At 58.6% G+C, this 57671-nt stretch carries 51 protein-coding genes (2 of these 51 cut by a window edge); 26 read left to right on the forward strand and 25 right to left on the reverse strand.

The genetic code is table 11. The annotated features are described in order from the left end of the window. From IPM39_03150 to IPM39_03245, 20 genes are all read right to left on the reverse strand, one after another. Positions 1-1180, reverse strand: the 5' portion of a protein-coding gene (locus IPM39_03150) for a DUF190 domain-containing protein (GenBank protein MBK8985068.1). The gene continues 110 nt to the left of window position 1, outside the view; 1180 of the gene's 1290 nt are visible here — the first part of the coding sequence; the start codon lies at positions 1178-1180; the stop codon falls past the left edge of the window. Between the two features lie 4 nt (positions 1181-1184). Then, positions 1185-1571 carry a fluoride efflux transporter CrcB gene (crcB, locus tag IPM39_03155; protein ID MBK8985069.1) on the reverse strand — a complete coding sequence of 129 codons (387 nt, stop codon included), beginning with the start codon at positions 1569-1571 and terminating at the stop codon, positions 1185-1187. Beyond that, a complete protein-coding gene (locus IPM39_03160; protein MBK8985070.1) occupies positions 1568-3103 on the reverse strand; it encodes a DNA mismatch repair protein MutS in 1536 nt (511 codons plus the stop codon). Before IPM39_03160 ends, crcB begins: the two co-directional genes overlap by 4 nt. After that, entirely contained in the window at positions 3100-4635 is a 1536-nt protein-coding gene (locus IPM39_03165) for a DNA mismatch repair protein MutS (GenBank protein ID MBK8985071.1), read from the reverse strand. The genes IPM39_03160 and IPM39_03165 overlap by 4 nt, the downstream gene beginning before the upstream one ends. Next, positions 4632-5033 (reverse strand): MFS transporter, encoded by a 402-nt coding sequence (locus IPM39_03170; protein ID MBK8985072.1) that lies wholly within the window; start codon positions 5031-5033, stop codon positions 4632-4634. The genes IPM39_03165 and IPM39_03170 overlap by 4 nt, the downstream gene beginning before the upstream one ends. Positions 5034-5145: 112 nt before the next feature. Next, on the reverse strand, positions 5146-5331 hold the full coding sequence (locus IPM39_03175; protein ID MBK8985073.1) for a hypothetical protein: 186 nt from the start codon (positions 5329-5331) through the stop codon (positions 5146-5148). Then, positions 5282-6415: a dynamin family protein gene (locus tag IPM39_03180; protein MBK8985074.1), complete on the reverse strand. Its 1134-nt coding sequence runs from the start codon at positions 6413-6415 to the stop codon at positions 5282-5284. The genes IPM39_03175 and IPM39_03180 overlap by 50 nt, the downstream gene beginning before the upstream one ends. A 103-nt stretch (positions 6416-6518) precedes the next feature. Continuing rightward, positions 6519-7211 (reverse strand): hypothetical protein, encoded by a 693-nt coding sequence (locus tag IPM39_03185; GenBank protein MBK8985075.1) that lies wholly within the window; start codon positions 7209-7211, stop codon positions 6519-6521. After that, positions 7208-7693, reverse strand: coding sequence for a hypothetical protein (locus IPM39_03190; GenBank protein ID MBK8985076.1), 486 nt, complete (start codon positions 7691-7693; stop codon positions 7208-7210). The genes IPM39_03185 and IPM39_03190 overlap by 4 nt, the downstream gene beginning before the upstream one ends. After that, on the reverse strand, positions 7690-8637 hold the full coding sequence (locus IPM39_03195) for a hypothetical protein (GenBank protein ID MBK8985077.1): 948 nt from the start codon (positions 8635-8637) through the stop codon (positions 7690-7692). Before IPM39_03195 ends, IPM39_03190 begins: the two co-directional genes overlap by 4 nt. Before the next feature lie 258 nt (positions 8638-8895). Continuing rightward, positions 8896-10263 carry an ATP-binding cassette domain-containing protein gene (locus IPM39_03200; protein MBK8985078.1) on the reverse strand — a complete coding sequence of 456 codons (1368 nt, stop codon included), beginning with the start codon at positions 10261-10263 and terminating at the stop codon, positions 8896-8898. Between the two features lie 38 nt (positions 10264-10301). Further along, positions 10302-11384 (reverse strand): iron ABC transporter permease, encoded by a 1083-nt coding sequence (locus IPM39_03205; GenBank protein ID MBK8985079.1) that lies wholly within the window; start codon positions 11382-11384, stop codon positions 10302-10304. After that, positions 11332-12696 carry an ABC transporter substrate-binding protein gene (locus tag IPM39_03210; GenBank protein ID MBK8985080.1) on the reverse strand — a complete coding sequence of 455 codons (1365 nt, stop codon included), beginning with the start codon at positions 12694-12696 and terminating at the stop codon, positions 11332-11334. The genes IPM39_03205 and IPM39_03210 overlap by 53 nt, the downstream gene beginning before the upstream one ends. 57 nt (positions 12697-12753) lie before the next feature. Further along, positions 12754-13287, reverse strand: coding sequence for a PadR family transcriptional regulator (locus IPM39_03215; GenBank protein ID MBK8985081.1), 534 nt, complete (start codon positions 13285-13287; stop codon positions 12754-12756). 140 nt (positions 13288-13427) lie between these two features. Next, a complete protein-coding gene (locus tag IPM39_03220; protein MBK8985082.1) occupies positions 13428-14462 on the reverse strand; it encodes a GNAT family N-acetyltransferase in 1035 nt (344 codons plus the stop codon). Between the two features lie 15 nt (positions 14463-14477). After that, positions 14478-15083, reverse strand: a complete 606-nt coding sequence (locus IPM39_03225) for an HAD family phosphatase (GenBank protein ID MBK8985083.1) — start codon at positions 15081-15083, stop codon at positions 14478-14480. Between the two features lie 564 nt (positions 15084-15647). Further along, a complete protein-coding gene (locus IPM39_03230) occupies positions 15648-18389 on the reverse strand; it encodes a pyridoxal-phosphate dependent enzyme (protein MBK8985084.1) in 2742 nt (913 codons plus the stop codon). 186 nt (positions 18390-18575) lie between these two features. Then, on the reverse strand, positions 18576-19415 hold the full coding sequence (locus IPM39_03235) for a GNAT family N-acetyltransferase (protein MBK8985085.1): 840 nt from the start codon (positions 19413-19415) through the stop codon (positions 18576-18578). A 101-nt stretch (positions 19416-19516) separates the two neighbouring features. After that, complete coding sequence (locus IPM39_03240) at positions 19517-19885, reverse strand: response regulator (GenBank protein MBK8985086.1); 369 nt, start codon at positions 19883-19885, stop codon at positions 19517-19519. A gap of 37 nt (positions 19886-19922) precedes the next feature. Beyond that, complete coding sequence (locus tag IPM39_03245; GenBank protein ID MBK8985087.1) at positions 19923-20177, reverse strand: Trm112 family protein; 255 nt, start codon at positions 20175-20177, stop codon at positions 19923-19925. Positions 20178-20435: 258 nt separating this feature from the next. On the opposite strand from IPM39_03245, the gene IPM39_03250 reads away from it, so the two are divergent. Continuing rightward, positions 20436-22043: a peptide chain release factor 3 gene (locus tag IPM39_03250; GenBank protein MBK8985088.1), complete on the forward strand. Its 1608-nt coding sequence runs from the start codon at positions 20436-20438 to the stop codon at positions 22041-22043. 23 nt (positions 22044-22066) lie between these two features. Here the strand turns inward: IPM39_03250 and IPM39_03255 are convergent, their stop codons facing one another. Next, positions 22067-22486 carry a redoxin domain-containing protein gene (locus tag IPM39_03255; GenBank protein MBK8985089.1) on the reverse strand — a complete coding sequence of 140 codons (420 nt, stop codon included), beginning with the start codon at positions 22484-22486 and terminating at the stop codon, positions 22067-22069. A 538-nt stretch (positions 22487-23024) separates the two neighbouring features. On the opposite strand from IPM39_03255, the gene mraZ reads away from it, so the two are divergent. The 18 genes from mraZ to IPM39_03345 all read left to right on the forward strand — a co-directional run bounded on the left by mraZ (position 23025) and on the right by IPM39_03345 (position 43729). Further along, a complete protein-coding gene (gene mraZ / locus IPM39_03260; protein ID MBK8985090.1) occupies positions 23025-23450 on the forward strand; it encodes a division/cell wall cluster transcriptional repressor MraZ in 426 nt (141 codons plus the stop codon). A gap of 41 nt (positions 23451-23491) precedes the next feature. After that, positions 23492-24412 (forward strand): 16S rRNA (cytosine(1402)-N(4))-methyltransferase RsmH, encoded by a 921-nt coding sequence (gene rsmH / locus IPM39_03265; protein ID MBK8985091.1) that lies wholly within the window; start codon positions 23492-23494, stop codon positions 24410-24412. A gap of 11 nt (positions 24413-24423) precedes the next feature. Then, positions 24424-24897, forward strand: a complete 474-nt coding sequence (locus IPM39_03270; GenBank protein ID MBK8985092.1) for a hypothetical protein — start codon at positions 24424-24426, stop codon at positions 24895-24897. Further along, positions 24890-26584, forward strand: coding sequence for a penicillin-binding protein 2 (locus tag IPM39_03275; GenBank protein MBK8985093.1), 1695 nt, complete (start codon positions 24890-24892; stop codon positions 26582-26584). The genes IPM39_03270 and IPM39_03275 overlap by 8 nt, the downstream gene beginning before the upstream one ends. Positions 26585-26649: 65 nt before the next feature. After that, entirely contained in the window at positions 26650-28059 is a 1410-nt protein-coding gene (locus tag IPM39_03280; GenBank protein MBK8985094.1) for a UDP-N-acetylmuramoyl-tripeptide--D-alanyl-D-alanine ligase, read from the forward strand. Continuing rightward, the gene (locus IPM39_03285; protein ID MBK8985095.1) at positions 28059-29051 is read left to right on the forward strand and encodes a phospho-N-acetylmuramoyl-pentapeptide-transferase; all 993 of its coding nucleotides are present in this window, start codon (positions 28059-28061) and stop codon (positions 29049-29051) included. Before IPM39_03280 ends, IPM39_03285 begins: the two co-directional genes overlap by 1 nt. Then, on the forward strand, positions 29051-30400 hold the full coding sequence (murD, locus tag IPM39_03290; protein ID MBK8985096.1) for a UDP-N-acetylmuramoyl-L-alanine--D-glutamate ligase: 1350 nt from the start codon (positions 29051-29053) through the stop codon (positions 30398-30400). The genes IPM39_03285 and murD overlap by 1 nt, the downstream gene beginning before the upstream one ends. A gap of 78 nt (positions 30401-30478) precedes the next feature. After that, a complete protein-coding gene (locus IPM39_03295) occupies positions 30479-31639 on the forward strand; it encodes a cell division protein FtsW (protein MBK8985097.1) in 1161 nt (386 codons plus the stop codon). A gap of 38 nt (positions 31640-31677) precedes the next feature. Beyond that, the gene (locus IPM39_03300) at positions 31678-32805 is read left to right on the forward strand and encodes a UDP-N-acetylglucosamine--N-acetylmuramyl-(pentapeptide) pyrophosphoryl-undecaprenol N-acetylglucosamine transferase (GenBank protein MBK8985098.1); all 1128 of its coding nucleotides are present in this window, start codon (positions 31678-31680) and stop codon (positions 32803-32805) included. Further along, positions 32802-33374, forward strand: a complete 573-nt coding sequence (locus IPM39_03305) for a CvpA family protein (protein MBK8985099.1) — start codon at positions 32802-32804, stop codon at positions 33372-33374. Before IPM39_03300 ends, IPM39_03305 begins: the two co-directional genes overlap by 4 nt. A gap of 1 nt (position 33375) precedes the next feature. After that, positions 33376-34794, forward strand: a complete 1419-nt coding sequence (locus IPM39_03310; GenBank protein ID MBK8985100.1) for a UDP-N-acetylmuramate--L-alanine ligase — start codon at positions 33376-33378, stop codon at positions 34792-34794. 84 nt (positions 34795-34878) lie between these two features. After that, entirely contained in the window at positions 34879-35838 is a 960-nt protein-coding gene (murB, locus tag IPM39_03315; GenBank protein ID MBK8985101.1) for a UDP-N-acetylmuramate dehydrogenase, read from the forward strand. A 90-nt stretch (positions 35839-35928) separates the two neighbouring features. Further along, positions 35929-37071, forward strand: a complete 1143-nt coding sequence (locus IPM39_03320) for a D-alanine--D-alanine ligase (protein MBK8985102.1) — start codon at positions 35929-35931, stop codon at positions 37069-37071. A 49-nt stretch (positions 37072-37120) separates the two neighbouring features. Beyond that, complete coding sequence (locus tag IPM39_03325; GenBank protein MBK8985103.1) at positions 37121-38092, forward strand: FtsQ-type POTRA domain-containing protein; 972 nt, start codon at positions 37121-37123, stop codon at positions 38090-38092. A gap of 19 nt (positions 38093-38111) precedes the next feature. Further along, positions 38112-39326 carry a cell division protein FtsA gene (gene ftsA / locus IPM39_03330; GenBank protein ID MBK8985104.1) on the forward strand — a complete coding sequence of 405 codons (1215 nt, stop codon included), beginning with the start codon at positions 38112-38114 and terminating at the stop codon, positions 39324-39326. Positions 39327-39432: 106 nt separating this feature from the next. Then, complete coding sequence (ftsZ, locus tag IPM39_03335) at positions 39433-40563, forward strand: cell division protein FtsZ (protein MBK8985105.1); 1131 nt, start codon at positions 39433-39435, stop codon at positions 40561-40563. A gap of 281 nt (positions 40564-40844) precedes the next feature. Continuing rightward, a complete protein-coding gene (gene nrdR, locus IPM39_03340) occupies positions 40845-41297 on the forward strand; it encodes a transcriptional repressor NrdR (GenBank protein ID MBK8985106.1) in 453 nt (150 codons plus the stop codon). 92 nt (positions 41298-41389) lie between these two features. After that, positions 41390-43729, forward strand: a complete 2340-nt coding sequence (locus IPM39_03345; GenBank protein MBK8985107.1) for a recombinase — start codon at positions 41390-41392, stop codon at positions 43727-43729. Positions 43730-44548: 819 nt separating this feature from the next. Here the strand turns inward: IPM39_03345 and IPM39_03350 are convergent. The 4 genes from IPM39_03350 to IPM39_03365 form a co-directional block, all read right to left on the reverse strand. Continuing rightward, on the reverse strand, positions 44549-47911 hold the full coding sequence (locus IPM39_03350; GenBank protein MBK8985108.1) for a lamin tail domain-containing protein: 3363 nt from the start codon (positions 47909-47911) through the stop codon (positions 44549-44551). A gap of 616 nt (positions 47912-48527) precedes the next feature. Further along, positions 48528-49589 (reverse strand): hypothetical protein, encoded by a 1062-nt coding sequence (locus IPM39_03355; protein MBK8985109.1) that lies wholly within the window; start codon positions 49587-49589, stop codon positions 48528-48530. 28 nt (positions 49590-49617) lie between these two features. Further along, positions 49618-50355 carry a tRNA (guanosine(37)-N1)-methyltransferase TrmD gene (gene trmD, locus IPM39_03360; protein ID MBK8985110.1) on the reverse strand — a complete coding sequence of 246 codons (738 nt, stop codon included), beginning with the start codon at positions 50353-50355 and terminating at the stop codon, positions 49618-49620. A 53-nt stretch (positions 50356-50408) separates the two neighbouring features. After that, on the reverse strand, positions 50409-52049 hold the full coding sequence (locus tag IPM39_03365) for a L,D-transpeptidase family protein (protein ID MBK8985111.1): 1641 nt from the start codon (positions 52047-52049) through the stop codon (positions 50409-50411). Between the two features lie 239 nt (positions 52050-52288). Here IPM39_03365 and IPM39_03370 point away from each other — a divergent pair, with 239 nt between their 5' ends. The 7 genes from IPM39_03370 to IPM39_03400 form a co-directional block, all read left to right on the forward strand. Continuing rightward, on the forward strand, positions 52289-52870 hold the full coding sequence (locus IPM39_03370) for an NAD(P)-dependent oxidoreductase (protein MBK8985112.1): 582 nt from the start codon (positions 52289-52291) through the stop codon (positions 52868-52870). Next, positions 52846-53130 (forward strand): sugar nucleotide-binding protein, encoded by a 285-nt coding sequence (locus tag IPM39_03375; protein MBK8985113.1) that lies wholly within the window; start codon positions 52846-52848, stop codon positions 53128-53130. Before IPM39_03370 ends, IPM39_03375 begins: the two co-directional genes overlap by 25 nt. A 121-nt stretch (positions 53131-53251) precedes the next feature. Further along, a complete protein-coding gene (locus IPM39_03380) occupies positions 53252-54229 on the forward strand; it encodes a glycosyltransferase family 2 protein (GenBank protein MBK8985114.1) in 978 nt (325 codons plus the stop codon). A 142-nt stretch (positions 54230-54371) separates the two neighbouring features. Then, positions 54372-55151 (forward strand): glycosyltransferase family 2 protein, encoded by a 780-nt coding sequence (locus IPM39_03385; protein MBK8985115.1) that lies wholly within the window; start codon positions 54372-54374, stop codon positions 55149-55151. Then, complete coding sequence (locus IPM39_03390; GenBank protein ID MBK8985116.1) at positions 55148-55867, forward strand: ribonuclease HII; 720 nt, start codon at positions 55148-55150, stop codon at positions 55865-55867. Before IPM39_03385 ends, IPM39_03390 begins: the two co-directional genes overlap by 4 nt. A 77-nt stretch (positions 55868-55944) precedes the next feature. Beyond that, entirely contained in the window at positions 55945-56511 is a 567-nt protein-coding gene (locus IPM39_03395) for a MarR family transcriptional regulator (protein MBK8985117.1), read from the forward strand. Positions 56512-56535: 24 nt separating this feature from the next. Next, positions 56536-57671, forward strand: the 5' portion of a protein-coding gene (locus IPM39_03400; GenBank protein MBK8985118.1) for an ABC transporter ATP-binding protein. Its footprint extends 763 nt past the window's final position; 1136 of the gene's 1899 nt are visible here — the first part of the coding sequence; its start codon is at positions 56536-56538; its stop codon lies beyond the right edge, outside the window.

The following is a 57671-nucleotide window of genomic DNA, read 5'->3' on the forward strand; positions in this document are numbered from 1 at the left end:
GGCTCAGCGCCTCGTTCGGCGTCGCTTCAATGGAAATGGTGATCACCGGGGCAGTCATCAGGTCAACGGCCGTTTCCGCAGCCGCCAACAAAGGCAGCGGTTCATCGGTCGGCTGGCCGCCAACCAGGCGGCGCAGGCGAGCCAGCAAGCTGGGGTTGGCCGCCTGCCGGCTGCGGCGCAGCAGATCCCCATCGCTGATAATCCCAACCACCTGCTGGCTGGCGTCTACCACCACCGCCCGGCGGCGGCGGTCGTGTTCCAACGCCTGCAAGACTTCTTCCAGGGTGGCCTGCGGCGAGACGGTCGGCACGTCGCGGTACATCATCTCGCCGATAGTCGCGCCAACAGGCGACGACTCCATGTGTGTCTCAACGGCCGGTTGGTGGTATTCCAGCGTGCGCAAAATGTCTACCCGGCTGATCCAGCCGACCAGACGGCCGCTGCCAGGACGCCCCCCATCCACCACCGGCAGCCGTTTCAAGTTATGGGCCGTCATTTGCTCCACGGCCTGGCGCAGCGGGGCTGTAGACGAGATTGTAATCACCGGGCTGGTCATCAGGTCAATGGCCGTGCCCCCCTGCGCCCGTAAGTCCGCCAACTGCCGCTGCCAGTCGGCGGGCGGCAGTTCGGCCTGCAAATCTAAGCGCATACTCAGGCCGGCCCGGCGCAGCAGGTCGCCGTCGGTGATGATACCCTGGAGACGGCCGTTGCCATCCACCACCGGCAAACTGCGATACCCTTTTTGCAGCAGCAGCGTCACCACTTCGGCCACCGGCGTATCCGGGCCGACCAAAATCACTTCTGTGCGCATCACGTCACGCACCGGTTGGGCCAATGGGTCTGGGCGGCGGCCAGGTGCATATTGCAGCACGTCCACTTCTTCCACCGTGATCAGGCCATCATCCACCATTTGGCGCACCTGGGGCAGCAGCCGCTCCACCGTCTCCGGCTGGTCTATCCACTCCAGGCGCATGGGCAAATCGGCCGAAAGGTCCAGAATGGTGGCGGTGTGGATGCGGCTGTGCACGCCAAACCCGGCCAACCCACGCACGGCCGTTGCCCCGGCGGCCCCTTCCTTCTTCAGGAATTGCAGCAGCGCCATGTACAACGGCTTACCCTGATACCGATCACTTTCACCAATATAAATGATAACCCGCAGCGCCTTACCTTGTAACTGCATCCTTTTATCCTCCGCCCGACAGCCAACGGGCCAGCGTCACCCCCAGGGCGACAGCCACCAAACCCACCAGATTGTTCGCCGCGACATTCAACAAGCTGCGCCAAAAACCAGCCTCGCGCCACAGGGTCAGGCTCTCCACCGCATAAGAAGAAAATGTGGTGAACGAACCCAAAAAGCCCACTGCCAGCAGCAGCCGCGCCTCTGGCGACAGTTGCAGCCGCCCTGTGCCCAGCGTCAACAAAAAGCCCAGCACAAAGCTGCCGCTGATGTTCACAATCAACGTGCCATAGGGAAAATCTGCCCCCAGCCGGTTCCCGGCCCACAGACCTATTAGATAGCGGGCATTCGCGCCAAACGCCGCACCCAGAGCGATGAATAAAAATCGGTTCATGTTTCACGCAGATTGGACAAGTTTGCGAGAGATGCCTGGTCTTTACCAAAGATATTGTTGTACAAATCTATGCCAAAACTCGTCTGCAAAGGCGACCCCCTGGTGACTTTGAAGGTGCGTTCGCCGTCCTCTTGCCTTTCCGCCCGCAAGAAAAAAGCATTGGCCATGCCGCGCCGGTAAAAGCCGTGCGCCAGTTCGTAGAGATGGGTCACAAAGAAAATTTTGATTCGTTTTTCCAACAAGGCGCTGATGATTTGCCGGCCGATTTCCGAGCCTTCCCGTTCATTTGTTGCGGCGAAAGACTCATTGAACAACAACATCGAATGGGGCGTGATGGCGTCTACAATGAGACTCATCCGGCTGAGTTCTTCATCCAGCTTACCGCTGGTCATGGAGGCGTCTTCTTCCCGCTTGAAGTGGGTGAAGATTGCCTCGCAGACATTGGCGCGGAAAGAGTCTGCCGGGACGAACAGACCGCACTGCATCATCAACTGCGCCAGACCAATACTACGCAAAAAGGTAGATTTACCACCCTGGTTGGCGCCGGTGATCATCACCAGATCTTTGCCGTCGGCGGCGCCATCGTTGCCAATGATGTTTTGCTTCAGGGTCAGGGCCAGACAAAGGTCATACAAGCCGCCGTAGGTATGCCGCCGTTCGGTGCTGTCCACCGGTACAGGAAAGGCAGTCGGCGCGCCCATCTGCTTAAGCTGGTCGGCCAGATTCAAACAGCCCACGTAAAACGCCAGTTCAGCCCGCAGCATTTTGAAAAAGCTGTCTATATGGTCGGAAGATTGCGCCAGGGCGTTGGCGACCAGGTTGATACCCCGGTTTTTCAGGTCGGCCACGGCGCGGGCGCCATGGTCGTCGCGGGGGTGGAGGCGAAAGCTGTAAACCGGCGCTTTGGGGGAGAACACACGCTCCAGCCAGTTTTGGTCGTTGTCGTTGGGTTGGCGCAGCACGTAATCCGTTCCTTCATTCCCCCTGCCCACGGTGGCGCTGAGCAGCACGCCATCGCGGAATTTTAACGCTTTCAGATGGTCTTGCACCAGGGAAAAATAGTCATCGTTTAATTCTGTCTGAATCATGGCAAAAAATCGCGCAAAGCCTTCGGATTGGAATTGTCCGGCGTGTGTATTGGCGATCTGCTTGAGTTTTTTCAGCAGCTCCATAAACATTTGCACCATTTCCACTGCACTGTTGAGGATGCCGCTGGGGTAGCTGGTGTAAATGCCCATCCAACCGCGCCGTTTGTTGAGGATGGCTTCGATGGGAATTTGGTAGATGGCGCGGACCACGGCCGTATTGTTCAAACAGTCTTGCAAGATGCTTTGGCGGTAGCGAATCACGTCCACATCCCGTGTGCTGGCTAAAACAGCCTTTTTCGACACTTCAAAAATATAGTCGTCGTCTTGGGCCATCGCCTGAAAAAGAGTGTTTAGCTCCAGGTCCTGAATGAGCGGTTGGTGGTGAGGGAGCAACGGCCGTTGCCAATCAAAATCCTGCTCCGGAAACATCAGAAAAGCTTTCACGCGGGAATACGCTCCATAATACTTGCATACGTCAGGCCATGTTTCTCAGCAATAGACATGGCATAAGCCAGCCCATCGGCCGACCGCCGCAAAATTTTGTAGGTGCGCTCGGCCGGATTGTCTGGCGCCACCGTACTGACCATGCTCACCGTTTTCTCACCGGCGGTCGCCAACTCGTCAATAAACGTCACCCACACACACAATAAATCCAACTGCATGATCCTCTCTTCGATTTGTTGGCTGAGAAAAAGCGCGTCTTGCAGCGTGGTAGAGGCAAAAATTTCATTCATGATCAGGATGCTGTGCGGCGTTGCCTGCTTTAAAATGGCGTCAATGCGCACCAGATCATCCTGCAATTTGCCGCGCAGATTGCTCATGTTCTCTTCCCGTTCAAAATGGGTGAAAATCCGGTCGCACAGATAAAGCTGCGCCTGACGACCAGGAACCGGGCAGCCCAGGCTGGCCAGGTAATGAAGCTGGCCGAAAGTGCGGGCGAAGGTTGTTTTGCCGCCCTGGTTCGGGCCAGAAACGATCAGAATACGCTCTCCGTCTTTGAGGTAAAAGTCATTCACCACCACCGGCGCATCTTCATGGACGCGCTTTGCCGCCAGGGCCAGATCAAACCCAGCGTAATCGTACACCTCTTTACGCTGCCAGGAAATCTGCGGGTAACAAAAAGAGAGTCCGGCGCGTTGGATGTCGGCGATAAAGCTCAGGTAAGCGATGTAAAACTGAACTTCCCGGTCAAATGTACGAATAGTTTCATCGAGAAAATGGGTATGCCGGCCGCAAAACTGGGAAAGATGGTCGAAAGCTTCCGGGTGCAATTTGGCAACCAAATCCAATATCTTCGCTTCGACGTGGTTCATGCCGGAGGCAATGGTCAGCTTGGACCGGTAATCTTTTACCGCGCCCTGTTTGAACTTGGCGAACGTCGCCTCAACTTCGACGCTGTAATCACTTTCCCCTTCATAATGGCAGACTTTGACGACGCTGTCATGGATAATGATGCCGTAGGTGATGGCCGCCAGTTCGGCGCGAACCTGCCGCGCTTCGGCCAGCAGCAGCGTAAATTCCGCCGAAGCGGCGTAGGCGGTCATATAGTCACGAAAAGCCAACAAGCCAGGTGACCGCAGCGAGGCAGCGCCCAGATCAATCGCCAGTTGGGTTACGGCGGCGCCGTAAGTTAGCACCGCCTCCAAAAACCAACCTTCTCTGTGTCGCTGGTAATAGAGCTTAGCCAACATTCCCAGATAGCGCCGTATCAGACTCATCTGGTCGGCAAAGGTGTTGATGTCGGCCATGAGCGTCTCATCCGCCAAATCCTGGGCAATTTCCTGACGGTAAAGGATGGCGTCAACGGCCGTTAACGGCGCATAAAAGAGGGGCGTCAGTTCATATTCCTGCTTACCGGCCGTCACCGCCGCAACAATCTGATCCAGATTCAAGTCGGTAAAAAAGTCCGGCGCTTCAGAACTTTCGCCGGTTGGCCGATCTTCTGGTCTGGCAAACAGAATACTGTAAAACGTCATATGCTTTCTTGCTTGGTCAGACGGTACAACACCGGCACGGCCGCCAGTTGGCTGAGGACCGAAAAAGCAATGAGAGCGGGCAGGGAAATGTCGTACAACACCCCCATCAGCGCGCTGCCGGCAAACCAGGCCAGCCCATAACCGGTATTAAACACCCCATAGGCCGAGCCGCGCCTGTCGGGGGAAACCATGCCGGCCACAGCGGCGCGCATCACCGATTCCTGCGCCCCCATGCTGACGCCCCACACAACCATGCCCGCCAGCGCCGCCCACAGGCTGGTGGTAAACACCAATGGCGCAAAAAAAGCAGACAAGAACGCGACGCCTATTAAAACCGACAACCCATGCCGGTCATACAGACGGCCGAATATGAGCGCTGCCAGGGCGTCCACACCCATCGCCACCGCGTAAAAAATCGGTATCCAATGGGTGGGTACAGTCCCTGTTTGCCCAAAATTGAATCTTGGTATTCATTGACAAAACTCCTTGTAGTTGTAGAAATAAAAACGGTCACAAATCTGACAACGCTTCGGTCAGAGCGTGAACCGCAGCCATCAACGTGTCTAAATCGGCCAGAGCGTCGGCGCTGGTGGCGGCATGTTGGGCGCGTTGGGTGACGGCCGTTTCCAACACCAGCGCCGTCGCTTCAATCGTCTCTTGCCAGCGGGTATCCAGATGCGCCTGATACTGACGCATCACCTGCCCAGTGTTTTGCACCACTGCCCAACGTAGATGCTCCGTGTTGCGTAAAGCCAACTGAGCGCCGAGCGGCTGCAAGCGATTGAGAAGACGAGGTATCCTTTTGGCGGGCGGCTACCAGGGTTTCCTGGAAGGCGTCGCGCTTTTGTTGTAGTTCGTCCAGGGGCATAGTCAGCGCCCGGCGTTCCGTTTGCAGCAGCTGCTGCGCTTCGTGCAGCGCGTCTACTGCTTTAGCGGCAATGGCTTGCGCCAACGCTGCCTGTTTTTCCTGATTTAGAAAATAAAATAACCGCGCTTCGACGGCCGCCAGCCCGCTGGCCTGCCAGCCGTCGGCATCATCCTGCTGCCGGGCCGCCAAAGCCAGACGCGCCGAGATGGGAAACAACATCAGGTCGCCGTTTAGCTGCGCCTGTTGGCGCAGGGTGTCGGCCAAAAAGCCCAGCGCCTGGGCCTGCTCGACCGGTGTCAGGTAATCCACTTTATTGAGCAAAAAGAAGAGCTGGCTCACGTGCTGCTGCACCGCTTTGAGGAACTCTACTTCAACGGCCGTTATTGGCGGGTCGGCCGAGAGCAAAAACAAGGCGGCGTCTACTTCGGCCAGAAAATCCAGGGTCGTTTCCGTGTTGTGGCCCAGGGTAGAGCCAATGCCCGGTGTGTCTATCAGCACCACGCCTTGCGCCAACAGCCGCGCCGGATGGCGCACGTCCACGCGGGCCACGCCCAGCACGTTGCCGGGGTTGCCCGTTTCTGTAACGTATTGCTCCAGGGCCGATGGCGGCACGGCCGTTACCCGGCCATCATGAAACACCACCTCCACGATGCGCTCCGGCCCATGCGTGATAAGCGTGGGAATGGCGGTCAGGGGCACAACGGCCGTTGGCAGAAATGGCTCGCCCAACAAGGCATTCAGCAGGCTGCTTTTGCCTCGTTTGAATTGGCCCAACACGGCCAGGTGGAAGCGCCCGGCGGTGAGACGGCTTTGCAATTCTTGCAGGCGGGCCGCCAGTAGCGCGGTGGGCGGATGCTGGGTCAGGTGGGTAACGGCTGTTTGCAGTAATTCCCGAAGTGCGGCCGTCGTCATAAGGTCCTCTCGGCGCGCGTTTTTACATCCCGCCGCAGCCGATACTGCGGACAGACTTCTTCTTCGGGGGTGGCGTGGAGGTGATTTTCAGACATGGTTCTATTTAAAAAACATCCAGCGCACCGCTGGTGAATTCCACGGCGCGCCGCCAGGCGTCACTTTCTTCGCTAAATCCTTCGTGCTGAAAACGATGATCGTTTTTGCGGATGAATTCGGACAACTGGACGCGCAAGGTTTGCCATATCTGGCGTTGGTGCGACAGCAGCATAGCATACGCCGGCCCGTCAAGGGTGTCTAATGCCTGCCGTAGGTGTGGCAGGCATAAGCCATCACTGGTTTGCCAGGCGGCTGCCAGGTCGGCGTCCTGCTGATGGGCATGCAGCACATTCAGGGCGCGTTCGGCCGTCTCGTCGCGTATCTGACAGGCGGGGCAAGGAGCGTGGGCGGCCAGGTGTTTGGGGCTGCTGTCGTGCCCCATTTGCCCCGCCAGCCGGTCGAACCAGCTGGCGCTTTCTTCCTGCCCTTGTGGCAGTTCCGTTTCCAGTTGACGGAAAATAGCATTGTAGAGAATGGTGATGCCCAGAGCATTATGATAGGTTAACAAGAGTCGGCTGTGGGTGGCACAAAAGCCGTGCGCCTCAGTCAATCTTTGCTGCATCTCGGTGTCGTTGACGTATTCATAGAGCATACTGTCCATAAAATTGGCAACGGCCGTTCGCCCCAATGTACACAGGGCGCAGCCGGGTGTTTTCAGGGCATCCAGCAGGTTAAAGTAGGGCGTGTGGCGGGCGGTCATCTGTTTTCTGCAGCCTCCTGTGTTGTGTGAATCACGCGGCGCAGTAAGTGCGGCAACTGGGCTAAAGCGGCAGCGTCTGCCAATGCCTGCTGCGCGGCTGGGCCGCCAATAGCGGCCAATGCTTCGGCGGCGGCTAAACGGGCGGGTAACGGCCGTGTACCATCCAACAATACCACTGCCAATCCGGGCACGGCCGGCAGCGCGCCAAGGAGACCCAGGGTGTGGGCAACGGCCGTTGTCACGTCCATGCTGTCGGGTTGGCGGGCCAGACGGACCAGCAGCGGTGGCACGGCGCGTTCTGCCCCCAGGCGACCCAAAATCTCAGCTGCAATGACGGCGCGGGTTGGTTCAGGGTGGCCGATGGCGTCCATAAGCCGGTCGGTGAAATCTTTGCCCGTTTCCGCCAGCGACGCGCCGCAGGCGGTGCAGGTTTGGGCTTCATAGGCGTTTTCCACCCAGCAATGCGGACAGTAGCGAATCATAGCGCGCCTATCATCCGCTCTAGCTGTTCCTGGAATTGGGTTAAGGCGAATTGATTAACGGCCGTGAACAGCTTATCCAACTGCCGACCGCCGGGCGAAAGACGGAGCGTTAAGGTGAACAAGCCATCAGCCTGCTCCGTTACGGCAGCCGACATGATGTGACGCAGCCGAATATACTGCCAAACGCCGCCATAGTGTCCACTCCTGGCCTCCGCAAAACGGTTATCATCACCAATAAAAATGACCTCTTTGTCCGTCAGAATGGCGAGGTGCGCCAGAGATACTGTGCGATTGAACGACCGGCCAAACAATGTCAGAATCGGCCGGCTCATTTTGGGCTGCCAAATGGTATGAATCACCTGTTCACCGCGCACCAGACTTTCGCGGGCATAATTCATAAATTTGTAGTTGACCGTATCCAAATAATTAAATCTGGCCCGCTGCGCCTTCCATTGCTCCTCAGAGGTATCTTGAGCCTCCGGTCGAATTTTGTGTATAAACGGTTCATAAACCGGCCGCGATACGGTGTTAAATTCGATGATAACCGATGTTGGCTGCCCGGCATCGGTCAGGCCGCTGATAGTCAACCATGAATACAGCAGAATTTGGCCGATTTCCAGGTCGCTGACATGGGCTAACGGGTAACTGGCGGCGACAATTTGGCTGCCCACGCGCTCCCACACATAAAGCGTATCATCCAGCTCGCAGAGCAGTCTTTCGGTTGTTTTGCGCCGCATGCTGTTGATCACTGGCGCAAAAACGACGTGGGGGAAGGGTTGGATGGTGGCTAACGGCCGTTCACACGCGCTCTGAAAAGCCTGGGGCACAGCTTCATACGATTCAATCACCTGCGACCAGGTAGCCATGGACCGATGGGTTCTGACAAAGCTGGGAGATGGGCTGTTTAATGGGCTGTTTAATGGGCTGTTTGATTCTGTTACCATCTGTTTGCCTGTCCTCATCGCGGTGGGCCAAACAACAAAAAAACCTCTACCCACGAATAACTCCGTTGGTAGAGGCTATCAGCCGGTAGACCTGGCAATTGACTCACGAACGTGAGATGGCGAGCCTCATCGCCTGTTGATTTGTCTCTGCATTTTAGCAGATGGAACCGCTTTATAGCAAATCGTGTTGGCCCAGAACCGCAGGCGTTCAGATTGGACAAATCTCAGAAGATTTGTCCAATCTTCCGTATGCTATTCCTAAACCAGGTTCGGCGATGGCTCGTGGGAGGCGGGCGGTGGTGGGTTAATGATCTGGGCGTGCGGCCAACGCGCCTGGGCTTCTGGCAGCAGCGACGGCCGTATTACCACACAAGCCACCCGGTAACGGCCGTCGTCAATCACCTGCAAACCGGCCATCAACCCCTCACCTCGCCCAAATTCCAGCGGACCTAACTCGTCCAGAATCAGCAGGTCATGGTCTGGCGCATCAGCCATCACCCTGTTGCCCCAGGCCAGGGCCTCCGGGTCAAAGGCCCACTGCGTCGTAGACACGGCCGCGGCTGCCGAACCACGCAGGTTTGCCAACCGCCGCCGTTCCTCGGTGTGCAAATTCACCAGGTCAATGCCCAGTTTACGGCCGTGCGCAAACACCCCTGGCGACCACAATCCGGCCACCCGCAGACCCCGCGCCCGCGCCCGCTGCGCCAGGTCGCCGCACCAGGTTGTCTTGCCCACGCCGCTCAGCCCGGTAACAATGAACAACTGCGGCGCATTGCGCCCATTTTGAAAGGCTTGCGCCAGCGGCGAATCCGGCCAATCCAGGGCAGCGGCGGGCAGGGTCAGCGGCCGCTGCGCCAGAACTGCACGCGGCACATCCTGCCCATTCCTGTGGTCGTACAACATCTCCATACGCAGTCCATAGGCGGTCGAAAGCAGCGGCTCGGTCAACGTCTCTGTCGGTCGGCCATAGGCCATCACCCGCCCCCGGTACAGCAGCAGCACCCGGCCGGCGTACTCCAAAGCGTTGTTCGGCGCGTGCGATGAGATGATAAAAGACAATCCCTGCCGCGCCAATTGGTCTACCATTTCTAATACGCGATGCTGATTGCTCATATCCAGGTGGGCCGATGGTTCGTCCATCAGCAGCACGTCGCACTGCTGCGCCAGCCCCCGGGCGATGAGGGTAAGCTGCCGCTCGCCGCCGCTAATTTCGGTATACGGCCGTTCCCGCAGCGCTTGCAGCCCCACATTCTCCAACGCCTCATCAGCAATAGCCCGGTCAGCCGCCGATGGCGAACCAAACAGCCGCAAATGGGGCGCGCGCCCCATCAACACCATCTCGCGCACGCTGTAGGCAAAGGCCGGCATGTGTAACTGCGGAATAAGCCCCACACGCCGCGCCCGTTCACCGGCGTTGTATTCATGCAGCGGCCGGCCATCCAACAACACCCGCCCCTGCGTCGGCTTCTGTACGCCGCCCAGACAGGAAAGCAGCGTGGTTTTGCCGCTGCCATTGCGCCCCAGCAGGAACAGAATTTCCCCGGCAGCCAATGCCAACGACACATCATGCAGCACGGCCGTCCCCGGCGTATAGGCAAATCCGACATCTTGCGCTTCTAATTTCATACTACCCACTGCCTACTGAACACTGAACACTACCCACCTCACCACCCCGTGCGGTTGCGTCGCAGCAGGACAATGAGGATAGGCACGCCGATCAGCCCGGTGAGGACGCCAAGCGGCACTTCGCCGGGCAGCAGAGTACGGGCGATGAGGTCAATCAGCAGCAGGAAACTGGCCCCTAGACTGAGGGTCGCCGGAATCAGCCGTTTGTGGTCTGGCCCCACCAGAATGCGCCCGGCGTGGGGGATAACCAACCCCACCCAACCAATGACGCCGCTGATGGAGACGGCTACGGCCGTCATCAACGTCGCCGTCACAATAATCGCCAACTTCAACCGGGTGGGGTTCATGCCCAGAGTCGCCGCTTCGGCCTCACCCAGCGACAATACATTCAGCCGCCAGCGCACCAGCCAGAGAAAGAGCGCGCCAACGGCCGTGATCAGCAGCAGCGCCGGAATGCTGCGCCAGGTAACACTGGCCAGGCTGCCCAACAGCCAAAAAGTAATCGCCGGCAGCGCGTCCAGCGGATCGGCGACATACTTTAGCAGCGAGGTCAGCGAGCCAAAGAGCGAACCGACCAAAATACCCATCAGCGTCAACACCAAAATAGGCGCGCTGTGATACAAACGGCTGCCAAAAAAAGCCAGCGACACGGCCAATAAGCCAAAAAAGAAAGCCGAGGTCTGCACCAGCCAGGCTGGCGCCAGCAGCAGCAAAGCCAACGCCGCGCCAAAACCCGCGCCAGAGGTCACGCCCAGGATATTAGAATCAACCAGGGGATTTTTGAAGATGCCCTGAAAGGCAGCGCCCGTGCTGGCCAGGCTGGCCCCAATCAGCAGCGCCGCCAGCGCCCGTGGCAGCCGGATGCGCAGCACCAGCAGCGCCGCCGTCTGGTCCACATGGTCGGCCACGCCGGGGAACAGGGGCGAAAGCAAAACACGCCCCACGTCGGCAATCGTTATGGGGTAGCGCCCCAGGCCAAGCGCCAACAAGAACAAGAAAACTGGCAGGAACAGCAGCAGCGCGGGCAAACCATAGCGCCGTATAGAAGCCCGCGCTGCAGTGAGATGTTTATTCACTGCCGCATAAGGCGGCGATTTCTTCAGCGGTGATGTCGTAGCCATAGAAGATATTGTAGAAGATTCTTGTTTCAGCGGCACACGACAGGCTCACAACGCCGGGGTGCAGCCTTTCGGCCAGCCAGACAATGCCCAACACTGAATCGGGCGCGGGCGTGTCCCAGGGGGCGACTAATTTGGGCATTTGGTAGACACGGCCGTTCTGCACCGCGTCTAATACCTGCCATTCCGGGCTGTCGGTAATGGCTGCAATGGTTGCGCCACCATAGGGAGGAATGACGATAACATCCGGGTTCCAGACAGCGATTTGCTCCAGATTGACATCGTTCCAGTAGCCGGGCAGGTCAACGCTGACAGATTCGCCCCCGGCCGCCTCAATGAGGCTGGTCTGGTACATCTCGCCGCTGGCTGCTTGCAGTGGATCAGAGCCGGTGAAGAGGACGCGCACGCGCTGGTCGGCGGGAACAGCGGCTGTTTCTTCCCGAACAGTATTCAGGATGGCCTCGTAATAGGCGATCCACGCCTCAGCCTGGGCGGCGGCATGGGGGCCAAACAGTTGGCCGCTGAGGCGGATAGCTTCTTGCAAACGTTCCGGGGTCTCAGCTTCAAAAAGGATGGTGGGCACACCCAACTCGGCCGTTGTGCCCAACCATTCGGAACGAGCCGCGCCCAAAATCAGGTCAGGGGCAAGTGTGGCGGCCGTTTCCACGTTAAAACTGCGCTGAGCAAAGGCGTCGTCCCCTTTAATTTCTTCAAAACGGGGGTCCATGCGAGCCATTGCTGCCGCCCCGGCGGGGTCGCGCGCGCCCAGGTAACTGGCGGCCACCAACCGGTCGCCCGCGCCGACGCCGTAAACCAGAAAAGTGGTCGGCCCGTGGGCGCTGATCACCCGGCGCACCGGCTGCGGCACTGCCACCGTATTGCCCGCCTGGTCGGTGACGGTGACGCTGGCGGGCAGCGCGCCGATGTCAATAAGCGCCTGCTGTCCGTCTGGGGAGATGGCAAAGGTGATAAAATCGGCCGCGTCGGCGCTTGCAGTTTGGGCGACCAGGGCGACGCCGGGCAGGAAATAAGCGGCATTTTCGGCGGCGCCAGCTGTAACCAGCAGATCGGCGGCGGCAGCGACGAAGTCGGGTTGTTCGTCAGGGAAAAGGGTGGTGTAAACGGCCATTACCGCCCCGCGCACTGCCTCGTCTGCCTGAATGGTAAAGCGAGATGTTGGGTCGGGGGCGATTGTTGGATCGGGAACGGCCGTTGGCGCAGTTTCCGCAGCGGGGGCGGGCTGCTCTGCTGCCGATGGGCGGCACGCCGCCAGCGCCAACAATAAAATGAACAGGAATGTTGGTTTGATTTTCATAAGATTGCTCCGTGAAAAAGAGTTTAACACAAAGAGTAGGGGGTATGGCCATACCCCCTACTCCTGAAAACTGTTGAGCCAGTCCAGCATGGCTTGAATCTGGCCCAAACGAAATTGATGGACAAGACGGCCGTACTCCCCTGCGTTTTGCGCCTCACCCGCAGCCCGCGACTCCTGCGCCGCCAACCATTCCTGGCAGCGCACCCGCTGCGCCGCCAACAGGCGGGACTCTACATCCGTCCCTTCCCGCCGGGCAAAGTACAGCTTCACCAGGAACTCCAGACGCAGGGAACGGCCGTGCGCCACCGGACTCTCCACCCAGGCCAGAAAGGCGGCCTCGCCGACGGCCGTCAGGTGAAACAGCTTGCGCGGTGGCTTGTTCTCCTGTGGCTCGGTGACGGTGAAGACATACGCGGCGCTTTCCAGCTTGTCCAGCAGGGCGTACAACTGGCTCAACTTAATCTGCCACACCGGCCCTAATCCGGCCGAGTCGGTTAGCTCCTGGTGGATAGCGTAACCGTGTTTGGGCTGGCCGCGCAAAAAACCCAACAAAGCATGTTCGATGGTCAAGGAAGAGGTTTTCAGCGTCATAATCAAAAATCAACTACTCATTTTATGAATAAACAAGACGGATTATAACCTTTGCTCTTTTCCAGGCAACAATGAAAGGTCCCCGGCGCTTTGCCAACGCCGGGGACTTGATTGTCGTTACGCAACTCCTGAATACAAACCTATTCGTGCAAAGTCTGCGTGCGCAGGTCTATGCCGGGGCGCAGTTCCTTTTCGTAATTGATGAACTGGCGGGCGATGAACATGCCCGCTTTTTCATACAGCCGGGTGGCCCCAGTCAGGCTGCTGGCGTCTACGCCCAGCCCTACCGAGCGCCGCCCACGCCGGTACAATTCGGCAAAGGAGTGTTGCAGCAGCGCCAGGGCCAGCCCATTGCGCCGCCACGGCCGTCGCACGCCCAATGTATTCACCCAACCCATCGCCGGGTCCTCGTAGGAGTTGATGCGGCACAGCGAGACTCCGGCCACTTCGTCGCCAGCCATCGCCAGAAACCACAAGGACGGGTCAAAGAGATGGTCGCGGCCGATCCACTGCTGCCAATGGCGCAGTTCTTCTTCTTCCGGGGAAGAGACGAAACCCCAATGGTCGCGGAAGGCGTCGGTGGTGGCATTCATAACGGCGCGCAGGTCGTCCCGGTTGGGCAGGGTGATGATGTGGATGTTGGCCGGGATTACGGCCGTTGCCGGTTCCGTCGGCAGCTCAATCTTCATGGTATAGAATGAGCGCGTTGGGACCATGCCATAGCCAGCCAACAGCGCTTGGGATGGCTCATGGGTGCTGATGGCCCCGGCGCGCATCGTCACCAGGGCTTCGGCAGGCACGCGGGGAAAAACTTCGCGGCAGCGCACCTCCGCCCATTCCAGCAGGAACGTGCCGATACCCAGCCCTTCAAACTGCGGATGGACGCGGCCCCACACCCAGGGGGAAACGGGCAGCGAGTGTGTGTCCCACACTTCCACATAGCCCGCCAATTCACCCAGCGGCGAAACAACGACGCGGGTGGCCGTGTCCAGGTGGAAATCTTCAGTTTCCCACTCGCCGCGAATATCTTCGATGGTGAACTCGGCGCGGCCGGATTGGGCAATGGAGGCGGCGTTGAACAGGGCAACGGCCGTCTCAATATCGTTCATTTGCGCTGGCCGTACAATAAATCCGGCCGGTAATGTTGTTGTACTTGCTTGTTCGGTAATCATCATGCTCTCCTGATTTTTTTAGGGCGTTACGCCGAGCTGCGCCAGTTCCGCCGGGATGTCTGTGCCGGGCTGGAAATGAATGGTGTGCAGGCCCAGATCGCGCGCCGCTTTGATGTTGTGGGCAAAATCGTCTACAAAAACAGCTTCGGCCGGCGCGCGGCCCAGGCGCGCCAGGGTGCGGGTAAAAATTTCCGGGTCTGGTTTCATCACCCGTTCAACCGCCGAGCCGACGATGAGGTCGAAGGCGTCGGCGATGTGGAATTTGTCGGCCAGGGCGGCGTGTAGGCCATCGGTGGCGTTGCTGATAACGGCCGTCTGGTAACGCGGCCTCAGCTTGCGAATGAAGGCCACCAGGTCTGTATCCAGCACATCTCCGGCCCAAAAGCTGCGCCGAAACGCCGCCAGATCGCTCTGGCTCAGGTTAAGCCGCTGACCAACCCAGACCCACAACGCCTCGTCGCTAATGTCGCCGCGCTGCGCCTTTGTGCCCATTTCGCCGCCAAAGACAATCTCTTCCGATTCACGCTCGGCCAGACCCAGGCGCGCTTCCCATTCCCGACGGTGGCGGTGGTCGCCGGTGCGGACCAACACCCCGCCAATGTCAAAGATTATTGCTTGAATCATCTGTTACTCCTTTTGCGTCATGGGTTCAGGTGTTATTTTTACGCCTCACACCTGACGCTTGACGTTTGCCAATAAAAAAGGGCGCTGCGGATAACTCCTGCGCCCTTTTCGGCCGGGCGTTGTGGTGACAACGCGCCGGAAAATAAAAAGGCCGCAGGCATTGGTGCGCTGCGGCCTCGACTATATCAATCTTATGTCAAGTTATCGGCGTGCAGACGCAATGCGACAAGGAGATGGACCGTCGCCAGACTTTGTTGAACACATTCCCTTTAACATCATGCTGCTCACCGTAAACTTACTCGATTTATGGCTTATTGTGACCACGCGCATACTGTAACATACGGCCGTTCCCCGCGTCAAGGGTAAACAATCATGGGAATTGATAAGAATTTAAAAAGAGGGAACTCAATAGAGGCAGTTAGCTAACTGAGAGTATCAACCCTCTGAAGAATGGCAACCACAGCTGGGAATAATAAACAGGGTTTTCCAGAGGTGCGCCAAATCTGTTCTTTACTCAGATCTGTTTTTGTCGTCCCGAAAATGAAATTTGGCAGCCAATCAGCCCTATTCATCCAATAAAATCACCGGTTCTTCGTAGTAGCGCAGGCGGCTGTGGGCCAGTTTTTCTTCCAGGAATTGGTTGAACCAGGCGCGTTTGGCCGGCAGGGGCTCGTCTTGCTTCAGGCGGGACAGGTCGGCGTTCAGGCGCAGGACGCGGCCAGGTATGACAAAGCGGGTTAACCCGGCGGGGACCAGTTCGCCACGGCTGGCGACCTCGAAGACCATCTCCGGCTGGAATTGGGGGAAAATGGCAACGGCCGTCATCTGTGGAAACTGTACCCGCAAGCGCGGCAAGTCGGTCAGCAGGGTGCGCTCCACGTTGCCCCAGCGGGTGTAGCTGGCGACCAATTCATTCATCACTGTCAGGCGGTCAGAACCAGGCGCGGCCTGAGCAACGGCCGTTTCCCCATCCCTATCCAGGAAATAACAAAGCGTGGTCGGGTCGTCGAAGATGTGGCCGATTTCGGGGGCGGCGATGGGGTGCAGGCGCAAGCCAGGGATGGCCGCCAGATGTTCTTGCAGTTCAGTAAACGGCCGTTTTGCCACTTTTTGGCCGCTGGAGATAACGTGATACCAGGTATGCAGCTCAAAGCGGTTATCGTCGGGCGGCACAACCTGGACGATGAGGTACGGATAGCCTAACCATTTAAAGGCGGTAGAGCGCGTGGCCCCATCTAAAACAATGTAACGGCCGTTCCAGAACGTCGTCACCGGCGGATTCACCAGCAGGCCATCGGCCTCCAGGCGGCCCATCAGCCGCGCCACCCGTTTTTCATCCACCTGCTCGTGGGGGATGACCAGTTCGGTGGGGACCAGTTCCAGGGAAAGCGTCTCGCCGGGCTGTTTTTTCTCCAGCACGGCCGTAATTTGTCGGGCCACCGTCAGCGCGACGTCGCGCTGACGATTGCCGATGATGGTGCTGACATGGGGCACGACCATGGCGCGTGGCTGGGCGCGCAGCAGCCGGGCAGTCTCGGTCGCTTCGCCCACTTCGACTGGCAGTTCGGGCACGGCGGCGTCGGAGAGACGGCCGTTTGCCAATGCCTCTAGCAGCGCCGCCTCGTCCACCAAATCGGTATGGCCGGGATTGATGACGCTGGCCGACGGCTTCATCAGCGCCAATTCCTCGGCGCCGATGATGGTCTCGGTTTCCGCTTTAAAGGGCACGTGCAGGCTCACAAAATCCGATTCTTGCAGCAGGGCTACCAGGTCGGTGGCCTCCACGCCGGCGGAGAGGGCCAGTTCGGGCGTCAGGCGCGGCTGGTTGACCAGGACGCGCATGTCGAAGGCGCGGGCGCGGCGGGCCACTTCGCTGCCCACCTGCCCAAAACCAATCAGACCCAGGGTTTTACCGGCCAAACGGCCGTCGGCAAAGCGATAAGCCAGGGTCAACATCCACGACAATACATTTTCGGCGATGGCTACGGAACTGCTGCTGGGCACGTTGACCACCTGAATGCCCATGCTGCGCGCCGTACTCACGTCTATGTTGTCCAGCCGCGCCCCAGAGCAGCCGATGACGCGCAAATTGTAGCCCTGCTCAATGACGTGTTCTGTCAGCCGCGTCTCCTGCCCGACGACAATAGCCTGGTAGCCGCCGATGATCGGCAGCAGGTCTTCATCGCTGAGGCCGGGTTTCACATCTACAACGGCCGTTTTTGCCAGCAGTTCCATGCCGGCGGCGTCCAATGGATCGCACACCAGCACACGCGGCCGTTTTTGCGCCTTTTCCACCGGCCGCCGGAAGGCGGCGTTGTGCACGGCGGCCAGGGCCGGCCGGGGCGTTGGTTCGCCCCACAGCCGGGCGGCGACGGCGGGGATGTCGGCGTTGCCGCCGCTGAGAATGACGCCGACGCGCTGGCCGGGCAGCGGATATTGCCCGGTGAACAGCGGGGCCAGGGCAACGGCCGAACTGGGTTCCACCAGCAGTTTGAGGCGCGTCCAAAGAAATTCGAGGGTCGTCAGGATGTCGTCTTCAGATACGGCCGTCATATCGGCCACGCAGCGGCGCATGATGGGCAGATTGCGCTGGCCAATGAAGCGGGTGCGTAAGCCGTCGGCGATGGTGTCCGGGGCGTCGTCCAGGGTGACGATGCGGTTTTCGCGCCAGGAGCGATTGGCGTCCGCGCCGGCTTGCGGCTCCACACCCACCACGCGGCAGCCTGGCGCTAACGCCGCCGCCGCCAACGCCGAGCCGCTGATCAGCCCGCCGCCACCAACAGGCGCAAACAGGGCGTCCAGCGGCCCTATTTCCTGGAACAATTCCCAGGCGGCCGTGCCCTGCCCGGCGATGATCTCGTCGTTGTCGTAGGGATGGATGAGGGTGTAGCCATGTTGGGCGATGAGGTTGGCGGTGACGGTTTCGCGGGTAACGGCCGTGCAGGTCACAATTTCTGCGCCATAAGCGGCCGTTGCTGCCTTTTTAATTGCCGGGGCATTGTCCGGCATGACGATGACCGCTTTGACGCCCAACAATTTGGCTGCCAGAGCCAGCCCTTGCGCGTGGTTGCCGCTGGAATGGGTGATGACGCCGGCCGCTTTTTCCGCGTCGCTAAGCTGGCTGACGGCGTTATACGCGCCGCGGAACTTAAACGCGCCGACACGCTGGAAATTTTCGCACTTTAAATAAATCTCGCAGCCGGTCCGCTCGTTGAGCGTGCGCGAAGTCATAACGGGGGTCTGTTTGACAATGCCGGCCAATCGGGCGGCGGCGGCGCTTACGTCTGGGGTCTGGGTCATGGTCATGGGGGATACCGTTTTCCGTGTGCGGTGTTCAGTGTTCAGTGTTCAGTGTTCGGTGTTCAGGTATGGAATACCGCTTACAGCGAATAGCCATAGATATTAAGAAAAAGATTTGGGATTTTCTCATAGCTTGTCAGGGGGCAAGCCAATCGTAAATCGCCAATCGTAAATCGTAAATCCTACAACAGCTTAAACCAAAGGTTTTTTCATTTCGATGCGGCGGAAGGCTTCAAAATACCCGGCAGCTTTATAGCCTTGCCAGGTGTCATCGTCGAGGATGTTTTCGGTGATGGTGTCTTGCCGTTTGTGGCGTTGGTGCAGAATATGCAGAATGGCGGCGGCAACCTCGACCGGGTCGCCGGCCGTTACTTCGACATTGATGCGTGTCAACTGCAACAGCCCGGCGTGGTAGGTTACCCAGCCGCGGCCACCATCCAACAATTCCACCACCAGCGCCGATAAATTCTTGACGTGGTGAAGGGATTCTATCTCGTTGAGCCAGTTGGGGACCTGACGGCGATGGGAGAGCAGCATAATGGCGTCGTCGTGGCCGAGGGGGATGACATTCCTCACGCGGATGTCTTCGGGTAGTTCGGCGTGCAAGTTGGGGGCGCGGCGGGCAACGATGAGTTCGCGGGTTTCGCTGAAGCCGCATTTGCAAAAAAGGGTATGGGCCGGGGTGTTGCCTTTGATCACTTCCAGCCAGATCGTTGCCACGTGCAGATCGTGCGAATGCTGCATCAGTTGGTCCATAAGCGCCTGGCCGGTTCCCTGGCGACGGCCGTCTGGCAAAACCCCCAGGCGCGAAATCCAGGTACGGCCGTCTCGCACTCCCAACATACCCAAACCCAACATCACATCCCCTTTTACGGCCACCGCGGATCGTTCCAACTGCACGTCATAGACACGAGCATATTCCTGCAAACGGGCCGCATTCATGGGCATGGGCACCAGGTAATCCACTCGCGTCTGGTTGTAAGCGGCGACCAGTTCATCGTAGGAGAATTGACTGGCGGGGACAAGGTTCATACACGCCTCAGTGGGGCTGAGCACAGTTTGGGCAACAATGCAGCAGGGTGGTTAGAGGGGAAAATGCCGGCTGACACCCTATGCTAACGCAAACCCACGCATCAATCATTTTGCAGAAATGCCGCAATTTGCGCAGGGAATTGTTTCACGTCAATGGGTTTGGTAATACAGCCATCACAGCCGTAACGCCGGGCCATGCGCTCGGCCGTTTCGACCGGCCAGGCCGTGACGGCCACAATAGGCACGTGTTCCAGATCTGGGATCTGTTTTAACAGGGTGACGACCGTCTGACCATCCAGATCGGGCAAGCCCATATCAATGAGGATGAGGTCGGGCTTCTCATCTATCGCCAGGGAAACCCCCGTTTCGCCATCGGGTGCGTGCAGCAGGCGATAGGGATGGGGCTCCAAAACACGCTCAATCAGCAGCTTGTTGGCGAGATTGTCTTCGATTTGTAGAATCGTTTTCATCCCTTTATACCTCTGTGTTCCGTGTTCCGATTACGGATTACGCCGCCGGGGGTGGCACGGGCAGGTCGGCTACGGCCGTATCCTTCCACTTTTCGCCTTCTTCAATCAACATCACTGGAATGCCATCACGAATGGGGTACTTCAGGCCAGAATCGGCCGAGACCAGCCAGCAGCCATGCACCAGTTCCAGCCGGCCAGGATCGCTGCCGTATTCCTTCGACTGCACCGCTTTGGGGCAGCGCAAAATTTCTAAAAGCTCTGGGCTAATGGGGAGTGAATCGTTGCTCATCATGTTCTCCTCTAAATATGAAACTCACTGTGGTTACAGGGCGATCATACGCAACTTAAAGATAAGTGGCAAATGGAAAACGGCCGTAAGCAAAAGGTCAGCTGGCCGGTTGGTTGGTTCTCTTTGCCGCCAACCAACCAACCGGCCTCCCAACCTTTCCCATTCACCCATTTCATGTTATCTTTAGAATCTGCAAGAGGGCCTTGGACGGTCACGGCGACAGATTACCGTGGCCGTTTTTCACGCCCCCGGAGAATTTTCATGATAGAACAAACAACCAATGCCAACGGCGATCTCAAAGAAGCCATTGATGTCCGGCGCACATTCGCCATCATTTCCCACCCGGACGCGGGGAAAACCACCCTGACAGAAAAGCTACTGCTCTATGGCAACGCCATCCATCTGGCCGGCAGCGTGCGCGCGCGGCGCAACCAACGCAGCGCCACGTCCGACTGGATGGCGATGGAGCAAGAGCGTGGCATTTCCATCACCTCCACCGTGCTGCAATTCCCTTACCAGGGCCACGTTGTCAACCTGCTGGACACACCCGGCCATCAGGACTTTTCCGAAGACACCTACCGCACATTGATGGCCGCCGACAGCGCCGTCATGGTGCTGGACGCCGCCAAAGGCGTGGAAACGCAAACGCGCAAATTATTCGCGGTTTGTCGCCAGCGCGGTATTCCCATGTTCACCTTCATCAATAAGATGGATCGGCCGGCGCTGGACCCATTGGCCCTGCTGGATGAAGTGGAAACGGTGCTGGGGATGCAGCCCGTGCCCATCAACTGGCCGGTCGGCGACGGCGACCGCTTTAAGGGCGTCTATGACCGCCGCACACAGCAGGTCCATATGTATGACCGCACGGTGCGCAACCAGACCATTTCGCCAGAAACCATCACCACCCTGGAAGACCCGCGCCTACGCCAAAACCTGAACGACACGCAGATTGATGACTTCTATACCAACGTGGCCTTGCTGGACGAGATGGGCATGGATTTTGACCAGGACGCCTTTTTGCGCGGCGAACAGACGCCGGTTTATTTTGGCAGTGCGTTGACCAATTTTGGCGTGCAGTTGTTTTTGGATGATTTTGTGCGTTTTGCCCCTGGCCCCGGCGCGTATCCGAGCGATCACGGCCGTATTGACCCCTTCAACCACGATTTTTCCGGCTTCGTCTTTAAAATTCAGGCGAACATGAACCCCAAACACCGCGACAGCGTCGCCTTTTTGCGGATTTGCAGCGGCCGTTTCGAGCGTAACATGGTGGTGAACCATGCGCGCACAGCCAAAAGCATTCGCCTGCCTATTCCCTACAAATTTTTTGCCGACGAGCGCGAAGTGGTGGAAGAAGCGTATGCCGGGGACATTATCGGACTGCCGGGCAACCGCAACTTTAACATCGGCGACACCATCAGCGCCGGTAAAGCGTTCAACTTTGCCCCTATTCCCCGCTTCGCCGCCGAGCATTTTGGCCGGCTGATCAATTTGGACATCGGCAAGCAAAAGCAGTTTCTGAAGGCCATTCACCAATTGGAAACCGAGGGCGCGATGCAGGTTTTGTACGAGGTGGACGCGCAGCGCCGCGACCCGATTCTGGCGGTGGTGGGCGTGCTGCAATTCGACGTGGTGAAAGCACGTCTGGAGACAGAATATGGCGTGATGGTACGGCTGGAGATGCTGCCGCACCAGTTATGCCGCTTTGTCGAGGGTGATCCACAGGAGATCGAAAATCTGCCCTGGCGCTACAGCGGCATGATGCAGACGAAGGATGGCGACGGCCGTCTGGTAGGTCTGTTCAACTCCGAACACGAATTCAACTACTACCGCGAAAAATACCCCAAAGTGGTCTATAAGCAGATGGTATAGAAATCGTCAATCCTTCGGGAAGCTCAGGACAAATCGTCAATCGTCAATTTTCTCGTCAATTCCTGCAAATCAGGGTGATCCCCGGCGTGGCTGCTGTAATAGGCATAGCGGATGACGCCCTGGGTGTCCACAATAAACGTGCCCGGCAGCATCTTCACATCACCGGTTGCTTTCCCCTGAACATGTCCTCTGGCGGCGGCGCGCACGGCCGCTTTCGCCATGCCCGGGTTCAACATAGAAGCGACGCCGGCGCGTTGCAGCCCATACACTTCATACACATCGGCCGTCTGATTGCAGTAACAGTCTATGCTGGGAGCCAGATTGCCGCAGTAACGTTCGGCGTGTTTCGGTTCCCCCAACGCCACAGCCACCACTTTCAGCCCGGCCTTTTCAATTTCCTCACGATGCAGCTCTAACTGAGCCAGCCATTCACGGCAAAAAATTCAACCAAAGTGCCGTAAAAACGTCAGCAGCGTCGGGCCGTTGGCCCATAAAGTCTGCAATTCCACCGGTTCGCCCGTAACGGATAGAGCCAATCCATTGGGGGCCAGATCGCCTATTTTCAATTTTTTCGCCATGTCTCACCTTTGTAATTGGACAATAATAGTGCAATTATATATCTTGCAAAGTTTTTGTCAATATATGGCGATCCGTTAAACCACAACGGCCGTTCCTCATCCAGCCTCTTCTTAACCCGTTATCACCACCGACTATCCACCCAAATCCCTTCCCGAAAACATTGACCTTAAAAGTTCGCCCGCCCATCTTCACATAAATGGGGCTTTGGTGTATACTGTTGGCCTAACGTGGTGAAAAGTGGGGCATTGTGGGGCATTATGGCCGCATAAACCTACCAAAACCGTGTTAAAATGGGGCAAACAGAACGAATGTTCTAGCAGTATTCTACCCAGATTAGACCCTATAGGTCTCGCTAAATAGATAACACCGGCCAGAAAAAGCCGGAATACGCGACGGAACATCATGCTTTTAGGTGAATTTACGCACACCATAGACACCAAAGGTCGGCTGACCATTCCCGCCAAGTTACGCGGCGAAATGGCCGGCGGGCTGGTGGTTACGCGCGGCTTCGACCAAAACCTGATGATCTTCACCGTAGAAGGTTGGCGGCAGCTGGCGGATAAAATTGCTGAACGGCCGTTAGGCGATGAAGACGTGCGCGCTTTCCGGCGGCGTGTCTTTTCCGGCGCAGTAGACCTGGAACCCGACCGCCAGGGGCGCATTTTACTGCCCCCCTACCTGCGCGAATTTGCCGCCATAGACGGTGATGTGATCATCGCCGGGATGTATAACTACGTGGAACTGTGGAACCCAGACGCCTGGCAGTCCATCCGCAGCGCCATCAACGACAGCAGCGACGCCGCCCGGTGGCAAGACCTGGGAATCTAAGAATTCACAATGAGCGATTGAGATCGTCAATCGTCAACCAAATGACCCATACGCCTGTCCTTTACCAAGAAGTGCTGAACCTGCTGCGTCCACAGCCAGACGGCCGTTACCTGGATGGCACACTAGGCGCTGGCGGACACACAGCCGGAATTTTAGCCGCATCAGCGCCTAACGGCCGTGTCCTCGGTTTCGACCGCGACCCGGAAGCCATTGCCTTCGCCCGCCAACGCCTAGCCGAATACGGCAGCCGGGTGACATTCGTCAACGACAGCTACGCCAACATGGCCCAGATCGCCCCCACGTTGGGCTTTGCCCCGCTAGACGGCATCTTGCTCGACCTGGGTCTATCATCCCGGCAGTTAGACGACGGCGCGCGCGGTTTCGCCTTCAGGCAAGAGGGGCCGCTAGACATGCGCTTCGACCAGACACAAGGCGAAACAGCCGCCGACCTGCTTAACAACCTGACAGAAGTAGAACTGACCGATATTTTTTGGCGCTACGGCGAAGAAAAACAGAGCCGCGCCTACGCCCGACTCATCGTCGCCAACCGGCCACTCACCAGCACCACCCAACTGGCCGACCTCATCGCCGGGCGCACAGGCAGCCAGCGCCGCCGCATTCATCCGGCGACGCAAATTTTTCAGGCGCTGCGCATCGCCGTGAATCAGGAATTGGCCGCTGTGGAGACCGGCGTACCGGCGGCCATCAGCCTGCTAAAACCGGGGGGAAGGCTGGCCGTCATCAGCTTCCACTCATTGGAAGACCGATTTGTTAAGCGGCTGTTCCGCCAGCAGAGTCAGGCCTGCACCTGTCCGCCGGAACAGCCGGTTTGCACATGTGGTGGCAAAGCGCCTCTGCGCCTGATCACCCGTAAAGCCGTCCAGGCAACCGCCGCCGAAATAGAAAATAACCCGCGCAGTCGCAGCGCGCGCCTGCGGGTCGTCGAGAAAAACAGCGTATGACGACAAATTCGATGAGACAAAAACGAGAAACAGCCAAACGTTTGAACTGGCTTACAGAAGCGCAGGCGGCCATCGGCTGGGGCATCATCCTGGTTCTGCTCGCCATCCTGGGGGCAATTTACCTCAACCAGGCCAGCCACATTGCCGTCACCGGCCGCCGCGTGCAGATGATGCAAAACGACCTGGAAACGCTGAAACGGGACAACGCTGCTATCGAAAGAACCATTGCCGAATCACAATCGTTGGGACGATTACAGCAGCAGGCGCAAGCGATGGGCTTTGTCGAAGCAAAACCGGGCGACATCGAATATCTGTTGATTCCTGAATACCCCCACGCAACGGCCGTGCCGCCCCAACTTTCACCCGACCCCGCCGCCACCCCCCAAGCTGCCCCGGTCTCGCCGCCAGAAACCATCGAAGAAGCCTTCTGGTTGGCCTTTCGCGACAGCGTGGGCGACCTGATCCAAGGAGAAGCCGGTGAATAACAGTCAATTACGCCGCATGTGGATTATCGTGATCGGTCTGGTGTTTACAACCGTCATCATCATCGGTCGTTTGGTCGCTTTCCAGATCATCCAGGGCGAAGAATGGGCCGCCAAAACAGCCGATGAGTTGGTCGTCATCGCCCGCCCGGAGCGTGGCGTTATCTACGACCGCAACGGCGCCGTCCTGGCCGCCAACGGCGCCGACTACCAGATTGGCGTTTCCCCCAACCTGGTGATCAACCCCGACGAAGTAGCCAATCAGCTGGCCGTCATCCTGGAACAACCCCGACACGAAATCATGGGCGCGCTGCAATCCAGCGCTCCCTTTGTCATGTTAGCCGGGCGCGTCTCCTCAGACATCGCCGAACGCGTGCGGCAGGTAAACGCGCAGTACGGTGGCCTACAAATTGACCCCCTGCCCCGGCGTTTTTATCCTCAGGGCGATCTGATGTGCCACACCCTGGGCTACGTAGACTTCGACGGCAACGGCGGGGCGGGCATTGAGGGCTATTACCAGACCGAGTTGGCCGGGGAAGCGGCCAGCGCCACAATCAACATTTCGCCTTTTTACGTGCAGCAGAGCGTCATTGCCCGCGAAGGCGCGGACATGGTGTTGACCATTGACCGCTCGGTGCAATATATGGTGGAAAAACACCTTAAAGAAGCAATGGTGGAATGGGGCGCGGAAAGCGGCACCATCATCGTGATGGAACCAAAGACGGGGGCCATTCTGGCCATGGCCAGCGAACCATGTTTTACACCCGATGGTTTTTACAAAGCGCCAGAAGAGATGTTGTTTAATCCCATCGTCAGCCGCCAATTCGAACCTGGCTCGGTCATGAAGTTGATTACGATGGCGGCCGCTTTGGATTCAGGCGCAGTGACGCCGCAAACAACTTATTACGATTCCGGCGAATTGTGGGTGGGCGGCCATCGCACGGTGAACTGGGACCGCGCCGCGCATGGCACGGTAGACATGACCACGCTGCTGTCCCGCTCGCTCAACGTGGGCGCGGCGACCATTACCACCTGGATGGGCGCGGACACCTATTATGATTACATGCGCCGCTTCAACTTTGGCAGCCCTACCGGCATAGACATTATGTCGGAGGCGGGCGGATTGATGCCCCTGCCCGGCGACGCATTGTGGACAGAGTCATTCATGGCGACCAACTCTTACGGCCAAAGTCTGGCGGTAACACCGCTGCAAATGATCGCTTCTGTATCGGCCATCGCCAACGGCGGGGAGTTGATGCAGCCTTACGTGGTGCAAGAGGTTCATACCGCCAACGGCACATTTATCCACCAACCGGCGGTCCTTAGCCGCCCCATCAGCCAGGAAACGGCGCGGCAGGTCACGGCCATGGCGGTAACGGCCGTTGCCAGCGAAGTCCCCGAAGCCAGAGTAGACGGCTACACCATCGCCGGCAAAACCGGCACGGCGCAAATCGCCGAAAACGGCGTCTACTTGCAAGAAGACACCATCGCCTCTTTTATCGGCTGGCTGCCCGCCGACAACCCGGAGATTATTGTGTTCATTAAGCTGGACAAACCCCAGGTCTCTCCCTGGGGGTCCACCACCGCCGCACCAACCTTCGCCAAACTGGCGAACGAATTGGTCGTCTTGCTGGGCATTCCCCCCGACAACATGCGCCAGCAGGAAGATGTCATGGCCCTGAGAAATTAAGAAGGATGAATGGTGAATTGTGAAGTTCTCTTTACTTCACAATTCACAATTCACAATTCACAATTATGTTAAGTCTTGGTGATTTTTTAGAGGTGCTGACGCAGTACGAAACGACCGGCCACGAACCGGCCGTTTCTTGCGTTGTGGTGGACAGCCGCGAAGCGGTGGCTGGCAGCGTGTTTGTCGCCCTGAAAGGCGAACACGTAGACGGCCACGATTACGTGGCCGCCGCCTTTGCCCAGGGGTCGCAGGCGGCCATCGTCGCCCGGCCGCTGCCCGGCAGCCACCACACCATAGACCTGCGCAGCGGCCAACCAAGACCAACGTTCACATTTCAGCCGCCCCTCTGCCTGGTGGTAGACGACCCCGTGGCGGCGATGCAGGCGGTGGCCCAGGCATGGCGCGCGCGCTTTACGCCGCGGGTCATTGCCATTACCGGCAGCGTAGGCAAAACCTCAACCAAAGAACTGGTTTATTCGGTGCTGGCGCGCCACTATCCCACCTTAAAATCGCCGGGCAACCGCAACAGCGTATTGGGATTGCCACCAGTGCTGCTGGCGTTACGGCCGTATCACCAATACGCCGTCCTGGAAATGGGCATGTACACCCCCGGCGAAATCGCCCGCCTGTGCGAGCTGGCAAAACCGGTGGTGGGCGTCATCACCATGGTTGGGCCGGTGCATCTGGAACGGGCCGGCAGCCTGGAAGCCATCGTCGCCGCCAAGCAAGAATTGGTCGAGAGCCTGCCGGCGCAGGGCACGGCTGTTCTGAACAAAGACGACGACCGGGTGATGGGCATGGCCGCCCATACCCCGGCGCGTATTTTCACCTATGGCCTCAATCCGGCGGCCGATGTGTGGGCCGACAACATCCACTCCATGGGGCTGGAAGGCATTCGCTTCACCCTGCACCATGACCGGGAAGCGCTCAGTCTACAAGTTCCGTTGATTGGACGGCACAGTGTGCATACGGCGCTGCGGGCAACGGCCGTTGGCCTGGTCGAAGGCTTGTCTTGGGACCAGATCATCAGCGGGCTGGCCGATTCGCGGGCGCAGCTGCGGCTGGTGGCTGTGCCCGGTCCACGTGGCTCCATCATCATAGACGATACCTACAACTCCAGCCCAGACTCGGCCATGGCCGCCCTGAACCTGCTGCATGATTTAGACGGCCGTCGTCTGGCCGTGTTGGGCGATATGCTAGAGTTGGGCTACATGGAAGAGGCGTCGCATCGGCTGGTGGGCCGCCGGGCAGCCGAAGTGGCCCACGTGCTGCTGACAGTCGGGCAGCGCGCCCGGTGGCTGGGCGAAGAAGCGCTAAAGGTGGGCATGGCCCCGGACCGGGTATTCATGGTGGATGATCTGGCAACGGCCGTCGCCGCCCTGCAAGAAATCATCGCGCCCCAAGACATGATCCTCATCAAAGGGTCGTTGGGCATGAACATGAGCCGCATTGTGGCCGCGTTGGGAGAAGGCTGATGATATTCGCCCTCACCGTCGCCACCATGACTTTTCTGCTGGCCGTCATCTGGGGTGGACCGTTTATCGAGGCGATGCGGCGGCTCAAATTAGGCGCGCAAATTCGCATCGAGGGACCACAAACCCACATGGCGAAAATGGGTACGCCGGCCATGGGCGGCATCCTCATCGTCGGCTGGGTGGTGTTGGTTAGTCTGGTCGTTAACATCGTCGTTTTTTTACAAGAGCTAGAAATCGCCGAAAGCGTGATCATTCCCCTGGGCGTTATGGTTGCCTACTCGATTCTGGGTGGCGTAGACGATTATTTAGGCTTTCGCCCACGACCACATGGCGAAAAAGGGATGCGCGCCCGGGTAAAAATCTGGTGGCAGTTGGGTATCGCCCTGGTTGCCGCCGTGCTGCTGTATTGGATGGTCAACAATGGGCATGGCTACGTCGGCGTGCCCACCGTGCCCTTCCTGATAGACATCGGCATTCTGTATATTCCCATCGCCGTCATCATCATCACCGGCACAGCCAACGCTGTCAACATCACCGATGGGCTGGATGGGCTGGCCGGAATCATCGCCGCCACCGCCTTCATCGCCTATGGCATCATCGCTGCCCTGCAAGGCCAAAATTTTTTACTGACCTTCTCTATGGTCACGGTGGGCGCTTGTTTTGCCTTTCTGTGGTACAACGCCAAACCGGCGCAAATGTTTATGGGCGACGTCGGTTCCCAGGCGCTGGGCGGCGCGCTGGGCGTTGTGGCTCTGATGACCAATCAATGGCTTATTCTGCCGGTTATCGCTGTCGTGCCTTACGCTTCAATGCTTTCCACAACGCTGCAAGTGTTGTATTTCAAGCGCACCGGCGGTAAACGGCTGTTTAAGATGGCCCCTCTCCACCATCATTTTGAGCTAATCGGCTGGAGCGAAACACAAATTGTGCAGCGCTGGTGGCTGGTAGCCATTTTGGCGACGATGGTAGGGATGGCGCTGGCTCTGATTTAATGGACAAATTAAGCGGCAAACGACTACTGATTTTAGGGCTGGCGCGGCAGGGAAAGGCGCTGGCGCGGTTTGCCGCCGAGGTGGGCGCACAGGTAACAATTTCTGACTTGCGCCCGCCAGAAAAACTGGCCGGCAGCCTGGCTGATTTGCATGATTTGAATCTGACATATGTCTTAGGAGAACATCCTATGAGCTTATTAGAAGAGATGGACGTGTTGGCGATCAGCGGCGGTGTGCCCGCTGACGCGCCGCTGGTCCTGGCCGCCCGGCAACGGGGCATAACGATTACCAACGATTCGCAGGAATTTATGAAACGAGCGCCTACGGCCGTTATCGGCATCACCGGTTCGGCCGGCAAAACCACCACCACTGCCCTCACCGGCGTCATGGGGCAGGTTGCCGGGCGGCGCACCTGGGTTGGCGGCAACATCGGCCGCCCGCTGATTGCCGACCTGCACAAAATGCAGCCCGACGACATGGTGGTGCAGGAACTTTCCAGTTTCCAGCTAGAAATCTGGACGCAAAGCCCACGTGTGGCCGCTGTGCTGAACGTCACGCCCAACCATCTGGACCGCCACAAGACGATGGCCGCCTACGCCAACGCCAAAGCCAACATCTTACGTTACCAATCGGCCGACGATGTGGCCGTGCTGGCCGCCGACGACGCCGGCGCCATGTCGCTGGCGGGTGAAGTGCGTGGACGGCTGCGCACCTTTAGCCGGCGCGGCGCGGTTGCCGATGGCGCATTTGTGCGCGACGAATACATCTGGCTGAAAAATGGCCGGGAAACGGCCGTTTGCCCCCTCAGCGATATCCACCTGCCCGGCCAACACAACGTCCTCAACGTCCTGGCGGCCGTCACCCTGGCCGACACGGTAGGCATTCCGGCCGAGGCCATGCGCCAGGCGATTCGTACCTTCAGAGGGGTGGAACACCGGCTGGAACTGGTGCGCGAACTGCGCGGCGCACGCTATATCAACGACTCCATCGCCACCGCGCCGGAACGGGCGCTGGCGGCGCTGGCTTCATTTGACGAGCCGCTGATACTGCTGGCTGGCGGCCGCGATAAAGACATGCAGTGGGACGAATGGACGCGCCAGGTAACGGAGCGGGTGAAACATGTTGTTTTGTTTGGCGACCTGGCGGCGATGTTGGAAAGGCGGCTGGCCGAGGCCGGCTATACGCAGATGACGCGGGTGGAAGGGTTGGCAACGGCCGTAGCCACCGCCGCCCACCTCGCCAAACCCGGCGACATTGTACTGCTCTCGCCTGGCGGAACCAGCTACGACGCCTTCACCGATTTCGCCGAACGCGGCGAGCATTTTAGAGTGCTCGTGGCCGAACTTTAAGTTCAACCTCTCGGAAAGAGTTAAACGTTTAGACGAGTACTAACACGAAGCAGAGATTTAGAAAAAGGACCATCAATCATGACAAGCATCAATGTTGTCCGCAAACAAACCAACCGCGTCCGGCCAGGACAACGCTTCCTGTTCGATTATTGGCTGCTGCTCACGGCTGCCGGTTTGCTCATTGTCGGCATGATGATGGTTTACTCTACCACCTTTGATTATGGCCTGCTGTTCAAAGATGAACCAACCTATTATTTTGAACGCCAGTTTGTGGCGATGCTGTTAGGGCTGGTTGGTATCATCCTGATCATGCAGTTCGACTACCACGCCTTTCGTTACATTTCTGTGCCCTTTCTGGGTCTGACATTGGCCGGGCTGGTGGTGGTTCTTTTCTTCGGCGAGTCTATTTTCGGCGCGCAGCGCGGTATTTATGAAGGCTCTTACCAGCCTTCCGAGGTAGCAAAACTGGCGACTATTTTGTACATCGCCCACTGGCTCTCTTCCAAAGGAGATCGCATCAAGGACCTGACGTATGGCTTGCTGCCCTTCTCGGTGATTACCGGCCTGGTATGCGCCCTGATTGTGCGCCAGCCAGATTTGAGCACGGCCGTACTCATCGCCCTGATCTGCTTCGCCCTCTTCTTCATCGCCGGGGCCGATTGGCGGCAGTTCGGCGTGGCCGTATTGGCCGGCGGTGTGGTTTTTATCATTCTCATCAACGCCCTGCCCCACGCCGCCGCCCGCGTAGACGCCTACCGCGAAACCCTGCGCGACCCGGCCCAGGCGGGTTGGCACGTGCAGCAGACGCTCATTGCCCTGGGGCGCGGCGGCTGGTTCGGCGTGGGCATCGGCGAAAGCACACAGAAATTTGGCCCACTGCCGGCCGCCCACACCGACGGCGTTTTTGCCATTTTAGGCGAGGAATTGGGGCTGGTCGGCGCACTGGTCTTCATCAGCCTGCTGGCGATGTTGGCCTGGCGCGGCATTCGCATCGCTCTAAACGCCCGCGACATCTACGGCTCGCTGCTGGCCCTGGGCATTACCTGCTGGCTGACATTTCAGGCATTGATCAACATTTCCGTCATCACCGCCATCATCCCATTCACCGGCATCCCGCTGCCCTTCCTCAGTTATGGCGGCTCATCGCTGCTGTTTTCCATGCTGGGCATCGGCATTCTGCTCAACATCTCCCGCGACGCCGCCATAGAACGGCGCGTGCAACCGGAGAAAAAAGTCTGAATTGTGAATTTCTAGTTCACAATTCACAATTCACAATTATGAAGGTATTGGTATGCGCCGGGGGGACTGGCGGCGGCATTTATCCGGCTTTAACGGCCGTTTCTGAATTACAAGCCCTCGGCGTCAGCCGGGAGCAAATCTTGTGGGTCGGCGCGTGCGGTGAAATGGAAGAAAAACTGGTTCCACGCGCGGGCCTGACATTAAAAACCATCCGCGGCGGCGCAGTGGTGGGTGTTCCTCTGATAACGAGGGTGAAAAACGTGGCGAAACTGACCTGGAGCGTAGGCACGGCCGCACGATTAATGCGGCAATTCAAACCCGACGTCATGCTGATGACTGGCGGCTACATGGCCGCGCCTGTAGCCCTGGCGGCCCGCCTGCACGGCGTGCCCATCGTCATCTTCTTGCCAGACGTGGAACCGGGTTCGGCCATCAAAACCGTCATGCCCCTGGCGCACAAGGTCGCCTGCACCACCCACCTGTCCAGCGAATTCGTCCCGGCCGAAAAAATGGTCGTCACCGGCTACCCGCTGCGGCCGGAAATTCGCGCCGCCAGCCACATCAGCCAGGCGGAAGCCCTGGCCCAATTCGATCTACAACCCGGTCGCCCCACCCTGTTCGTCTTTGGCGGCAGCCGCGGCTCCTGGAACATCAACCAAGCGCTGATGGACGCCCTGCCAGACCTGCTGGCCTACTGCCAGATCATCCATGTCAGCGGCGACCTGACCTGGCCGCAGGTGGAGGCATATGCCAATACGCTGCCAGACGCCTTGCGGCCGTGGTATCGCCCCTATCCCTATCTGCACGAGCAAATGGGGGCTGCCTTCCGCGCCGCCGATCTGGCTGTGGCCCGCGCCGGAGCCAGCATGTTGGGCGAAAGCCCGGCCTTTGGTCTGCCCACAATTCTGGTTCCGCTGGCCTTCGCCTGGCGCTACCAGAAGGTCAACGCTGATTACCTGACCGAACGCGGCGCGGCCGTGCAGTTAACCGACGAGCGCCTGCCAGAAGAACTCAGCCCGCTCATTGCGAGCCTGTTTCAGAACCCGGCGCGCCTGGCGCAGATGCGCGCCGCCGCCCGCGCCCTGGCCGTGCCCGAAGCAGCCGCCCGGCTGGCCCAGGTTATCTATCAGACGGCCGTGTCTGAAGCAAAAGGAGCCACCGCGTGATTAGCATTAGCGCCTTCTTCTGGATTATGGTGATGCTTTTTGCCGTCGTCGGCGCGTTACGCGGCTGGACCAGAGAGGTTATCGCTACCTCTGGTTTGATTCTGGCGCTGTTCGCCATCAACCAGTTTGGCACCTATCTGGCCTCGTTTGTGGGCGGCGGTGGCACGCTAGACACCGACGCGATGCGCCGCCAGGTCTTTTATCTCTATGCGGCCATCTATCTGCTCATCGCCTTTTTTAGCTACCAGGGACCCGCTCTGGCCGGCGCCCGCCTGACCGGTAAACTGCGCGTGCGCGACAACTTCCAGGACAAGCTGATGGGTATGTTGGTCGGCGGGGTGAACGGGTACTTAATCGTGGGGGCCATGCTGGCTTTCTTGGAATTCCAATTGCAGTCACCGGGCAGTTGGGTCCGCCTGCCTCCGGGTGTGCAATATCCGTTTGCGTTTATTGTGCGACCCACAGATGTAGTACCGCTGCTCAATAATTTACCGATACCTTTTTTGGCCCCCTATCTGCCCTTTTTGGTGGTCATTGTATTTTTATTTGTGATTGTTGTGATGATTTAGGATGGGTACAGAGTTTAAACTGCGGCAAGGAATGCACATTCATCTGGTTGGCATTGGCGGATCGGGAATGTCCGCTGTGGCGCGTGTGCTGTTGGGCAAAGGGTTTGTGGTTTCTGGATCAGATATGCAAACGAATGAGTTAACGGCCGTTCTCGCCGCCACCGGCGCCACCATCTACCTGGGCCATCGGGCCGAAAACATCGCCGCAGCCGATGCGCTGTTCATCTCTTCGGCCGTGCCTGAAAGCAACCTGGAGGTAGCCGCGGCGCGGGCGCAAGGTATTCCCGTTCTCAAACGGGCCGACTTTTTAGGCCAGCTCATGGCCGACCACATCGGCATTGCCGTGGCCGGTTCGCACGGCAAAACCACCACCACCGGCATGATCGCCCAGATTTTGCTCCAGGCCGACCTGGACCCGACGGTGATTGTTGGTGGCACGCTGCCGAGCATAGAAAGCAACGGCCGTTACGGTGAAGGCGACTATTTTGTGATTGAAGCCGACGAATACGACCACATGTTCCTGGGCTTGCGCCCGGAAGTAGCCGTCATCACCAGCGTGGAACACGACCACCCAGACCTCTTCCCCACCGAGGCGGATTACGTGGGCGCGTTCCGCGAATTTATCGGCCTGCTGCCCGATGGCGGCCGGCTGATCGCCTGCGCCGACGATGCTGGCGTGCAAGCCCTGCTGCAAAACCTGCCGCTGTCCGACGTGGAAATTACCACCTATGCCCTGGCAAATGAGGAAACGGCCGTGTCCGCCGATTTCCTGGCGCTGGACTGCCGCCCCAACCAACTGGGCGGCATGGATTTTGTCGTTGAGGAAGATGGGCAGTTGATCGGGCTGGCGCGGCTGCGCGTGCCTGGCGAACACAACGTGCGCAACGCCCTGGCGGCCATCATCGTCGGGTTGGATTTAGGCGTGGATTTTTCCACAATTCGCCAGGCGTTGGCCGAATTTGGCGGTATGGGCCGGCGCTTCCAGGTTTTGGGCGAGGTGGGTCGGGTGACGGTGATTGACGATTACGCCCACCACCCCACCGAGATTCAGGCGACTCTGGCCGCGGCGCGGCAGCGCTTTCCCGGCCGCCGTTTGTGGGCGGTGTGGCAGCCACACACCTACAGCCGCACCCGCTTGCTGCTGGAGCAGTTCGCCAAAAGTTTTGATCAGGCCGACCGGGTGATCGCGTTGGATATTTATCGCAGTCGGGAACAGGATACGTTGGGCATGGATACGGCCGTTGTCCTCCAGGCCATGAGCCATCCCCACGCCATCCACATCCCCGACCGGCGCGCCGCCGCCGACTACCTGCTAGACCGCATCCGCCCCCACGACGTCATCCTGACCCTGGGCGCAGGCGATGGCAACGAAGTTGGGCAGTGGGTATTGGAAGGATTGAAGAAGCGAGTACAGAGCTAGAGCGAGAGCTAGAGTAAGGGAATCTCTCCTCTCGCTCTCGCTCTCGCTCTCGCTCTCGCTCTATCTACCACAGGATTAAGGGGCATGAATTTAAAGACATCTGTACTTGAAGCAATCCAGAGCCAATACCGGGAGATTTTTGGCGAGCGGTTCGAGTTGGGCGTGCCGCTGGCGAAGTATACGTCGGCGCGGGTCGGCGGCCCGGCGGAAATGTTTCTGACGGTAGAAAACGCGCTGGAACTGCAAACGGCCGTAGAACTGGCTTATGCCCAACACATTCCCTACTTCATCCTCGGCGGCGGCTCCAACATCCTGGTCGCCGACGAAGGCGTGCGCGGGCTGATCATCATGAACCGCGCCAAAACCGTGCGCTTCCGTCACACCGGCGCCCACGTCGTCTGCACCGTCGAGTCTGGCATGAACCTCTCCTCGCTGGCGCGGCAGTGCGTGGGCAAGGGGTTGGGTGGGCTGGAATGGGCCATCAGCATCCCCGGCACGTTGGGCGGCGCGGTGGTGGGCAATTCTGGCGCGCACGGCGGCGACATGGCCGGCAATTTGCTGGCGGCCAACATCTGGGAACCGGGACGCGGGGCCAAACTGTACAGCAAAGAAGAGCTGAAATACAGCTACCGCGACAGCCTGCTGAAGCGGGAGCAGGGGCGCAACCTGGCGCGGCGCGTCGTGCTTGCGGCCGAGCTGCAATTAACGCCAGAACCGGTCAGCGTGTTGACCGCCCGCGCCGACGGCTTCACTGCCTATCGCAAGCAAACGCAGCCCGGCGGCGCCAGCATGGGATCCATGTTCAAAAACCCGCCCAACTATTACGCGGGCTATCTGATTGATACGGCCGGTCTCAAAGGTTTTCAGGTCGGCGCGGTGCGTATTTCCGAAAAGCACGCCAACTTCTTCGTCAGCGACGGCGACGCCACGGCCGAAGACATTCGCAGCCTCATCGCCGAAGCCTGGCACCGCGTGCGCGAGCAGTTCGGCGTGGAGATGGAATTGGAAGTGGAATTGGTAGGCGAGTGGCAATTTAATGAATAGTTGGGAGTGGATAGTTGTTAGTTGATAGCAAGAAGCTGTCCACTAACAACTATCCACTATCAACTCCCAACTAACAACTAACAACTCTCTATGGAAAATCCAGGCAAAATCCAGGTTGGCGTCATCTTTGGCGGGCGGTCAGGCGAGCATGAAGTGTCGCTGCTGTCGGCGCAGTCGGTGATGGACGCATTGGACCGGGCGAAGTACGACGTAGTGCCGGTGGGCATCACGCGCGACGGCCGTTGGCTGACCGGCGAGGTGATGGCAGCGCTGGCCGAAGGGCATACGGCCGTGCAAACAGCCGCCCTGCTGCCCGACCCCCAGGCATCTGGCCTGATGGAACTACGCGAAGATGGTGTGCAGGCCGCCGGGGTAACGGCCGTCACCCATCTGGACGTCCTGATCCCTGTGCTGCATGGCACCTATGGCGAAGACGGCACGGTACAAGGTTTGCTGGAATTGGCCGATTTACCCTACGTCGGCGCGGGCGTGGTTGGCTCGGCGGTGGGCATGGACAAGGCGATCTTTAAACATGTCATGGCGGCCAATGGCCTGCCGGTGCTGCCCTGGAAGCTGATCACGCGGCAAGAATGGCAGGCGCGCGGTACGGCCGTATTAGACGAATTAGAAGCCATCCTGAGCTACCCTATGTTCACCAAACCGGCCAACCTCGGCTCCAGCGTGGGCATCAGCAAATGCCAAAATCGCGCCGAACTAGAGGCAGGGCTGCGTGAAGCGGCCCAATACGACCGGCGCATCGTCGTCGAACAGGGCATCCATGTGCGCGAACTGGAAGTGGCCGTGCTGGGCAACGAAAACCCGGCTGCCAGCGTGGTGGGCGAAATCCGCCCGCGCCGCGACTTTTACGACTACACGGCCAAGTACCTGGCCGCGCCAGACTCCGATGACTATTCGGAGCTGATCATTCCGGCGCAGCTGGATGCGGCAACGGCCGTTGCCGTGCAAGCCCTGGCCCTGCGCGCCTACCAGGCCATAGACTGCGCCGGCATGGGCCGCGTGGATTTGCTGCTAGACACGGACACCGGCGCACTCTATATCAACGAAATCAACACCATTCCCGGCTTCACCCGCATTTCCATGTATCCCAAACTGTGGGAAGCCAGCGGCCTGCCCTACCCACGGTTGCTAGATAGACTAATCGAACTGGCGTTGGAACGGCACACTGAAAAAGCCAATACCAAGACCAGCTTCTCGGCAGGAGTTGATAGTTGATAGTTGGGAGTTGATAGTAGGCAATCCGAAATCAAAAATCCGAAATCTTATGACACAAGACCCACAACCCAAACGACCCCGTCGTTCCCAACCGTCAGGCCGCCCGCCGGGCCAACGTCTGCGCAAGCAGCCGCAAATGCGCCAGGTGCAGTCGGCCCATGTTCTGCGGCCGCCGCGCATTGCTGCCCCGGCCGTGCCGCCAACAGCGCGCCATCGCCGCCGCCGCAACCGGCGACAGGCGACTACCCTGCCGCTGCAAGGCTTGAAAGGCTTTGTTTTCTCGGCTCGCTGGTTGAGCCTGGGTCTGCTGCTGTTTACGGTGTTTGCCCTGTATTTGGCCGCCACCGAAGAGCAGTTCTATCTGACCACCATTCCGGTCACGGGTACCATTTCCATTCCCCCGGCGGAGGTTGTGGCCGCCAGCGGATTGGGCGGCGCGCATGTGTTTGCCGCCGACCCCAACGAAGCGGCGGCGCGCATTGCCCAACTGCCGGGCGTGGTTGCCAGCAAGGTCACGCTGTCCTGGCCGAACCAGGTAGAGATTGAAATTGTGGAAGATACACCCATTGCTGTCTGGCAAGAGGGCGGCCAACAGTTCTGGATCACCAAACGGTATGAACTTATCCCGGCGCGCACGCCGGCTATTGGGCTTTTGACGATTGAGTATGAGGCGCCGCCAACACCTTCCGCCGATAGTCTAAGCCTGGATGAGATGGAAGGAACCGGGGAAACGGCCGTGTCCCCCCACGCCGCCATCGGTTTTATTCCCAACGATGTCCTCCTGGGTGCGCTCCAATTGCGCCAGCTACGGCCGAATATAGACAAATTGTATTACCGGCCTGCGAGTGGTTTAAGCTACCAAGACGGCCGTGGCTGGCGCGCCTACTTTGGCACAGGAACCGACATGAACCAGAAATTGGCAGTTTACGAAACCATCGTCGCCGATTTACAGGTCCGGCAAATACAGCCGGCCTACGTCAGCGTGAGCAACCAGGCTAAACCCTACTACAAAGCCCCGTAAACTGGGAGGGCAAAGATTTATGGAAGAAATCGTTTTTGGACTTGACATCGGCACCACCAAGATTTGCGCCCTGGTTGGCGAAGTACGCCAGGGCAAGCTGCAAATCATCGGCATGGGCATTGAAGCGGCGCGTGGAATGCGCAAAGGTGTGGTCATGGATGTCAGCGAAACATCCATCGCCGTCGCCAAAGCGGTGGAGCAGGCTGAGCAAACCTCTGGCTATAACCTGTCTCAGGCAATTGTCAGCATGGCCGGCGAACACATTGGCTCCAGCAACAACCGGGGCGCCGTCGCCATTGGCCGCAGCGATGGCGGCGTCACCGCCGAAGATATTGGCCGCGCCCTGGACGCCGCCCAATCCATCGCCGTGCCCCACCACCGCCAGATTGTCCACCTCATCCCGCGCAGTTACACCATTGACGACCAGGACGGCATTCGCAACCCACTGGGAATGCACGGTTTTAAGCTGGAAGCGGAGACCCATATTGTCACCGCCGCCAGCCCGGCCGTGATGAACCTGAACAAATGCCTGGATAATGTGGGCATTCGCGCCGATACCTTTGTCCTCAACGCGCTGGCCTCCGGCGAAGCGGTGCTGGAACCCAACGAACGGGAAATGGGCGTCATCATCGCCGACATCGGCGGCGGTACTACCGATATCGCCCTGTATATGCAGGGCACAGTCTGGCACACCACCGTCATTCCCATCGGCGGCTACCACATCAGCAACGACATCGCCATCGGCCTGCGCGCCCCCTACGACGTGGCCGAACAGGTGAAAATCCAACATGGCGACTGCCGCCCAGCGCAAATTGACCCCAATTTCTTGTTCACTGTAGAGCCATTTGGCGGGGAGAAAATTCAGGTGGGGCGGCAAGACCTGGCCTACGTCATTGAAGCGCGCACGGAGGAAATCTTCCAATTGATTCTGCAAGAAATTCGCCGCTCTGGCTATGATGGCCTGCTGCCGGCGGGTATTGTACTCACCGGCGGCACGGCCCAACTGCGCGGCATCACCGAGATTGCCGAGCGGGTGCTGAATGTACCGGCGCGAGTGGCCCGGCCCAAAAACATTGTGGGCATGGTGGAAAATCTGAACAGTCCCGCTTATGCCACCGGGATTGGTTTACTTAATTGGGCCACAGACGGGCATGAATCGTACCGCCCCCGGCCAAACAGTGGCTTATGGGGACGGCGTATGGGTAGTTTTTTGCGGGCGCTGCTGCCCGGCTAATGAATCCAATTCCATCAACGTACCAGTTTTGTAAAAGGTTGTTGGCTGAAATAAACAGAGGGATGTGAAAATGAAAGCACAGGAATATGCAAAAAGAGTACAGAGAATGCCGGAAGCGGAGGGCACCGCCCTGATTCGCGTGGTCGGCGTGGGCGGCGGCGGCAGCAACGCCATCAACCGCATGATTGAAGAAAACATCGTCGGTGTGGATTTCATCGCCGTGAATACGGACCGTCAGGCGCTGCAAACCAGTCTGGCGCCGCACAAGTTGCAGTTGGGCGAACGGGCCACGCGCGGCCTCGGCTCTGGCGGCAACCCGGAAGTGGGGCTGAAAGCGGCCGAAGAGTCGGTGGAAGAGCTGCATGAAGCGCTGCAAGGCTCCGATATGGTGTTTGTGACGGCCGGTATGGGCGGCGGCACAGGAACCGGGGCGACGCCGACGGTGGCTAAAGTAGCGCGTGAAGAAGGGGCGCTGACGATTGGGGTGGTGACACGGCCGTTTTCCTTTGAAGGCGCCCACCGTGCCCGCGCCGCCGAAGCCGGTATCGAAGAGCTAAAGGAACATGTGGACACGCTGATCGTCATTCCCAACGACAAGCTGCTGGAAACGGCCGATAAGCGCATCAGCCTGCTCGACTCCTTCAAACTGGCCGACGACGTGCTGCGGCAGGGTATCCAGGGCATCAGCGAACTCATCACCGTGCCCGGTCTGATCAACCTGGACTTCGCCGACGTCAAGGCGATTATGTCTCTGGGCGGCGCCGCGCTGATGGCCGTGGGGCACGGCTCCGGCGATGACCGCGCCCAAAAAGCGGCCGAGCAGGCGTTAGCCAGCCGCCTGTTGGACATCACCATCGACGGCGCGCGCGGCATCCTCTTTAACGTCACCGGCGGCCCGGACCTGAGCCTGTTTGAGATCAACCAGGCGGCGGCCATCATCCGCGAAACGGCCCACCCAGACGTGAACCTGATTTTTGGCGCGGTGATTGATGAGACGATGGGCGACGCCATTCGCATCACGGTCATCGCCACCGGCTTTGAACATTCTATGCCGATGATGCGCCCTTTGGCCCGGCCGGCCAGCCAGTCAGCTAGCAGTGGCAGCCTACGCCGCGAGACGGTGAGTGTGAGCAGCCAACCAGCCACGCCGGCGCCCAGCAGCCGTTATGAATCTGATTCCTCTGCCTATCGCGTCAATGATCTCGACGTCCCTGCCTTTTTGCGCAAAAAACGCTAATTCAGTAACCGGTATCCAGTGTTCAGTGTTCGGGGTGCGCCTACTGAACACTGAACACTGGATACTGAACACCAAGCACTGTTCCAAGAACGGCCGTTAATTTTTTAAGGTTTTTTCACGTCTCAGTCGCTTGTTTCAGGGACGGCCGTATGCTATAATTCTGCCACTCTCGCACGCCAGATATAGGGTTATAGCAGTTCCATACCCCCATATTTGGCGTGTAAATGGATTTCTGCCCAGCAAAGATACACCTGGGCAGCAAAACCATAGGATTTTTTACCGTGAAATGCCCTTACTGCAACAACGACAAAACCCGTGTCATAGACACCAGCCACGACAACCGCGGCGGCACGCGCCGCCGCCGAGTATGTGATGTTTGTGGTCAACGGTACAGCTCATATGAACGGCCGATCTTAGCCACTCCCTTGCTGGTGAAGCGGGATGGCACGCGGGAAGAGTTTTCCCGCGATAAGGTGTTGGCCGGGGTTCGGGTGGCCTGCGCCAAACGGCGGGTAGCCGCCGCCGACATCGAAAATCTGGCCGGTGAAGTTGAAGCCGAGCTGCAACAACTGGGACGCGCAGAAGTGCCAAGCCGTCTCGTGGGCGACAAAATCATCGTTAAACTCAAAGAGTTGGACAAAGTCGCTTATATTCGTTACGCCATCGTCTATCTGGGTCTCGACGACCTGGAATCCATCCGTACCGAAATCGATCGTCTATTACAGACCAAGTAAGGCAGGCTCGCGCATCCCTCAGAGCTTGTGGGGTGGTCTGTTCTCCATATTTGTGTCCGATACCTTTATCTCAAGCTAAAAGGAGCGTATTCATGTCTGAAAATCACGGCGCGACAATTCAATTGCCACAAGAAACGAGTCAAAAGAAAAGCGGCGTCAACGGGAAAAAGGGGAGCAATGGGAGCAGCCCTCTGCAGGCCGACAGCATCTATTTTAAAGTAGCCATACCCAAACAGATTGTCAAGCGCGACGGCCGTATCGTGCCCTTCGACGCGGACCGCATTCAGATCGCCCTGGAACGCTGTTTCGCCAGCCTGACCAACCCACCCCAAACCTCTGTTGAAGACCTGACGCATCAAGTGGTCAACGTCGTTGCCGCCAAATACAGCCTCCCTACCGTGGAAGGCGTCCAAGACATCGTCGAGATGGCGCTGCAAGCCGCCGGTGAATACGAGGCGGCCAAACATTACATTCTCTACCGCGCCGAACACGCCAAAATGCGTGTGCATCGCCCCGTGCCCGAAGAGGTGCGCCAGGCCTTTGCTGAATCAGACAAATACTTTCCCACGCAGTTGCAAAAATTCCAGTTTTATGACAAGTATTCTCGCTTTAGCTACGAGCTAGGCCGACGCGAAACCTGGATCGAAACCGTAGACCGGGCCGTCAATTACCTGCGAGAGTTATCAGATTACCGTCTGCCGGCCGAAACCTACGAACGCCTGCGCCAGGGCATTTTGCAAATGAAGGTGATGCCCTCTATGCGCCTGCTGGCGATGGCCGGGCCGGCCGCCCGGCGCAACAACATCGCCCTTTACAACTGCTCCTACATGCCGGTGGACAGCATAGACTCATTTGTCGAAGCGCTCATCATTTCCATGAGCGGCTGCGGCGTCGGCTTTTCCGTGGAGCGGCAGTACGTGGAACAGTTTCCGCGCATCACCCGGCAAAAAGGCAACTCACCGCAAACCGTCGTCGTGGTGGATTCTTCCGAAGGCTGGGCCGATGCGGTGCGCACGGGCCTGACGGCCTGGTTTGAAGGCGAAGACGTGGTGTTTGACTACTCCCAGGTGCGGCCGGCGGGCGCGCCCCTGCGTGTAAAAGGGGGTCGGGCATCCGGGCCAGAACCGCTGCGCAAGATGTTGGAGTTCGCCCGCAGCCGGATTTTGGCGCGGCAGGGGGGATTTATACGGCCGTTAGATGCCCATGACATGATGTGCGCCGTCGGCGACGCGGCCGTGTCTGGCGGCGTGCGCCGCACCGCCATGATCTCCCTGTTCGACTACGACGACCTGGAAATGCTGCATTGTAAAGATGGCGACTTCTGGCGCAGCAACAGCCAACGTTGGAACGCCAACAATTCGGCCGTCTGGCCGGAACGGGAACTATCGCAAACCGAAATCACCCGCTTTGTCCTGGACATGGTGGAATCGGGGCGCGGCGAACCGGGCATTTTTAATCGTAAGGCAGCGGTGGAAAACCGGCCGACGCGGCGGCAGCCGGCGGTGTTTGGCACGAATCCATGTGGTGAAATTTTGTTACGGCCGTATCAATTCTGCAACCTCTCCAGCGCCGTCGCCCGCTTCAATGACACCTACGAAAGCCTGAAAGAAAAGGTAGAACTGGCAACCATCATCGGCACGATTCAATCTATGGCGACTTATTTTCCAGGTCTGCGGCCGCAGTGGCAGCAAAACTGCGTCGAAGAACGGCTGCTTGGCATAGACCTGAACGGACAAATGGACAGCCCGGCCGCCCAAGACCCGGACGTTCAGACCAACCTGCAACAAGTAGCCATCGAAACAAACCGGCAGTACGCTGCCATGTTAGGCATCAATCAATCGGCGTCCACCACCTGCGTCAAACCATCGGGCAACTCCTCCCAACTGCTCAACTCCGCCTCCGGCTTGCACGCCCGTTGGGCCGAATATTACATCCGCAACGTCCGTGTGGGAACCCATTCCCCAGTGTGCAAAGTGCTGCAAGACGCGGCCGTACCCATGGATCCAGAAAACGGCCAGACCCGCGACAATGCCAATACCTGGGTCATTCACTTTCCGGTTAAATCGCCCGAAGGCGCTGTAACGCGCAACGACCGCACAGCCCTGGAACAATGCGAATTCTGGCTGCAAAACAAACTCAATTACACCGAACATAATCCCAGCGTCACCATCACCTACCAACAAGATGAGGTATTGGACATCATCCGTTGGATTTGGGAACACCAGGATAAGGTGGGCGGCATGGCCTTCTTACCGGCTTTCGACGCCCAATACGATCAGATGCCTTACATGGAAATCGGCCGGGAAGAATATGAGCAGTTGGTGGCAAAATTCCCGGAAATTGATTTCTCCAAGATTTACCGCTATGAAGAAGAAGACCTGACCACGGCGGCGCAAGAACTGGCCTGCCTATCCGGCCAATGCGATGCCTAGCAGCCGCAAACCGAAGTCCGTATCCCATTTTCCGTTGGCATTTGCCACAGATAGCGCCCTACGGAATACAGGATACGGACTTTGGTCACGACTGCTTCTGGCAGAGTTCCGCTTAAAATTGGATGTTGCTGCCCGTGCCATCGTGCCGAACCCCTAGCTTTCTGAGTCCCCGTAGAACAATCCAGCCGTTTCCAGATTAGGAAAATAGTAACCTACATTGTAAGATCAGCAATTTATACTCGTTTTTTGTATTGACACGCTTATTTAGATTCGCCATAATAACCATAATATTTTGAAGGAGCCGCTTGTGCTACCTAATCGAAGCAAACAAGGAGATAGGGCAATGAACAATACTCAGACGACAACTGAGGCAATTTCTGCTAACATCACAACATCAGACAACGTGCTATACGAAGCCCCGGCTGTCATCTATGAGGGTATGATCACGACCCGCGCAGGTACGCCAACCGGCAATCCAGACGGAGATCGGGCTGTTGACCCCGCAGACCTATTTGGTAACTAACTTCCAGGGCCACCCGACCGTTTTGGAACGATTTCACCAATCGTCCAGGTAGGTACAAGTCTCGCCTAATTACGGAACAATTTCTCTTGTCGCTTGAACAGTTGTCCAGAGAAATCTTCGCGCAATTTGTCGAACGATTTTCCAAATCGTTCTCTGGGCGATTTTCCAAGTGGCCTTACAACCGCAGGAAAAGACTTTTCTGGAAGCTATAACAAGCAATTGTGCATAGAATTTGTCTATGCAGCCGCAAGCGATTCAAAAGCCTGCGCCCTCAAAGAGGACGCAGGCTTATTTGCTTATGGTAGCGAGCCTGGATTGGGGAAAGGCCACTCTCTGAAGTCCAGCGTACAGTTATCTGTGTCGCGCCAATAAGGTAGGCGTTCCAGGCTGGCATTGAGTAAGCTAACCAACGGACAGCCAACCGCCCCAGGGTAATTCCCCGTACCATACGTCAATACATCCACCACCTGGTCCTGCACATTGCGCAAGATTACTTCATCACCCTGGTTGCCCAATTGTAAGAAGGTTGCCGGGTCTCCCCAAGACAAATCATCAATCAGGTCAGGCGTTAATGCCGACGTATTCAATATCTCGAAATCGGGATAGAAGCCATATTCGGCAAAGAAATCGGCCGCGCTGAGGGCGACAACAAGGACGCGACCAGGCAAAAGGAATGTGCCGGCCGGAAAACGGCGCGTGTCTTCAAAATCTGTACGATTCACCGCGTCGCTGATGCTGTAATGGCTTAGGTCCCAAATCAGCGGCGTGGGGTTGACCAGCTCGATAAACTCGGTCGTGTCGGGACCGGGGGGATCATACAAGACTTCGCTGATGAGGGGATGGGCGGCTGGACCGATGAAATTGTTCAGGACGATGGGCAAATAGAGCTGATGGGGCCAATCATGGATGAACATTTCGGCCAGCAAGGCGAACATGGCGTCGGATTGAACTTGCAGAGCTAATTCGCGGTTGTCCTTGTGCGATTGTTCGGAACCGTTCAGGCTGCCAACGTGGACGTAGCCACGGCCGTTCAGCCGAACCAGCACCATTTTGTTATGAATTCCCAGGCCGGTTGGGTTGTTCAGAGCGCAGTCCAGCCGTAGGCGTTCTAGCAGGGCCAAATTGTTCACATAATCACACGTCGCCCGGTTGCTGGTGGGGCTGGACGGGGCGTCGAAGAAGCTGTCCAGCAGCAAGCGCACGTCGGCGCCACGCCGGGCGGCGGCGATGTATGCCTCCAGCCGGGGATTGGGGTCGGTGGTTGGCGAACCGGTGGCTGCTGACCCCCAAAACGGCCGTTCATACAACTGCTGCACCCATACCACATCGCCGGTTCCCGCCCGGTTGACCAGGCCCAATAATCCATCCACATCGCGCAGGCTGTTTTCCGGCGATTGCACAATTTCCAATGGGAATACGCCGGTAAAAACGGAGGGCGCAGGATAAAACACCGGGTACGTAATGCCGCCGGTCGCCGTGATAGGCACAAAGTTGGGCGGCGGCAGCCAGTCTGGTGTGGGCAACCAACGAAAAACGTCAGCATGATGGGTGGGGTCAAAATCGTAGTCGTGCAGCAGTTGTACGTGCTGCACCACCGTGGGCGCATTGGTCAGCAGCACCACTCCGCGCCGCCCCCAGGTTCCATCGCTCTTATCATCATCGGGCAGGCTGTCTGGCGAGAAGTTTTGGCTGCTAATGATGACCCATTCGTCGTCCAGCAGCATGAATTTGGCATGTAGATAGCTGTAGCGGTCATTAATTTTGTTGGCCGCGTCGTTGATCATGAACCAGCACGCGCCAGATGCCTGTTCAATCTGCTGACAAATGTACTTTTCCTGATCGCTCAGGCCACCAGGAGGCCCGCCTTCCAAGAGAAGCGACACGGCAACGCCGCGATTGGCAGCCCGGACCAGCGCATCGCTAATGGCAATGCTTTCGATGGTCAGCGCCGCGGCGTGGATGCTGTTTTGGGCGTGGTCAATCTGGCTGACGATGGCGTGATAGGCGTTGTCTGGGGCGATGGCCAGAGTGATGACGGCCGTTTCCGTCACCCGTGTGGTGAAAAAAAAGGCGTCTAAATCCCAACCAGGGTAGCGCACTTTACGGCCGTTAATCACGTCGGTGGTAGATTGGGCCCAGTCGGCGGCTGTGTCGGTGTCCGGCGTCGGCTGACCGGTAAGTTGATCGCGCATCCGGTAAAGAATCTGGCCGGCCACGGCCAATCCGCCGCCGGCGTAAGGCTGCACCGCCGGCCCCAACCAACCGGGCTGCCCGATATTGCCGGCTTCATACACCAACACATCCACCCAAACGCCGGCGGCATTACGCAGCAGCACTTCGTCGCCATCGTTGGCGTAGCCAGGCCAGGCGCCGATAAGCGCCGGGATGGGCAGCCCGCCGGTTACTCTGGCCAGGTCTGGGGCATGGCCGAACTGCCGTTGGAACGCCAGGGCATCGTTGCTTAACCAAATGGCGGTCTGAGCGGGGATGAAGGTATTGGCTGGCAAAACGGCCGTCGCTGCTCCATCGCTGATCTGCCAGCCGCCCACGTCTATCGGCTGGGCGCTGACGTTGCGCAGGGCGATCGCCTCGTCGAGCAGCCCTTCATAGGCGTCGTAGTAAATGGCGTCTATGAGTACATCGCGGCGGCTGATGACGGTTACGGCCGTAGTCTGATTGTTGCTCTGGGTAGTTTCAGAGGTGGCTGTGGCCGCCTGGATGGTGTTGGTGAAGACGCCGGAAACGGCCGTGTCCAACGTCGTCGTCAGGCTAAATTGCCAGTCGGCGGCGGCTGGTAAATCGCCCAACTGCCAGACCAACGTGTGGGCGTCGGGCTGCGTCAGCGGATAGCCGCCGCTGTGGGCGATGTAGGTCAGGCCGGTTGGCAGGGTGTCGGTGAGAATGGTTTGCACGGCCGTCAGGTCGCCCAGATTTTGCACCCGAAGCTGGTAGACCACGTTTTCCCCAGGCGCGGCGATTGGCGGGCCGGTTTTACTCACGGACAGGTCGGCCATCGGCGGCAGTTCGCAGGAAGCAAAGGGGGCGCCATCCACCCGCGTGCCGGGGGAAAACAGGGAGGTGCTTGAACCGGCGGCGATGGTATGTTTGATGAGTGGATTTGGTCCGGTGAGGTCTGGGCTGCGGGTGAGCGATTGATTGTCACCGCCCTCGCTGCCATAGGTGTAGGAGATGACGGCCGTGCCCGTTAAATCTTTCAATGTCACCGTTTCATTCGTATTGTTCAGTGACAGGCTGGTTGTTGTCTGCACAATACTGCCGCCAAACGCGCCGGTAGGATTACCGCCGCCAAACACGATGACCGCGCAGCCCGGTGGCAGCACAGTCCCCGACCAGAACGTGTGGCGCGGGTTCGTCGGCGAAGCGACATCGTGCAGCGTCCAGCCGCTGAGATCCAACACATCATTGCCAACGTTGACCAATTCGACAAATTCGTCATCGTCGGCGCTGCGAATACCGTCGCCATTGGCGTCACCGGTTATGTCATCGGCCGGATCGGCGTGGATTTCGTTGATGATGATAAAAGGGGGATCGGTAGGAGCGGCAGCGGCCGTTTGCCCTCCTCCCCCGCCCAGCAGCGCCCACACAAAACAAACTGGCAAAATCGTAACCAACATCAACCAGGCCATACGTTTCCACATGATACCCTCCTCGTTCAGTGCGGAATACCGGTGCGGAGTGCGACATAACAAACCGCCCCATACGGTATGTCACATGATTCAATTGATTTACTTTTGATGACTGCACGCCGCGTTGAACCGGCAGGTCAACCGTAACTCAATACGTTTATAAAAGAAAATGGCAATTATTTCAAGAGAAACGCCGGATATTGTGCGACTCGGATTCGATAGCACGACCCCTTACAAGCAGCAATTCGCATTTTGAAATCCAGCCGTAGGGGCGGTGCAGCATCTTTGCCCATCACCAATGCCTGCCTCCCGCCTGTCTCGCCCCTCTTTGGGTCCCATTGGGCGAGACGGCGCGGGAAAATGCTGTTCGCTGCGGCTGTTACCTGTTCGCGCCGTCCCGCCCCTACGATAACACCAGGGCAAATTGAGAATTGCTGCCTTACAAGCCAGAAGCTTGCACAGCGAGCAAGCATATTTGTCAAAGATTACGCAGATTTGGCATGGTTCATTTCAGGCGATATGTGCTTTATAAATTTAGCACAAAGAGGTGTCATGCTGAGAGCCTGTGCTGAGCTTGCCGAAGCATCCTCTTCCTCTGTTGGCTTGTCCAGGTTAGGGCAGAGAGACCTCAAAAACCGTGGTAGTCTGGTTGGCGCGCGGATTGGCGGGAAGCCAGGAAGCCGTAGCTGACAAATACCAGCCCAACCAGCAGCAGGCTGCCAGCCTGCCACAACATACGGCGACCCCACAGAACAGTCAGTGAAAAGACGCCTTGCTGGGCAAACGCTCCCCAAAAAGCGTTTAGTCCGGCAGAAGCAGATGGCGCAGCAACGGCCGTGCGCATCCACCACAAGCCCACAGCCGGCAGCGCCACCGCCAGCAGCAAGCTGATCAGCCCCGCCGCGGCCATTGGTGTGCCCCACCAATAACCCCAATCCGCCGCCGAACGCACCGCCAGCAGCGCGATGAGCAGCAGACAGGCCAGCGGCAGCAGCCATACAAGCCACGCCTGCGCCGCCAGAGCGTACCACTGCTGTAAGCGCTGTAAAGCGGCCAACTGGTTGGCGTCCAACGTGCCCGCCGACAACAGCGGAATCTGCACAACGGCCGTCGCGCCGACAATTTGCGGCAGCACCGTGCTGCTGACCACGCTGTATAACTGAATCGCCAACTCCTCCACCGGAATGCCGGGCGGCACACAGGTAGGTATATCGCCCGACGTTAAATCCAGAAAAGACAAGTCGGTACAGGTGGGCAGGCTTTGCACAATGGCAAGCACCGCCTCGCGGCCAACCTCCCCCTGCCATTGGGTCATCACCGGCGTCACGTCTACGGTGATGATAGCGCGGGCAGGGTCGCCGGTTTCCAGGTAATCGAGCAGGCCGTCTACGGCCGTTTCCGTCACCTGCTCCAACCAACCCGGCGGCAGTGTGTTCAAAATTGCCTCAGCGAGAACGGCCGTATCCAAATCTGGCGCGGGCAACCCCTGGGCGCGGGCCTGTTCTTCCACCACGCCGGTGATCACGCCGGGCAGCGTCTGACGCAGCAGCGCATCCAGGGCCAGGGCTTCCTTTAACGCCGCCCGGTTGGTAAGCACATGGGCCGCGTTCACGACGAGCAGCGCCAAAACGGCCGTCGCCACAAAAAACAGCGCCACCGCAGCAGCTAAGGTTTGTAAACATCCGCGCATAAATGCTCCTCAATCCTTCTCGGCAAGCTCAGGACCAATCGTCTTCGGCCAGTTGCGCCAGGAACCAACGGTCGGCCTGGCTGAGATTGGCCGTTAGCAGCATATCCGGCCGGCGCTGCCAGGTGCGGCGCAGCGATTCTTCGCGCCGCCAGCGGGCGATGTTGGCCGCGTGGCCGGAGCGCAGCACCTCAGGCACGCGCCAGCCGCGGAAATCGGCCGGTTTGGTGTAGTGAGGACCTTCCAGCAGGCCAGTGGCGTGGCTGTCGGTTTCGGCCGCGCCTACCGCGCCCAACACGCCCGGCAGCAGGCGCGTCACCGCATCCACAATGACCATCGCCGCCAGTTCGCCGCCGGTCAGCACATAATCACCAATGGAAATTTCATCCGTCACCAGGTGTTGGCGCACGCGCTCATCCACCCCTTCATAACGGCCGCACAACAGCGCCAACCGGTCGTGTTGGGCCAGTTCTTGGGCGATGGCCTGGGTAAACGGCCGTCCCTGCGGCGACATGAGAATAACCGGGTAGGGCGGAGAGACGGCCGTTAACGACTCCACCGCCCGAAAAATCGGCTCCGGTTTCAGCACCATGCCGCCGCCGCCGCCAAACGGCGGTTCGTCGGTGATGTGGTGTTTGTCGGTGGTGTAGTCGCGGATGTTATGCAGATGGACTGTCAGTTGCCCCATCGCCTGTGCTTTCTTGAGGATGCTCTCGTTGAGGTAGGCCGGAAACATATCGGGGAAAAGGGTGAGGATGTGGATGTGCATGGGGAATTGATAGTTGATAGTTGATAGTTGGGAGTTGATAGTTGGGAGTTGGGTCAGGGTTGGATTTCGACGACAACGCCAGTTTCGGCCCAATTGTAGAGCAGTTCGGCGTTTTGCGAACTAAGCAAAATGCAGCCATATGTCACCGGACGGCCCAGGTCGCCGGTCCACAGCAGTTGCGAGCCGCCGCGGGTGGGAAAACCATGGAAGCCATTCATAAATTCCGAGGTGGGCACGGGGCGGTAAATGCCCAGAAACTGCGGCATCCACAAATCCCAGTTGCCGGCGTAGGCGTTGGCTTCGTGGCTTTGAATCTGGAAGATACCCGGCGCAGTCGGGCTGTCGGCGATGCCGGTGCTGACCGGCCATTCCCACTTCAGCGCCCCATTTTCATACACCCAGGCGCGCTGCTGGGCGATGCTGACAATGATGCGCTTACCTTCCACCGGCGGCAGCGGCAGCAGATCATCGGGCGAGGGCACGGTGATGGTCTGGCCGATGGACAGCCCGCCCAGGTTGGGGTTGGCCTGCTGTATCCAGGGATAAGGAATGCCGTAGGCGCGGCCAATGCTGGAGAGCGTCTCGCCGGACTGCACGACGTGCTGGCGCGGCCGGTGGTAGATGCGCAGAGGAACGTAGCTGGCGTGGGTGGTGATGGCTTGGGTTACGGCCGTTCCCGCCTGACGCACATCCATATACCGCCCCTCGCCCAATCCAGCCGCCTGCGCCTGCACATAAACATCCACCTGCGCCTGGTCCAACGACCAATTGAACTGCCCGGCAGCGACTGCCGCCGTATCTACAACCAGCCAGCCGCCCCACGTTTCCGGCGGCAGCAGCCATTCCACGGCCTGGTGGGCGATGGGGTCGTAGGCGTGCAGAGTGATGGGCGCGGCCAGCAACGTGTTGGCCTGGGCGGCCACGCTGTTTAAATCTACAATGGCGGGCGGCACGGCCGTCAGCGCCAAATCCAGACGGCCGTTTGCCAGCACGTCACCTGCCTGCTGTTCCAGCAAAGCCAGCGTGGCGGCGGCGTCCAACTGACGGCCGGGCTGGCCGGGCAAGGCGACAAAACGGCCGTTGCTAAATTCCAACCGGGCGTCTTGCGGTGGGCGGGCCAACTCAGCCGCCAGGCCGTTCAGACCAGCCTCGGCGGCGGCGTGATCAAACCGCCAGATGGGAGCCACAGAGAAACGGCCGTCGTTTTGCCAAAAGTCTTGCCAGCTTGCCAGGGTACGGCTCTGGGCATGGGCGGCGGCGGCGGTGGCGGCGGCATCGAGCGAAAAACCCAGGCTGGATGGCGACAGCAGGCGCGTTTCCTCACCGGCGGCCAGCGTGATAGGTTGGGCGTCCCAGGCGGATTGGAGGTTGGCAACGGCCGTGTCCCGGCTCTGCCCACCCAAATTGACCTCTGCGACCACTACCCCGGGCACAATCCAATCGCTGACCTGCACAAACCAGACGGCGGCGGCGACGATCATCAACCCAAAGAGCAGCAGCAGCATGACCGACAAGGCCATGAGCAAATGTACCAGCCAATGGGTCCTGCGCGGCGCAAGCGAGGGTGGCGCGGTCTGCCAGGCTTGCGTGGGTTGTTCGCTGAACGGCCGTTCGCGCTGCGGTATCTGGTGGAGCGGTGGTTGATACCGCCGCACAGGATGGTCTGAACCGCCTGGATTTTGTTTCATCGTCATAGGTTAGATTTGAATAATTTACACGTTTAGATTGGACCAATCTCAGAAGATTGGTCCAATCTTCCGTATGTTATTTAATTTCATTCCTTAGCTTACCCGAAAATCAGCTAACAGGATAAAGCCATTAGAATGGCTTAACCTGACGCGATGCCACCTATCGGCAAACGGCGCGGCTGGCAGTTTCGCCTGGCCTCACCAGCCCAGGTATAATCGGGCCAGATTTCACCTGGAGATAACCGATGAAAATTTTGCTAACCGGCCATAAGGGGCAGTTGGGCACAGCCCTGGTGCAAGCCCTGGCGTCCCATGATGTTACCGGCTTTGATTTGCCGGAACTGGATATTACCAACCGCACGGCCGTGCAAACGGCCGTACTCGCCGCCTTTCCCGAACTGATTATCCACTGCGCCGCCTATACCGACGTAGACGGCTGCGCCCGCAACCCGGAGCTGGCTTACCGCATCAATGGCCTGGGCACGCAAAACGTTGCCCTGGCCGCCCAGGAAATCGGCGCGGAGATGCTGCACATCAGCAGCAACGAGGTGTTTGCCGGCGACCGGCCGTCTGGCTACGACGAATGGATGCCGCTGAACCCGGTGAATGGGTACGGCCGTTCCAAAGCCGCCGCCGAATTTCACGTCAAAATCTGCTCAGCCGCTTCTACATCGTGCGCCTGTCGTGGCTGTTTGCCCCCGGCGGCCGTAACTTCATTCACGCCATCCTCAACCGCGCCCGCGAAAGCGGCCAGCTGCGCGTCGTCGTGGACGAGGTCGCCAATCCAACTTATGTCAATGATTTGGCGGCAGCCATCACCCAACTGATTGAAACCCGCCAGTACGGCGTCTACCACTTCACCAACGCCTGGGCCTGTTCCCGCTGGGAATTTGCCAACGAGATTTTGCACCAAACCGGGTTGACGGACGTGGTGAACACGCCCATTCAACTGAAAGATTACCCACGCGCTTCAACGCCACCGCCTTACGCCGCCCTAAACAACAACGTTGGTAAAGCCATTGGCATTGAATTACGGCCGTGGCAAGATGCCCTGGCCGATTACATCACCAACCACGTCACCCAATAGGGGCAGTCAATACCTCTTAAATGGACTGCTTGTTAGAACAAATGAATTGTAAAAGTAAGTCAGAGAACACAGATTTACAGGATTTACGGGACACTCTGATAGTCGCTCAGTCGTCATATCCATGAAACCTGCCATCTCCGTTGTGATTCCTCATTTGAACGGCCGTCACCACCTCGACGACTGTTTGCAATCCTTGCGCCGCCAGACCTGGCGCAATTTTGAAACGCTGCTAGTGGACAACGGCTCCACCGACGGCACGCAGACCTACGTGGCCGAGCATTACCCGGAGGTGAAGCTGCTGCAACTACCGCAAAATCGCGGCTTCACCGGCGCGTGCAACGCCGGCTGGCAGGCCGCCCAGGGCGAAATCATCATCTTGCTCAACAACGACACTGAAGCCGACCCCCATTGGCTGGCGGAGGTGGTGGCCGCTTTTGCACGCCACCCACAGGCGGGCAGCGTGGCCAGCAAAATGCTGCTGTTCGACCGGCGCGACCATTTGCACACAGCCGGCGATTTTTACCGACTGGATGGGATCCCCGGTAATCGCGGCGTGTGGCAGGCAGACGCGGGCCAGTTCGACCAGGAGGAGATGGTTTTTAGCGCCTGCGGCGGCTCCTCGGCTTACCGGCGGGCCATGCTGGACGAGATTGGCTTTCTGGACGACGATTTTTTCTTCTCTTGCGAGGATGTGGACCTGGGCTGGCGGGCGAATCTGGCGGGCTGGGAGGTGTGGTATGCGCCAACGGCCGTTATCTACCACAAGCTCAAGGCTACCGGCGGCGCGGTGACGGGCAGCTATTATGACGGCCGTAACTTCCTCTACCTCATCTGGAAAAATTACCCCACCAGCCTGCTGCGGCAAAACTGGTGGCTGATCACCCGCGCCCAACTGAACATAACGGAGGAGGCCCTACGCCATTGGCGCGGCGAAGCGGCCCGCGCCCGGCTGCGCGGCCAGTTGGCCGGGCTGTGGGGCATCCTTAAAATGTGGCCTAAACGGCGCCAGGTGCAGGCCCTGCGCCGCCTGGACGACGCCGCCTTGCAAAACCGCCTGACCCCGCCCCCAAAAGGAAGTCCCACTTCTGACAAAAGCTGAATTTCTAGCGCATTCTACGCTTTAACCACGAATGCCTGACGGCCGTCTAAACACCGGTTGACGGGTCCTACCAGGGCGGGTAAGATTCATCCCTGGTCATGAAGAGTGGTGGAATCTGGCTATGGAAAGAAGAGAAGAAGAGATGCAACCTTATCTGTCCGTTATTATCCCGGCTTACACGGAAGAGAAACGCATTGGCAAAACCCTGGTGGCCGCCCATGCTTACCTATCGGCGCAGCCCTTCACCTGGGAACTGCTGGTGGTGCTGGATGGACCACGAGACAAAACGCCGCAGATTGTAGCCGACTTTGCCGCCGACAAAGCCAACATCCGCTGGATTGACCGCCCGCAAAATCGGGGCAAGGGCTACACCGTGCGCCAGGGCATGTTAGCCGCCACCGGCAAAATTCGCCTCTTCACCGACGCCGACAATTCCACCGACATCAGTCATTTCGACAAGATGAAGCCGCTGTTTGACCAGGGCGCACAGGTGGTCATCGCCTCGCGGGATGGCAAAGATGCGCCAGCGGCGCGCCAGTCTGTACCGCAGCCCTGGCCCAAACGTTTTTTGGGTAACGCCGGCAATTTGTTTATCCAGTTGATGGTCGTGCCGGGCATTTGGGATACGCGCTGCGGCTTCAAGGCGTTTTCGGCCGAGGCGGCGCAGCGGGTGTTTGCCGTGGCGCGCATGGATGGCTGGAGTTTCGACGATGAGTCGCTGGCGTTGGCCCGCCGCTTTGGCTACGAAATCCAGGTCGTCGGCGCGGATTGGACCGACGCCGAGGGTACGCACGTGAGCAAGCTGGACTATCTGAAGAACATCATCGAAGCGGTGCGCATTCGTTGGTATTTGCTGACCGGCGTATACAACCACCCGGCAGAGATGATTGATTTGTCTACTGTCACCATTCACCATACCTGATTGCTGTGGCGACGCTGGAACTGGAAACGGCCGTTCTCGCCACCACCCCTTACCGCCACATCGCCGGTATAGACGAAGCGGGGCGCGGCGCATTGGCCGGGCCGGTGGCCGCCGCCGCCGTTATTCTCCCCCTCAACAATCCCCTGGCTTTAATCGAACTGCAAGAGGTGAACGACTCGAAGCAGTTGACCGCCCACATGCGCGAACGGCTCTTTGGCCGCATCACGCGATACGCCCTGGCCTACGGCATTGGGCTGGAACCGGCCGAGGTGATTGACGAGGTAGGCATTATGGCGGCCACAAAACGGGCGATGGGCACGGCCGTTGCCCAACTAAACCCGGCGGCAGACTATTTGTTGATAGACGGCCGTATCCGCCTGCAAACCATCCCCCTGCCGCAGCAAGCCGTCGTGCGCGGTGACGCCCTCAGCCTCAGCATCGCTGCCGCTTCCATCCTGGCGAAAGTGACCCGCGACCGGCTGATGGTCGAGCTAGACCCCTTCTATCCCCAATACAACTTTCAGCAGCACAAAGGATACGGCACGACGCAGCACCTGGCGGCGTTGGCGCGATTTGGCCCCTGTCCGGTTCACCGCCATAGTTTTGCGCCGATCAAACGGCCGCTGCTGCCAAACACTGGCCGTTTCGGCGGAATCCTCCTTCTGCCAACTGGCCGCAAGAATGCCCTGTTTATCTGGCGGTTGAGTAAATCATAAACGGCCGTTGCCAGAATAGTTCGGCGGCGTATAATTCTATCTATTACTAAATGACTGACGAAGAGAAGGTAGGCTTCATGCCACAACACCCATCGTGGTTAGATGATCCGGAAAAACGAGAACACTGGGTCAGCTTTATCCAGTCGCTCGACCCCACCATTGAAGCGCCCGCCGTGCGCCTGATGGACGAACTGCGCCTGGTGAGCAAAACCATCTACCATCTGGGCGAATCGAGTGTGGACGAGGCCGGGCGCTCCTTCGCCCAGTACCGGGTACTCATCTACCTCTTCTTTGCCGAGCAGATGGGGGAGCGGCAAAACCTGAACCCTTCGGAAATCAGCGAGCGCCACGGCGTCAGCCGCAACACGGCCAGCGCCCTGATTCGCACCCTGGAGGAAGATGGCCTGGTAGAACGCAGCCTGGATGAAGACGATCGCCGCAAGTTCAACATCGGCCTGACCGACGAAGGGCGCGAACTGGTACGCGAACATGCGCGCCAACATTTCCAAACTATCGGCCGCTGTTTCCACGCCCTGACACCGGCCGAACAGCAGACCGCCCTAAGCCAACTTTTGCACAAAATCAACCAACCCAGGCATCGGCCGTTGGCCGTAAGCCGTAATCCTGTAATCCGTTGTCCGTAATCCGTAATCTCTCAGGAGACTTCGATGCAATTAGCTCAAGAACCAAAACAAAGACGGGGAAAAGGCAACGGCCGTCCCCGCGACAATTCACTCAGCCGCGCCGTGCGCTACGTGGGGGTGTATCCGAGGCTGGCAATAACGGCCGTTATCACCCTCATCATCGCCACCGCCGCCCAACTGGCCGTGCCCCAGTTGGTGCAAAACATCATAGACACCATCGTCACCAACAGCGCCAACAAAACCATTCTCGACCTGCCGCCCGGCGTGCAGCAGATTGCGGCGCAACGCCTGGGCCTGGACCTGGCCGCTATGCAGCTAGACCTGGACAACGCCCTGACCGCTCTGTTTTACGCGACAACGGCCGTTGTCCTCTTCGCCATCGCCCGCGGCCTCTTCACCTTCGCCCACACCTACCTCTCCCAGGCGCTGTCCGAAAACATCGCCTTCGAGCTGCGCCAGGATTTGTTCAACAAAATCCAGCGCCTCAGCTTCAGCTACCACGACAAAAACCGCACCGGTCAACTCATGATCCGCGCCACCGACGACGTAGAAAAGCTGCGCCTTTTTCTCGGCCAGGGGCTGCTCATGGCCCTGCAAGCCTTCATTTTACTTACCGGCACACTCATCATCCTCATGCTCACCAACTTCAAGCTGACACTGGTGATTTTGCCGGTGCTGCCCATCGCCCTGTTCATCTTCATGGGCTTCGGCGCGGCCATACAGCCCCTTTTCCGCGAGGTGCAAATTCGCCTTTCCAAAGTCAACACCATCCTGCAGGAAAACCTGGCCGGCCTCAAAGTCGTCAAATCCTTCGCCAGCGAACCACGCGAACAAGCGCGTTTTGGCGCAAGCATCGATTCGGAACTAGAGCAGCGCATCCGTATCAGCCGCACCTTCTCTTTTCTGTTCCCGTTTATCTTCCTGGTCGCCAATCTAGGCCAGGCCGCCATTCTCTACTTCGGGGGCGTACAAATTGTGGAAGGCAGTCTGACGCTGGGCGAATGGCAAAAATTCAGTCTCTACCTCACCTTCGTCTTCATCCCCATGGGCCAACTGGGTATGATCATCAACCTGATGGCCCAGGCTGCGGCCAGCGCCACCCGCGTCTTCGAGATTTTGGACGCCAAAAACGATGTGGAAAACAAACCTGGGGCGCTGGA

It is taken from the genome of Candidatus Leptovillus gracilis (assembly GCA_016716065.1).
GTDB classification, from domain to species: Bacteria; Chloroflexota; Anaerolineae; order Promineifilales; family Promineifilaceae; genus Leptovillus; species Leptovillus gracilis.

Coding starts and splice junctions, on each gene's coding strand:
- crcB (MBK8985069.1), bottom strand. CDS start 1,571: ATGAACCGATTTTTATTCATCGCTCTGGGTGCGGCGTTTGGCGCGAAT.
- IPM39_03165 (MBK8985071.1), bottom strand. CDS start 4,635: ATGACGTTTTACAGTATTCTGTTTGCCAGACCAGAAGATCGGCCAACC.
- IPM39_03170 (MBK8985072.1), bottom strand. CDS start 5,033: ATGGGTGTGGACGCCCTGGCAGCGCTCATATTCGGCCGTCTGTATGAC.
- IPM39_03175 (MBK8985073.1), bottom strand. CDS start 5,331: ATGCGTCAGTATCAGGCGCATCTGGATACCCGCTGGCAAGAGACGATT.
- IPM39_03180 (MBK8985074.1), bottom strand. CDS start 6,415: ATGACGACGGCCGCACTTCGGGAATTACTGCAAACAGCCGTTACCCAC.
- IPM39_03185 (MBK8985075.1), bottom strand. CDS start 7,211: ATGACCGCCCGCCACACGCCCTACTTTAACCTGCTGGATGCCCTGAAA.
- IPM39_03190 (MBK8985076.1), bottom strand. CDS start 7,693: ATGATTCGCTACTGTCCGCATTGCTGGGTGGAAAACGCCTATGAAGCC.
- IPM39_03195 (MBK8985077.1), bottom strand. CDS start 8,637: ATGGTAACAGAATCAAACAGCCCATTAAACAGCCCATTAAACAGCCCA.
- IPM39_03200 (MBK8985078.1), bottom strand. CDS start 10,263: ATGAAATTAGAAGCGCAAGATGTCGGATTTGCCTATACGCCGGGGACG.
- IPM39_03205 (MBK8985079.1), bottom strand. CDS start 11,384: ATGGCTACGACATCACCGCTGAAGAAATCGCCGCCTTATGCGGCAGTG.
- IPM39_03210 (MBK8985080.1), bottom strand. CDS start 12,696: ATGAAAATCAAACCAACATTCCTGTTCATTTTATTGTTGGCGCTGGCG.
- IPM39_03215 (MBK8985081.1), bottom strand. CDS start 13,287: ATGACGCTGAAAACCTCTTCCTTGACCATCGAACATGCTTTGTTGGGT.
- IPM39_03220 (MBK8985082.1), bottom strand. CDS start 14,462: ATGATGATTACCGAACAAGCAAGTACAACAACATTACCGGCCGGATTT.
- IPM39_03225 (MBK8985083.1), bottom strand. CDS start 15,083: ATGATTCAAGCAATAATCTTTGACATTGGCGGGGTGTTGGTCCGCACC.
- IPM39_03230 (MBK8985084.1), bottom strand. CDS start 18,389: ATGACCATGACCCAGACCCCAGACGTAAGCGCCGCCGCCGCCCGATTG.
- IPM39_03235 (MBK8985085.1), bottom strand. CDS start 19,415: ATGAACCTTGTCCCCGCCAGTCAATTCTCCTACGATGAACTGGTCGCC.
- IPM39_03240 (MBK8985086.1), bottom strand. CDS start 19,885: ATGAAAACGATTCTACAAATCGAAGACAATCTCGCCAACAAGCTGCTG.
- IPM39_03245 (MBK8985087.1), bottom strand. CDS start 20,177: ATGATGAGCAACGATTCACTCCCCATTAGCCCAGAGCTTTTAGAAATT.
- IPM39_03250 (MBK8985088.1), top strand. CDS start 20,436: ATGATAGAACAAACAACCAATGCCAACGGCGATCTCAAAGAAGCCATT.
- mraZ (MBK8985090.1), top strand. CDS start 23,025: ATGCTTTTAGGTGAATTTACGCACACCATAGACACCAAAGGTCGGCTG.
- rsmH (MBK8985091.1), top strand. CDS start 23,492: ATGACCCATACGCCTGTCCTTTACCAAGAAGTGCTGAACCTGCTGCGT.
- IPM39_03270 (MBK8985092.1), top strand. CDS start 24,424: ATGAGACAAAAACGAGAAACAGCCAAACGTTTGAACTGGCTTACAGAA.
- IPM39_03280 (MBK8985094.1), top strand. CDS start 26,650: ATGTTAAGTCTTGGTGATTTTTTAGAGGTGCTGACGCAGTACGAAACG.
- IPM39_03285 (MBK8985095.1), top strand. CDS start 28,059: ATGATATTCGCCCTCACCGTCGCCACCATGACTTTTCTGCTGGCCGTC.
- murD (MBK8985096.1), top strand. CDS start 29,051: ATGGACAAATTAAGCGGCAAACGACTACTGATTTTAGGGCTGGCGCGG.
- IPM39_03295 (MBK8985097.1), top strand. CDS start 30,479: ATGACAAGCATCAATGTTGTCCGCAAACAAACCAACCGCGTCCGGCCA.
- IPM39_03300 (MBK8985098.1), top strand. CDS start 31,678: ATGAAGGTATTGGTATGCGCCGGGGGGACTGGCGGCGGCATTTATCCG.
- IPM39_03310 (MBK8985100.1), top strand. CDS start 33,376: ATGGGTACAGAGTTTAAACTGCGGCAAGGAATGCACATTCATCTGGTT.
- murB (MBK8985101.1), top strand. CDS start 34,879: ATGAATTTAAAGACATCTGTACTTGAAGCAATCCAGAGCCAATACCGG.
- IPM39_03320 (MBK8985102.1), top strand. CDS start 35,929: ATGGAAAATCCAGGCAAAATCCAGGTTGGCGTCATCTTTGGCGGGCGG.
- IPM39_03325 (MBK8985103.1), top strand. CDS start 37,121: ATGACACAAGACCCACAACCCAAACGACCCCGTCGTTCCCAACCGTCA.
- ftsA (MBK8985104.1), top strand. CDS start 38,112: ATGGAAGAAATCGTTTTTGGACTTGACATCGGCACCACCAAGATTTGC.
- ftsZ (MBK8985105.1), top strand. CDS start 39,433: ATGCCGGAAGCGGAGGGCACCGCCCTGATTCGCGTGGTCGGCGTGGGC.
- IPM39_03345 (MBK8985107.1), top strand. CDS start 41,390: ATGTCTGAAAATCACGGCGCGACAATTCAATTGCCACAAGAAACGAGT.
- IPM39_03350 (MBK8985108.1), bottom strand. CDS start 47,911: ATGTGGAAACGTATGGCCTGGTTGATGTTGGTTACGATTTTGCCAGTT.
- IPM39_03355 (MBK8985109.1), bottom strand. CDS start 49,589: ATGCGCGGATGTTTACAAACCTTAGCTGCTGCGGTGGCGCTGTTTTTT.
- trmD (MBK8985110.1), bottom strand. CDS start 50,355: ATGCACATCCACATCCTCACCCTTTTCCCCGATATGTTTCCGGCCTAC.
- IPM39_03365 (MBK8985111.1), bottom strand. CDS start 52,049: ATGACGATGAAACAAAATCCAGGCGGTTCAGACCATCCTGTGCGGCGG.
- IPM39_03370 (MBK8985112.1), top strand. CDS start 52,289: ATGAAAATTTTGCTAACCGGCCATAAGGGGCAGTTGGGCACAGCCCTG.
- IPM39_03380 (MBK8985114.1), top strand. CDS start 53,252: ATGAAACCTGCCATCTCCGTTGTGATTCCTCATTTGAACGGCCGTCAC.
- IPM39_03385 (MBK8985115.1), top strand. CDS start 54,372: ATGCAACCTTATCTGTCCGTTATTATCCCGGCTTACACGGAAGAGAAA.
- IPM39_03395 (MBK8985117.1), top strand. CDS start 55,945: ATGCCACAACACCCATCGTGGTTAGATGATCCGGAAAAACGAGAACAC.